This window comes from Shewanella sp. Isolate13 (genome assembly GCF_022398325.1).
Lineage (GTDB): Bacteria > Pseudomonadota > Gammaproteobacteria > Enterobacterales > Shewanellaceae > Shewanella.
On the sequence record NZ_JAKEVD010000028.1, the window covers coordinates 1 to 57671 of the forward strand.

At 42.8% G+C, this 57671-nt stretch carries 54 protein-coding genes and 2 pseudogenes (1 of these 56 running past the window's edge); 33 read left to right on the forward strand and 23 right to left on the reverse strand.

The annotated features are described in order from the left end of the window. The 12 genes from L1D44_RS16015 to L1D44_RS16070 all read right to left on the reverse strand — a co-directional run. The coding region (locus L1D44_RS16015) for a pilus assembly protein CpaE (protein WP_239892234.1) at positions 1–981 on the reverse strand (981 nt) is incomplete at its 3' end. Between the two features lie 82 nt (positions 982–1063). After that, positions 1064–1519: a TadE family protein gene (locus tag L1D44_RS16020; RefSeq protein WP_239892236.1), complete on the reverse strand. Its 456-nt coding sequence runs from the start codon at positions 1517–1519 to the stop codon at positions 1064–1066. Further along, a complete protein-coding gene (locus L1D44_RS16025) occupies positions 1516–1995 on the reverse strand; it encodes a TadE family protein (protein ID WP_239892238.1) in 480 nt (159 codons plus the stop codon). The genes L1D44_RS16020 and L1D44_RS16025 overlap by 4 nt, the downstream gene beginning before the upstream one ends. 10 nt (positions 1996–2005) lie before the next feature. Beyond that, on the reverse strand, positions 2006–3337 hold the full coding sequence (locus L1D44_RS16030) for a pilus assembly protein TadG-related protein (RefSeq protein WP_275660507.1): 1332 nt from the start codon (positions 3335–3337) through the stop codon (positions 2006–2008). An 18-nt stretch (positions 3338–3355) separates the two neighbouring features. Next, entirely contained in the window at positions 3356–3649 is a 294-nt protein-coding gene (locus L1D44_RS16035; RefSeq protein WP_239892242.1) for a hypothetical protein, read from the reverse strand. 22 nt (positions 3650–3671) lie between these two features. Further along, positions 3672–5108, reverse strand: coding sequence for a type II and III secretion system protein family protein (locus tag L1D44_RS16040; protein ID WP_239892244.1), 1437 nt, complete (start codon positions 5106–5108; stop codon positions 3672–3674). Positions 5109–5156: 48 nt separating this feature from the next. Continuing rightward, the gene (cpaB, locus tag L1D44_RS16045) at positions 5157–5972 is read right to left on the reverse strand and encodes a Flp pilus assembly protein CpaB (RefSeq protein ID WP_239892246.1); all 816 of its coding nucleotides are present in this window, start codon (positions 5970–5972) and stop codon (positions 5157–5159) included. Positions 5973–6000: 28 nt separating this feature from the next. Further along, positions 6001–7323, reverse strand: coding sequence for an AAA family ATPase (locus L1D44_RS16050; RefSeq protein WP_239892248.1), 1323 nt, complete (start codon positions 7321–7323; stop codon positions 6001–6003). Positions 7324–7332: 9 nt separating this feature from the next. Beyond that, on the reverse strand, positions 7333–7899 hold the full coding sequence (locus L1D44_RS16055) for an A24 family peptidase (RefSeq protein WP_239892250.1): 567 nt from the start codon (positions 7897–7899) through the stop codon (positions 7333–7335). A gap of 77 nt (positions 7900–7976) precedes the next feature. Continuing rightward, positions 7977–8174 carry a Flp family type IVb pilin gene (locus L1D44_RS16060; RefSeq protein WP_239892329.1) on the reverse strand — a complete coding sequence of 66 codons (198 nt, stop codon included), beginning with the start codon at positions 8172–8174 and terminating at the stop codon, positions 7977–7979. A 554-nt stretch (positions 8175–8728) separates the two neighbouring features. Next, a complete protein-coding gene (locus L1D44_RS16065; RefSeq protein WP_239892252.1) occupies positions 8729–9130 on the reverse strand; it encodes a helix-turn-helix domain-containing protein in 402 nt (133 codons plus the stop codon). After that, positions 9123–10454 carry a L,D-transpeptidase family protein gene (locus L1D44_RS16070; RefSeq protein WP_239892254.1) on the reverse strand — a complete coding sequence of 444 codons (1332 nt, stop codon included), beginning with the start codon at positions 10452–10454 and terminating at the stop codon, positions 9123–9125. The genes L1D44_RS16065 and L1D44_RS16070 overlap by 8 nt, the downstream gene beginning before the upstream one ends. Before the next feature lie 575 nt (positions 10455–11029). On the opposite strand from L1D44_RS16070, the gene L1D44_RS16075 reads away from it, so the two are divergent. The 6 genes from L1D44_RS16075 to L1D44_RS16100 all read left to right on the forward strand — a co-directional run bounded on the left by L1D44_RS16075 (position 11030) and on the right by L1D44_RS16100 (position 18975). Next, positions 11030–13111 carry a sulfatase-like hydrolase/transferase gene (locus tag L1D44_RS16075; RefSeq protein WP_239892255.1) on the forward strand — a complete coding sequence of 694 codons (2082 nt, stop codon included), beginning with the start codon at positions 11030–11032 and terminating at the stop codon, positions 13109–13111. A gap of 178 nt (positions 13112–13289) precedes the next feature. Further along, positions 13290–15041 carry a glycosyltransferase family 39 protein gene (locus tag L1D44_RS16080; protein ID WP_239892257.1) on the forward strand — a complete coding sequence of 584 codons (1752 nt, stop codon included), beginning with the start codon at positions 13290–13292 and terminating at the stop codon, positions 15039–15041. A gap of 40 nt (positions 15042–15081) precedes the next feature. After that, the gene (locus tag L1D44_RS16085; RefSeq protein WP_239892259.1) at positions 15082–16116 is read left to right on the forward strand and encodes a glycosyltransferase family 2 protein; all 1035 of its coding nucleotides are present in this window, start codon (positions 15082–15084) and stop codon (positions 16114–16116) included. Positions 16117–16160: 44 nt separating this feature from the next. Next, entirely contained in the window at positions 16161–17474 is a 1314-nt protein-coding gene (locus tag L1D44_RS16090) for a glycosyltransferase family 4 protein (RefSeq protein WP_239892262.1), read from the forward strand. Between the two features lie 26 nt (positions 17475–17500). Continuing rightward, positions 17501–18415: a lysylphosphatidylglycerol synthase domain-containing protein gene (locus tag L1D44_RS16095; protein ID WP_239892264.1), complete on the forward strand. Its 915-nt coding sequence runs from the start codon at positions 17501–17503 to the stop codon at positions 18413–18415. 140 nt (positions 18416–18555) lie between these two features. Beyond that, the gene (locus L1D44_RS16100) at positions 18556–18975 is read left to right on the forward strand and encodes a secondary thiamine-phosphate synthase enzyme YjbQ (protein ID WP_239892266.1); all 420 of its coding nucleotides are present in this window, start codon (positions 18556–18558) and stop codon (positions 18973–18975) included. Positions 18976–19031: 56 nt separating this feature from the next. Here the strand turns inward: L1D44_RS16100 and L1D44_RS16105 are convergent, their stop codons facing one another. Continuing rightward, positions 19032–20249, reverse strand: coding sequence for an RsmB/NOP family class I SAM-dependent RNA methyltransferase (locus L1D44_RS16105; protein WP_239892268.1), 1218 nt, complete (start codon positions 20247–20249; stop codon positions 19032–19034). Between the two features lie 292 nt (positions 20250–20541). After that, on the reverse strand, positions 20542–21060 hold the full coding sequence (locus L1D44_RS16110; RefSeq protein ID WP_239892270.1) for a malate synthase: 519 nt from the start codon (positions 21058–21060) through the stop codon (positions 20542–20544). Positions 21061–21209: 149 nt separating this feature from the next. Between L1D44_RS16110 and L1D44_RS16115 the strand changes: the two genes are divergently transcribed. Then, complete coding sequence (locus L1D44_RS16115; protein WP_239892271.1) at positions 21210–22745, forward strand: DUF3612 domain-containing protein; 1536 nt, start codon at positions 21210–21212, stop codon at positions 22743–22745. 100 nt (positions 22746–22845) lie between these two features. Here the strand turns inward: L1D44_RS16115 and L1D44_RS16120 are convergent, their stop codons facing one another. Further along, positions 22846–23199 carry a TRL domain-containing protein gene (locus L1D44_RS16120; protein ID WP_239892273.1) on the reverse strand — a complete coding sequence of 118 codons (354 nt, stop codon included), beginning with the start codon at positions 23197–23199 and terminating at the stop codon, positions 22846–22848. Positions 23200–23332: 133 nt separating this feature from the next. Continuing rightward, the gene (locus L1D44_RS16125) at positions 23333–23830 is read right to left on the reverse strand and encodes a GreA/GreB family elongation factor (RefSeq protein ID WP_239892275.1); all 498 of its coding nucleotides are present in this window, start codon (positions 23828–23830) and stop codon (positions 23333–23335) included. Positions 23831–24061: 231 nt separating this feature from the next. Here L1D44_RS16125 and L1D44_RS16130 point away from each other — a divergent pair, with 231 nt between their 5' ends. After that, positions 24062–25018 carry a transporter gene (locus L1D44_RS16130; protein WP_239892277.1) on the forward strand — a complete coding sequence of 319 codons (957 nt, stop codon included), beginning with the start codon at positions 24062–24064 and terminating at the stop codon, positions 25016–25018. Between the two features lie 103 nt (positions 25019–25121). Here L1D44_RS16130 and L1D44_RS16135 read toward each other — a convergent pair whose 3' ends face one another. Then, a complete protein-coding gene (locus tag L1D44_RS16135; RefSeq protein WP_220769710.1) occupies positions 25122–26267 on the reverse strand; it encodes a cupin domain-containing protein in 1146 nt (381 codons plus the stop codon). Positions 26268–26456: 189 nt separating this feature from the next. Between L1D44_RS16135 and L1D44_RS16140 the strand changes: the two genes are divergently transcribed. Further along, a complete protein-coding gene (locus L1D44_RS16140) occupies positions 26457–27107 on the forward strand; it encodes a 3'-5' exonuclease (RefSeq protein WP_239892279.1) in 651 nt (216 codons plus the stop codon). A gap of 77 nt (positions 27108–27184) precedes the next feature. Here the strand turns inward: L1D44_RS16140 and L1D44_RS16145 are convergent, their stop codons facing one another. Beyond that, on the reverse strand, positions 27185–27889 hold the full coding sequence (locus tag L1D44_RS16145) for a DUF3334 family protein (RefSeq protein ID WP_239892281.1): 705 nt from the start codon (positions 27887–27889) through the stop codon (positions 27185–27187). A 364-nt stretch (positions 27890–28253) separates the two neighbouring features. Here L1D44_RS16145 and L1D44_RS16150 point away from each other — a divergent pair, with 364 nt between their 5' ends. From L1D44_RS16150 to L1D44_RS16215, 14 genes are all read left to right on the forward strand, one after another. Then, entirely contained in the window at positions 28254–29894 is a 1641-nt protein-coding gene (locus L1D44_RS16150; RefSeq protein ID WP_239892283.1) for a methyl-accepting chemotaxis protein, read from the forward strand. 99 nt (positions 29895–29993) lie between these two features. Then, entirely contained in the window at positions 29994–30380 is a 387-nt protein-coding gene (locus L1D44_RS16155; protein WP_220769706.1) for an ACT domain-containing protein, read from the forward strand. 76 nt (positions 30381–30456) lie between these two features. Then, the gene (locus L1D44_RS16160; protein WP_220769713.1) at positions 30457–30714 is read left to right on the forward strand and encodes an HPr family phosphocarrier protein; all 258 of its coding nucleotides are present in this window, start codon (positions 30457–30459) and stop codon (positions 30712–30714) included. A gap of 10 nt (positions 30715–30724) precedes the next feature. Beyond that, on the forward strand, positions 30725–32428 hold the full coding sequence (ptsP, locus tag L1D44_RS16165; protein ID WP_239892284.1) for a phosphoenolpyruvate--protein phosphotransferase: 1704 nt from the start codon (positions 30725–30727) through the stop codon (positions 32426–32428). Between the two features lie 62 nt (positions 32429–32490). Continuing rightward, positions 32491–33000, forward strand: a complete 510-nt coding sequence (gene crr / locus L1D44_RS16170) for a PTS glucose transporter subunit IIA (RefSeq protein WP_239892285.1) — start codon at positions 32491–32493, stop codon at positions 32998–33000. A gap of 135 nt (positions 33001–33135) precedes the next feature. Next, positions 33136–33516: an ArsC family reductase gene (locus L1D44_RS16175; RefSeq protein ID WP_239892286.1), complete on the forward strand. Its 381-nt coding sequence runs from the start codon at positions 33136–33138 to the stop codon at positions 33514–33516. Continuing rightward, positions 33513–34658 carry a succinyl-diaminopimelate desuccinylase gene (dapE, locus tag L1D44_RS16180; protein ID WP_239892287.1) on the forward strand — a complete coding sequence of 382 codons (1146 nt, stop codon included), beginning with the start codon at positions 33513–33515 and terminating at the stop codon, positions 34656–34658. The genes L1D44_RS16175 and dapE overlap by 4 nt, the downstream gene beginning before the upstream one ends. Then, on the forward strand, positions 34649–35332 hold the full coding sequence (locus tag L1D44_RS16185) for a M15 family metallopeptidase (protein WP_239892288.1): 684 nt from the start codon (positions 34649–34651) through the stop codon (positions 35330–35332). The genes dapE and L1D44_RS16185 overlap by 10 nt, the downstream gene beginning before the upstream one ends. Positions 35333–35382: 50 nt before the next feature. Next, a complete protein-coding gene (locus tag L1D44_RS16190; protein WP_239892331.1) occupies positions 35383–36225 on the forward strand; it encodes an alpha/beta hydrolase in 843 nt (280 codons plus the stop codon). A 260-nt stretch (positions 36226–36485) separates the two neighbouring features. Then, entirely contained in the window at positions 36486–37097 is a 612-nt protein-coding gene (gene can / locus L1D44_RS16195; protein ID WP_239892289.1) for a carbonate dehydratase, read from the forward strand. Positions 37098–37302: 205 nt separating this feature from the next. Next, on the forward strand, positions 37303–38487 hold the full coding sequence (kdnA, locus tag L1D44_RS16200) for an 8-amino-3,8-dideoxy-alpha-D-manno-octulosonate transaminase KdnA (RefSeq protein ID WP_239892290.1): 1185 nt from the start codon (positions 37303–37305) through the stop codon (positions 38485–38487). A gap of 80 nt (positions 38488–38567) precedes the next feature. Then, positions 38568–39638 carry a 3-deoxy-alpha-D-manno-octulosonate 8-oxidase KdnB gene (gene kdnB / locus L1D44_RS16205; protein ID WP_239892291.1) on the forward strand — a complete coding sequence of 357 codons (1071 nt, stop codon included), beginning with the start codon at positions 38568–38570 and terminating at the stop codon, positions 39636–39638. 68 nt (positions 39639–39706) lie between these two features. After that, positions 39707–40444, forward strand: coding sequence for a 3-deoxy-manno-octulosonate cytidylyltransferase (gene kdsB, locus L1D44_RS16210; protein WP_220769696.1), 738 nt, complete (start codon positions 39707–39709; stop codon positions 40442–40444). 13 nt (positions 40445–40457) lie between these two features. After that, on the forward strand, positions 40458–40703 hold the full coding sequence (locus L1D44_RS16215) for a DUF2897 family protein (protein WP_239892292.1): 246 nt from the start codon (positions 40458–40460) through the stop codon (positions 40701–40703). Positions 40704–40806: 103 nt separating this feature from the next. On the opposite strand, the gene L1D44_RS16220 is transcribed toward L1D44_RS16215, so the two are convergent. The 4 genes from L1D44_RS16220 to dapA form a co-directional block, all read right to left on the reverse strand. Continuing rightward, positions 40807–43902: an efflux RND transporter permease subunit gene (locus tag L1D44_RS16220; RefSeq protein ID WP_239892293.1), complete on the reverse strand. Its 3096-nt coding sequence runs from the start codon at positions 43900–43902 to the stop codon at positions 40807–40809. Next, positions 43899–44981 carry an efflux RND transporter periplasmic adaptor subunit gene (locus tag L1D44_RS16225; RefSeq protein WP_239892295.1) on the reverse strand — a complete coding sequence of 361 codons (1083 nt, stop codon included), beginning with the start codon at positions 44979–44981 and terminating at the stop codon, positions 43899–43901. Before L1D44_RS16225 ends, L1D44_RS16220 begins: the two co-directional genes overlap by 4 nt. A gap of 331 nt (positions 44982–45312) precedes the next feature. Beyond that, the gene (gene bamC, locus L1D44_RS16230; protein ID WP_239892297.1) at positions 45313–46410 is read right to left on the reverse strand and encodes an outer membrane protein assembly factor BamC; all 1098 of its coding nucleotides are present in this window, start codon (positions 46408–46410) and stop codon (positions 45313–45315) included. A gap of 3 nt (positions 46411–46413) precedes the next feature. After that, complete coding sequence (dapA, locus tag L1D44_RS16235) at positions 46414–47298, reverse strand: 4-hydroxy-tetrahydrodipicolinate synthase (RefSeq protein WP_239892299.1); 885 nt, start codon at positions 47296–47298, stop codon at positions 46414–46416. A 241-nt stretch (positions 47299–47539) separates the two neighbouring features. On the opposite strand from dapA, the gene L1D44_RS16240 reads away from it, so the two are divergent. The 9 genes and pseudogenes from L1D44_RS16240 to L1D44_RS16280 all read left to right on the forward strand — a co-directional run bounded on the left by L1D44_RS16240 (position 47540) and on the right by L1D44_RS16280 (position 56282). After that, entirely contained in the window at positions 47540–48076 is a 537-nt protein-coding gene (locus L1D44_RS16240) for an ACT domain-containing protein (protein ID WP_239892301.1), read from the forward strand. Between the two features lie 18 nt (positions 48077–48094). Beyond that, a pseudogene (bcp, locus tag L1D44_RS16245) lies at positions 48095–48430 on the forward strand (thioredoxin-dependent thiol peroxidase); the annotation flags it as partial. A gap of 90 nt (positions 48431–48520) precedes the next feature. Then, positions 48521–49915, forward strand: coding sequence for a site-specific integrase (locus L1D44_RS21870; protein WP_239892303.1), 1395 nt, complete (start codon positions 48521–48523; stop codon positions 49913–49915). A 1-nt stretch (position 49916) separates the two neighbouring features. Beyond that, the gene (locus tag L1D44_RS16255; RefSeq protein ID WP_239892305.1) at positions 49917–50615 is read left to right on the forward strand and encodes a hypothetical protein; all 699 of its coding nucleotides are present in this window, start codon (positions 49917–49919) and stop codon (positions 50613–50615) included. A 128-nt stretch (positions 50616–50743) separates the two neighbouring features. Then, positions 50744–52273 carry a hypothetical protein gene (locus L1D44_RS16260; RefSeq protein ID WP_239892307.1) on the forward strand — a complete coding sequence of 510 codons (1530 nt, stop codon included), beginning with the start codon at positions 50744–50746 and terminating at the stop codon, positions 52271–52273. Between the two features lie 13 nt (positions 52274–52286). Further along, on the forward strand, positions 52287–54488 hold the full coding sequence (locus L1D44_RS16265; RefSeq protein ID WP_239892309.1) for a hypothetical protein: 2202 nt from the start codon (positions 52287–52289) through the stop codon (positions 54486–54488). Further along, the gene (locus L1D44_RS16270) at positions 54488–54973 is read left to right on the forward strand and encodes a hypothetical protein (protein WP_239892311.1); all 486 of its coding nucleotides are present in this window, start codon (positions 54488–54490) and stop codon (positions 54971–54973) included. Before L1D44_RS16265 ends, L1D44_RS16270 begins: the two co-directional genes overlap by 1 nt. Before the next feature lie 149 nt (positions 54974–55122). After that, positions 55123–55587: a thioredoxin-dependent thiol peroxidase gene (bcp, locus tag L1D44_RS16275; RefSeq protein ID WP_239892313.1), complete on the forward strand. Its 465-nt coding sequence runs from the start codon at positions 55123–55125 to the stop codon at positions 55585–55587. A 38-nt stretch (positions 55588–55625) separates the two neighbouring features. Further along, on the forward strand, positions 55626–56282 hold the full coding sequence (locus tag L1D44_RS16280; protein ID WP_239892315.1) for a recombinase family protein: 657 nt from the start codon (positions 55626–55628) through the stop codon (positions 56280–56282). A 141-nt stretch (positions 56283–56423) separates the two neighbouring features. Here the strand turns inward: L1D44_RS16280 and L1D44_RS16285 are convergent. Then, positions 56424–57008, reverse strand: a pseudogene (locus L1D44_RS16285) (IS5 family transposase); the annotation flags it as partial. Between the two features lie 195 nt (positions 57009–57203). Here L1D44_RS16285 and L1D44_RS16290 point away from each other — a divergent pair. Further along, on the forward strand, positions 57204–57671 hold the 5' portion of the coding sequence (locus L1D44_RS16290; protein ID WP_239892317.1) for a hypothetical protein. 387 nt of this gene lie beyond the right edge of the window; 468 of the gene's 855 nt are visible here — the first part of the coding sequence; it begins with the start codon at positions 57204–57206; its stop codon lies beyond the right edge, outside the window.

Here is a 57671-nt window from a genome sequence, read left to right on the forward strand (position 1 = left end):
ATTAACAACAAGATTTATTTTATCGGGCGAGACCCCTAATCTTTTGGTTAATTGATTTACTAAATCCTTTGTTTGACGTAAATGCATTATGTTTTGTTGTGTAACAATTAAGATTGTTGCATCTAAAAGAAGATCGCAGTTCCAATACTCAGGTCCTCTTGAAAAGTCCAAAATGACTTGTTTATAAAAATTACGATACTTCCAAATTAAGCCTTTAACTCCGCCAAAGTCGACCGCTTTATCGAGTCCTAGTAATTCAAACGGCTTAGCCGCTAGTAGGCTCAAATTTCCTTTTTTGCTCATCGTACTTTTCAGTGCTATCTCATCAAGTTCTTCAATCGACGCCAATACGTCACAAACAGAGTATTTAGCTTCAACACCAAGAATATGAGACAGGGTGCCATGATGTAGATCCATGTCTAACAGTGCTAAGTCAGCCCCTTCTCTTTGAGAAACGACATCCGCTAAGCTGGCTGAGATAAAGCTCGCACCAGAACCCGCCTTACCGTTGATAATGGCAATAACGGGAGCTAAATCTGCATTCTGAACAAGACGGTTAGATACTTTCTCTAATGAGCTAAAAATCTCACTTAAAGGAGAGGTAGAGGGAATAAAATCACTTACCTCGTATTGAAAAGCCAATCTTAAAATATTCTGCGGGGTATTAAAGCCTATCAATATCGTGTCGCATTCAAAATTCGATGCACATGTTAATGCTTTCTTAGCTTCAATTTCATCAGAGGGTAATACCAATAACACAAGGTTGAATCGGCTTTTTTCTTTTAGTAATTTAACCTCACCAAAAGTGACTGCCTGCCAGTCTAGGTTGTCGAGTTGATTTAGACTTTCACTTAACCAAGCAAGAGACTGGTGACCATTACTTAGCACTACAGCACGCACAGGGAATGGTAGACTTAAATGCATGGGCTGCTCTTGCTGTTGATTATCGTTCGAGACACATAGCTCTAGCGGCTTATCCATTATGCTACTAACCTCCCTTTATAAACACATCTACATTTACTATAGACAATAAACCTTATGGTATTTGAGTATTTGTGGAAAATTAATTGCAATCAGAAGTTCCACCTTTAAAAACACCTAAACTTTCTCTTGGTAATGTTGCTGAAAAAGTAGGTGAATTAAGTGTTCGAGTTAACCCAGGGACAAGAAACTGATGTTGGTAATTTGTTATTGCAGCCCTTACTAAACGTATATCACTACCGTAAACAAGATCGGTAGACGGCGAACCATTTAGTTGCAGATAACTTATCTCTAAATTACTACTACTAAGGTTCGGTATTAAGTTAGACCCATTAAAAAGAGCCTGAGAACTAACATCTGTATTCACCTGACAGACGACTGCAATTCGAGCTGCCCGACGAGCAGCTTCATGTAAAACATTATAGGTATATAAAAGTCTGCCAACCTCGATAGACGCAAATAGAAAAAGAAAAAAAACGCTCGCCACAATCGAAAACTCGACAGCATACACTCCTCGTGCAGTCGTTAATGTTCTCATATTGCCCTCACAGCATAAGTCGAGCTAAAATTAAAGGTAAGGTCAATACCATTCCCAAGTCCGAATTCAGATAATTGGTCGAAGAAAATCGGTGTCCAATCGTAGTCAACAGAGATGACCATAATTTCACTGTCAATCGGAAACTCTGAGATTGTAATATCGGTAATTTTAAGGCCAGATAACAATGTAGAAGAACCAGTACCGGCACCATACATCAAGATATTTTTCGTATCAGAGATGCAGCCATTACAGTTAGCATCCGTTAAATCTGTAGGCATACCTGCACCTTCAGTGATTATCGTTTGAGAGAGATGCCTGCCCGCATCCCTTATCATCCTCGTCAATTGGCTATATTGGAAAAGCGCACGCCCGAATTCAACCGTAACGAAGATAATCAACAAGAAAAAAGGCACAAGTAGGGTAAACTCTATAGCCGCGATGCCTTTTTCCTTATTTAACTGAATCACTTTAGACATAGTTAGTACCTTATGAATCTGGGCTGTCGGGATCCCAGTAGAGAACAATTGTTGAACTGTCCCCTACATAGTTAGGCTCTAGTGATGACTGTCCAGTGTTAGAGCAGGTCTGTAAAAACTCACCCACGATATAGGAGTCTTGACCACTAGTCCCCATTTGTTGTGTCAAGAAGAAGCAGGCTGTACCTAAAATATCCACTGAATAAGTACCATTAGCATCAGGGTCACATACTCCTACAACGACCGACATCTCACGGCGTAAAGGCTTTGCAAATGGGTCAGAGGTCGTTGCACACCCTTCGGTAACATTTGCTTGATTATCGGAATAATATTGTGACCACCTATATGCCCCCGCTATCGAGTCAGGATCAATAGCAGTCTCCATTATTGGATCACCGTTACTATCAGTTAAGTCATTTCCACTGCTATCCTTAGCTTGAACCTCTATGACAGAAACTGTCGTCCCCTCACAAATATTGATGTCTCTAGGATGATCCTCAGGATTAGTATTCATCCCCCCCCACACACCAAATAGAGTATTAAAGCCATGTCTAATGCCAACAGAGTTACCTGGTTTAGTCTGAATGTTTGAACCTGGCCCGACACATTGATCAGGAGAGTAGTTTCCTGATAATGCATCAGCTATATCCCTTGCCCCGTTGTCACCATCTAAGTTAATCAATTGAAAATTACCAGTGCCATTTGAGCTTGGCTGATTGGCTCCTACTTTCATCAGATACAGCTCCTCCATCGTCAGTCCATAATCAGGCGCTGAAGGATCACCACAAACCATAAGTGGAGCCGTTCTATTTTTACATAGTAAATCTTGACTACGGCCCGCTACAGCTGACGCTCTTACCTCTTTATTAAAATTTAATATATCAGCGAGAAAATTAGATAAGTCTACGTTTTCAACTCTAACCCGCACATATTCACTACCTTCCGCGAGTATTGGGCTAAAAGGTTGAGGTAGTTCAGAAAACTCCACATATAAACGGGGCGTAACCTGAGTACTATTAAAGTCGGGGCTAGACAAGGCTATGGTTCTATTGAGTTCACCATTTTCTGTAAAAGAGAGGTTCTGAAGCAATATTGTATAGGCTGCCTCCCTCGCTTCATACAAAGTAGCACCGTCTTGTAGTTCTTTGGCGGCATTTAAGGCTGCAGCGTCAACGGCATTTTGCAATCGCCCCTTACTCAGCAACAAATGACCACCATCTAATGCTAATGCTGCGAAAGCTAAAATAGAAAATAATCCTATCGTAAACATGACGATTATCGCCCCTGATTGATTTCTTTTCGGACGTCTACGTTGGACTAACAATCTGAATTGACTCGCCATAACTGCTGCCTCTACACTCTAATTACTACCCGAACCATCGGCGGTGATCGACCCCATACTTCTCGCTCTCTCGGGCTTCACAGAACTTGCCCGATAGGACTGCATAACCTCACGCCCATAGTTACCTTCCAAGCTAAGTATAATACCGTCATTACGTTCTGCAGCTCCGGGATCTAATATCTGCACTTGTTTAATGCGGTAATGACTCTCGCCCATAGGAAAGTCGTTGATTTTTGTGCAACCAGTCAAACTACAAAGAACAACAAAAGCGGTAAAAAAAGTCGTACAAACGCCTTTTACATTGGATCTCATGAGCCTTACTCCTTTTTGACAATTAAAGTGAATGGCCATATTTTTGCTGAGTTCCCGAATCATCTAACTTCGCATCAGACTCGACTGGCTCATAAGGTGTTTCATTCGTATTATCAGTTTTCTCTTTGTGAGACAGTTTACCTAATAGGTAAAACTCGACATCAGAAGGTAATACAAATCCATCAGTTGGTAGGGAAATATCTTTACGATTAAACGCTCTGACGAGCCTAGGCGTAACCAGAATAACCAGTTCACTCTGCCCACTCTGAAAGCTTTTGCTGGTGAATAGCTGCCCTAATACTGGTACATCGCCCAAACCGGGTAACTTGTCGATATTTTCCCTAAGCGTGTCACTGATTAAGCCACTGATGGCAATTGTTTGTCCGTCTGCTAACTCTACCGTTGTCGCAGTACTTCTTTTTACTAATGACGGTACAACTAATGACGTCGATGTATTGCCCGAAATAGCAAAACTATTTGCAGTACTAATCTCACTTACAACTACATTTAAATTCAAATTAATCTGGCCGGAATCGAGTACTGTTGGTACAAATTTAACGCCAACACCGTAATCTCTGTATTCGATGGTTGTATTACCATTCTCACCTGGCACCGGAATTGGAAACTCTCCTCCAGAAAGAAACTGAGCCGATTGTCCACTCATAGCAGTAACGTTTGGCTCTGCTAATACCTTAGCTAAACCATTTTGTTTAGCGATATCTAACGCAAAATTCATCATGAGATCGCCGTTGATATACTGAGCAAATATACCTTTAGCATCAATACCACCGATGCTTCCGGGATCAAAGCCTCCGCCTCCCCCAACAACACCACCAGATAGATTAGAACCCTGATTAAATATGAAAAACTTTGAGTCAAACTGTCTCGCGACGTTCCTTTGAACCTCTGCAACGACAACTTCAAGCATAACCTGATGATCGCCACCGATAGTCATCATATTAAGGACTTTACTCGGTGCCTGGCCCCCGGCAGCGGCTTCTGCGTAACCCTGTGCAAGCTCTACTGCTGTATTCATTTTTTGCAGATTGGAAGCTTGTCCACTTAATAACAGTTGACCTTGAGAAGTCTGCACGCCTAAATTTTCGGTGGGAAGAAATTGATACAATCTAGTTTTCAATCCATTGAGGTCATGAGTAACCTCAATATCCATCACTCTGGCAAGTTGCTCATTTTTATCCCAGATCATTACATTAGTACTACCTAACTGCTTACCCAAAATATACAGCTCATCATTAGGGAGTAACTTAATATCGGCAATGCTCGGATTACCCACCGAAACACGATGTACGGGACCGTTGAGCATTAACACTCTAGATTTAAAAATGGGGATCCGTTGAACATCAGCTCTTGCACCAGCTGTTGGGCCTCCAGCGTATGCCGTTGATAGTTGAAACATTGCCAATAAACAAACAACTGATAAGTACCGAAGGAATGACATGTTATTCTCCTTAAAACATGAATCTTTATGCTTGCTATCAACTAATTATTAGTTGTCGACTTTGATCTCTTGCTCACTCATGCCTTTAAGCAAAAACACTTTTTTTGAACCAGCTTCCGAGACTCTAGCCACACTTACCGCCTCAACTTGTGGAGCAGGCTCTTCCTTATCCTTTTCAGCAGTTTTATTAGCTTCTTCAATATCGGCAAGCTCTATAACCGCGGTATCATTAGGGTTACGCAGTGCCAGTTGTAAAGAGCCTCTGCTCTTAGCAATCATTAAAGTTTCCGCTTGCTCCAAACTTAACTCTAATGTCACCGCACGAACCAACACTGGTTTATTTTCATCATTTGATGCTTTCTGATCGATGGCTAGAATTTTGACATTTGAAAGAACAATATCCGTTTTTAACCCAGTGGTTTTAAATATATTAATAATATCTACTCTATTACCGGGTAAAAGAAAGCCGGCAACACCAACTACGTCGTTAACCCTAATGGTTACGGCCCGCATATTAGGTGTTATTAAGCTCGCTAATGTGCTTCCCTCACCTTTTGGGGTTAATCGCTCTTTACGTAATACCTCTCCTTGATAGAGACGGTGCTTTACGACCTGACCTTCAGCCTCGGTAATCTCGGTAATTGCACCTTCAGGAACTAGGTTTTGAGGAACCGACGTAAGGGCTAGATGCTTCCTCTCAATAATCGTTCCCAAGGGTACCTCTGACACCATGGTAATAACATTGGATGTAGTGCCTACAGTTTCTGTTTTAGTATTTGTTTTGAGCCAACTTTGCGCTAGATACACAGCGGTAACTCCAAAGACTAATGACAAAATGACAAATAAGACTGTTTTATTATTCATTTGTCGCTCCTAATCAAAATCCAAAATTTTATACAAAATATATCGACCAAGAAGAGTCCACTAAGGATGGAGTCACTACGGGCTCGAACTCCATGAAACTTATTTGATCAGACATAATCCCTAATAAATCCCTCGGATAACATGGAATGAGAGGTTTATCGTACCGCTTGTGATATTCAACTAAGAGATATTGAAAAACCTCTTCAGTACAACTCAACCCTAAGTCTTCACATACTTGAAACCATATCTTTCTATATAGCTGTTCATCTAAAGCATCGAAGTGAATTTTGTATCCTAGTCGCCTCAAGAAGGCTTCATCTACAAGTTCATTTGGATTAAGGTTAGTTGAAAATAAAAGAATTAGTTCAAATGGAATTTCAAAGTGCTCACCAGATTGTAGACTTAAAAAGTCTCTTCTCTCTTCCATAGGTATAATCCAGCGATTAAATAACTGCTTCGCACTGATCTTCTGTCTACCGAGATCATCTAATAACAAAATACCGTTATTTGCCTTGAGTTGAAGTGGAGCCATATAAGTACGACTATGGCTATCAAACTGAACCTCTAACATCTCGGCTGTCAATTCACCACCAGTGATCCTCAACGGTCTTTCACACTTTATCCATCTTGGATCATGCCCCTCAGCTAGATTCAAACTCGTGCTTTCCCTGCCGCCTCCAACCTTATGATGCAGTTCAGGGTCATAAACTTGAATGACTTCGTTTCCTATCGCTAATGCATAGGGAATTAACACACTGTCTCCCAGAGTCAAATTAAGGTGACGACACAGGTAGCTTTTACCTGTACCAGGAGGCCCATAAATAAGTACTGGTCGACTAGAGTTCATGGCCGGCCCTATCTTAAAGAGTAGATCTTTAGGTAAAACTAAAGCTGATAATCCCGCTTCGAGCATTTCAAAAGTAATCGCCTTGGCTCTACTCGATTGCTTCTTACAAATATTTGCATACTGTTTTAACGGCACTGGTGCTAAGCCCAAATAACCATTTCTCGACAATGCTTGTTTCGCGTGAACTTCCCCCCCAGCGCTTAGGGCATAACGCATCTGGCCATCGGCCGTTGTCTGTCTATTTTCGACCCAAGCTAAAGATTTTGCGGTATCTAGTAATTGCTGAATAATGCCTCCAGTTACACCTAGCAAATTAACGAGTTGCTCTCTCGTTAACACGCCTGCGGCTAACAGGTGCTTTGTCACTAAGTCTAGGAGTAAAGATTCTGACACTCCCGTTTCGCTAATTGTTTTTGGACGAGGAGCAAGCTGAGTCTCCATTTGCAGCACTTCACTATTTGAAGCGATAGATTTTGACGATTGCTCTTCTCTAGATATATTCATGCGCGCATCCTAAGAAAATAGAGAGTGACTAATAGAAGAATATAAATGAGTAATATCTTGGTTTAGCGAACACGCCCAAAGCCAACCAATGGCTAAAGCCGGTGCGTATGGTACCCTTTGACCTGCAACTTCACCTTCTTCTGGTTTGAAATAGGTTCTTAAATAAAAGCAGTCCCAATATCTTTTTAATGTTTTGAAACAACCAGAAAAACCAGACCGCCAAATAATGAGTAAGCTACTCGTTATGGCTCCTGCAACGATAGCGTAGGCGATACTCCAGACTAATAATTGCGGCCCCATTAGTGCACCTACCCCCATCATTAGCTTAATATCACCAGCACCGAGGATCTTAAAAATAAAAGTTGGAAATAAAATGATGAAGGCAAGACTAAAGCCTATAAATGAGTGCATTAACCCACTCAACTGAGCAAAATAACTATTGATTGAAAAGCCACAAAAAATTGCAAATAAACACAGCCAGTTTGGTATTTTCTCCTTTGTTAAATCAAACACGATCGCTAAAACTAAAAATGTTCCTGCGATAATAACTTGAAGTAACAATTGATAATCAGCCATATTATTCCCTTAACTATTCAGCAAAAGATTACTCACATCATCGTGAGCAATCTTTAATCCGTTGAACTTCACACGGTTTAAGGAGCTGTACAATCCGCTGAATTACCATTTACTGCTGAAGCTAAACAATCAATTTTATCAGTGGCATTTGTGCCTAAAGTGTTGAAAGCAGCAATCATGCCACCAACAACCAATCCACCTGCAATCGCATACTCAACAGCAGTCAAACCACTTTCATCTTCGATAAACTCTTTTAGTAAACATTTGATATCCATAAATTTACCCACCTATTTTGTCCTATCTCAATACCCGCTCTTACAAGTTTGGCTACAGACGCAAAGTTTTTCTCATTGCTTAAGTAACGCTGTCTATAAAGGTAGCAAAGGCAGGGTTAACTCTCCATGTGGAATAAATTATTGGTCCGTCAATGAGAAACATAACTAAGTTAAGATAATTTAAACGCGCTTACCTATTGCTCACTTTACAACAACCCAAATGCTTTCTAGCTGGGAAGAAATGTCAACATCCCCGTATCTATGAGGCTATAGCATTTAAAAGTATTAGATAATATCGGGAGGTAGAAACTCTCACGTTTATTTTAACAACCTCACTTAAATAAAATGCGCTAAAAATCAGACCAGTTCATTATTCAATAAAATTATTGTGCTAAAGTCGTTAAGATAGGAAAACTAAGGGCTTGGTAGATTGTTTATAGCAGATAGCGGCGGCAGAAGAATAAAAATAGTTCACATACCAAAAGAGAGCTCATGGAGTTAAAACTATTTAGTTATCTTTAGATAAACACAGAAAAAGAGGGAAAGTGGAAAAGTTAAAATCGGTCAATCAATTTATAGACACTCGATATTTCATATTTAACTCCAAATTGCTTCTCTATGTATAGCTGAATATCTCCTCCCGTCAACTTTCCTTTACCTCCACGATTACTTTTATTATCGATATAACGTTTAAGTTGTAACAGTTGATCATGACTTAAAGTACTCGGCCTACCACAATGAGGCTTATCTTTTAACCCTTCTAATCCGCTCGATAGATAGAGGCTAATCCAACGGTTAACGCTCGTGCGACTCACTTTCAAGAAGTCCGCTATTTGGTACCTTGATTTGCCGTCTTGAAAGTGCAAAACAGCCAACAACTTGAGCTTCATTCTGGCATTCTTCTCTTTACGTATGAGTTTGGCTAACGTCGTATTGTCATGACAAAAGCTATCCATCTTCCCTCCCTAGACCCGAAACGTTATCTCTTATCTGTAAATGGCCATCTTTATCAATCCAAGCCTTTTGATAAGCAATATTAATATTAAGTTGGCTCGTAAGGCGGAAATGCCTTGTCTGGTTGCTTTTTAGTGCGTTTTTAAATATCTGCCGAGTTTGATAAGGTTCTTTATTCATTAAATATTTGGCGAAAAGCTCAGGCTGGGAAAGCCTAATACAGCCATGACTCAAGGCTCTATTTGCTCTATTAAACAAATGTTTTCTTGGAGTATCATGAAGAAAAATCGCATCTGAATTTGGGATCGTAAATCGGAGTTTACCAAGCGCATTTTTGCTACCAGGCAATTGAACAAGGGCGCTAGTCTTTAGCTTATGTTTTAAACTGCTTGTATCCATTTGGGCCACATTATTATCAACGAAATCACTCGTATAACTCTTGAATACAAAGTCATTATTTCTTAGGTAATTAGGCTGTTTTTCAACACTCCTTAAAATATCGCTATAAATGATACTTGCCGGAGGCCTCCAAGCGGGATTGACCGTAATCACACTTATCGTGGTATTTAACTCCGGCGTTTTGCTGGTAGGTTTACCCACAATGACTGGCATGACTAACTGCTCTACGCCATTTTTCGTTATCCGTAAGGTATGATCTATGAGGTTAACCGAGACATAATCTTTTGTTTCATCATGCCTTTTTAATGACTCCTTCAAGGCGTTTTGCAACTGATTAACTCTTATAGACGGCTCGGTGTTAAGTGATAATACTGTTTCAAGCTGAAGCTTACCGTCTACAACATGACCATGCCTTCTTTGAAAGCGCTTAAGACCCGCTTCAACACTAGGATCAAAAATACTCTCTCGGTACGGAGGCATAGAATAAGCTGGTGTATCCCCAAGCCTAGCAAGTATCCACCTGAGTTTTGCGATCTCTTTCGCTCTTAAACCTAGCCTTAATTCTATCGGGGTTACTGTCGGCCATTGATAGCGAGCTAACGACTTATAATGCCGTATTAACTTCCTTAAGCTCTCGATATCTTTACGCCTAATTAAATTAACGTACTGGTCAACAGACAGAGATTGGTTATCTAGCTGTTCGCCAAAAATTTGATTGTTCAAATGGCTTATTAAACCAGCTTTATCTATTAACTCTGTAACACTGTTCCTTGCATCAAGGTCCAAAACTAACGCCCGCAACTGATGAGTCACTTCAGAGTTAACTTCCACCTGATAGAAAGAGGGCTCCGCACGCACCTGAGCCGAAAAAAGCATTAGAAGGCTAATAAGTAGATTGCATGCGAGTAATTTGTGTCTGCTTAACATGTTAGCTACCACCTAATACAATAATAGAAATAACAATCATGAAGCCGAAACAGAATAAAGAATGATACTAGCCAAAATAAAACTCCAAGTTTCAGTGAGCGACTAGTTTTTAGGTTTAGTACAAAAAATGACTATTAGGCAAGGTGTTAACGTTAATTTTTTGGGAGGCATTAAGGTATCTGGCAAATATCGCAACTTAAACCATAGTTCATCATATATTCAGCTTTTCGCTTATATTCTTCTATAATCAAACTGACTTGTTCTTAAAAAAACATTGTTAATGCTCCAAAGTCTAGGATGGATATGATGAAGATAGGGTTACATAAGCTGAACCGAACATCTGCACTTTTAACGATAGGAGTGACGGTTTTACTATTGTTAAACCTGCATGCTATGTACAAGGATTACCTTTTCACAAAGAGCATTAGAACGAGTAACCCGTCTGGATCAAGCTTAGCAGAACGATACCTTATTCTTGGTGGCTGGCCAGCATCTAAAGAGCATGACTTCGTGTCTTCAGATGTCGATTACCCCATAAAAGTTAGCAACAACAACGCTTCACAGAAGGAGCGAAAATGAGCGAACAATATGGTATGGAGCAGTCGAAAACACCATTATTGCGGGTTTACTTTAGAACCCTTGCTTTTTTAATACTGTTTACAGTCATTCTGTTTAACTTTAAATCCACACTTCAAGTCTACTCCGTAATGTCTTTAGCTAGCACGATGAATAGCTTAGATAGTCACTCCCTATCTGCATACGGACTGATCTACGACGTTATATTTTTTTTCTGTGTTCTAGTCGCTATACACATTATCTGGGCAGGCATAATCACGGTTTCAATCCGAAGCCCTTGGTTTACCTTAAAGGGAAGAGCTCAAGAAGAGCTATATTGGTTCCTTCTGATTCTTATAAACATGACCTGTTTGATTGCAATTAATTCCTACTTTTATCCTACCTCATTAGTTTCTTACTTTAGGCATACAGCGCTGAGCGAACCTCTTGCATGGGGAGGATTAGTAAGCTTTTTAATTATCAGTTTCTATCGAGGGTTACTCACTTTCACCACCAAGCCTGTCGTTCTCTTTATATCGCTGTTAGTTATAGCCGGGCTAGTTAGCCCATTTCTCTCAATTAGCAGTACAACTGCTCAGCCCCAAAAAGATCCCAATATTATTGTTTTGGGCATTGACGGACTAAGACCAGATCATTTGAAGTACTTAGGAGCAGACCCAAATGTAGCCCCTAACTTAAACCACCTACTCGATAATATGACCGTATACAAGAATGCTTATACGCCTCAGGGACGAACTTACGTTGCTTGGATGAGTCTTCTAACGGGTAAGTATCCGGTAAATAACGGAGTGAGATTCAATTTGGCCCCTCCAGAAATGGTCAATAAAACGCTTCCAATTATCGAACTGTTAAAGGAACGAGGCTACTACACAACCTATGCCATTGATGAGCGGCGCTTTAACCAAATAGACTCTAGTTACGGCTTTAATAATACTGTAGGTCCAAAGGCTGGTGCTGCTGATGCACTAATATCGGGTTTAGGCGATCTTCCCTATCTAAATGTACTATTAATGCACCCCTACTCCTCTTATATACTCCCTTACTTATACAATAACAGGGCCTACGGTAAAGCCTACTCTCCTATTGCTTTTAATAAGGCTGTAATCGAGAGCCTTTCTGATGAAGCCCCTAACTTTCTTGCCTTACATTATTGTCAATTACATTGGCCGTATACGTCTAAAGACTTTATATCTCAGCCGCGAGAAAATTGGGATGGCAATTACAACCACTATATGTATAAAGAGATGATAGCAAGCGTAGATAAACAAGTCGCCGATCTCTTTACTCGCTTAAAACAAAGAGGAGTGTTAGACGACGCGATTGTCTATATTATTTCCGATCATGGCGAGAGTTTTAAACTCCCCACCTTCAAAACTCCTGTCCCACAAAACCTTAAGGCGTTCCCTAAAACAAAGTCTTGGGGTCATGGTACAAATATCTTAGATCAGCAGCAATCGCTTATTCTGATGGCTCGAGCTGAGTTCAAAAGTGGAAGTATCGTTACCCCGGCGCAAGAGATAGAAGGACTTTATTCGCTGGTGGATATCGTCCCTTCTCTAATGAGCTCACTACAAATTTCAAGCTCATCTATTCCAAGCCTTCAAGAGAGCAATTTCGACGGTATGATTCTGCCTTGGACTGAGGAACAAGTATCGCCTAATAGATACGTTTTTGTTGAATCGTCAGTCCCCGTAAAATCCATAAATAAAAGCTTTATCGATAAGAATGAGGTCATGTCAGAGACCGCTTCAAATTATGAAGTTAGAGCAGACGGAAAAGCCTACATGCGTACTGACAACTACATAGAGCTGATAGCCAAAAAACAGCGTGCAATCTACTACCAACAATGGCAGTTAAGCTTGTTACCTGATTACGACACCCCAGTGCTTTTTAATACAGCAACAAATGAGATCTATGACACTGATAACTACAAGGGGGATTTTGATTGGCGCACGATGATGAGAGAGCTTTGCTCTCAATACAAAGAGGATCCGGGGTTTGATCCGCACGCGGTTTGTGTTGATGCCAATTTTAGCCGTAACAACTATAGCCGAAACTATAACCAAAGCGACCCTAATTAATATCTTTCAGTTAGCAGTGGCTGTTCTATTAACTGTATCGAGTTATAAAAAATTAGTCCTATAAAAAGTCATCTACTGGGCATCGCTTGCGGATATTTAAACAAACCAGGAAGAAGATGAACAAGCACAAAAATATGTACTACAGTTATCTCAAGGTGTTTTCTATTCGGGTAACCTTTTGACAAGCAAAGAAATTGGGGCGTCTTATACTAAAGAGATTTTCTCCTCTGGTATTGATTGTGAGCACAGCTGGATCAGTCAAATTCGATTGCTATCGCTATCGCTATTGCTAGCGTTTGCCGTTGCCGCTCGCATTCATGTCGCCCTATTCTATGAGGTTAACTGGGATGAGTTCTATTATTTAGCCTTTGTTTATCAATATGACTACGGCACACTTTCAGCTCAATTACAGACCTTACATGTCCACTTCTTTAACTGGCTTAAGTGGGTCTCTGCCAATGAAGTCATTCAAATTAAAGCCGCTCGCTTAGTTTTAGTACTTTTTCAAATCGTAACAGGCTACTTTATCTATCGTATCGCTCGCCGCTTTGTAAGCCCTCCTGCCGCACTATTTTCAGTACTTTGTTACTTTGCATTTTCTTTCAATATTCGGATGGGGGCGAGTTTCAGAGCCGACCCTTTTGCAACCTTCTTCTTAATGTGGAGCCTTGAACTCATTTTATCCGAGAAACTTCAGATAAAACATCTACTGCTTGCGGGCGTATGTATCGCCGTTTCGGCACTCATCACTATCAAGTCATTTCTGTATCTACCCACTTTCGGATTAATCGCTATCGCACTCTACTTAGAGGCACCATCAAAGAGCAAGTTCATATATAAGCCACTTACAGTAATACTTTGCGCGCTAGCCACTTTCTATGCTCTGTATCTTATTCATGGTAGCTTTCTATATCTTCCTGACTCAGCGCTAGCCGCAGAAACAATTAACGTTAGTTTAGATAAAACGATCAAGAGCAGTGGCTTTTTTCCAGGCTTTATCTACTTTAAATATTCTCTTTTATACGACCTTTTATTCTGGTTAGCATTGATATACGGAATTAAAGTGGCGTGTGTTGCTAGTTTACCTCAAGGGCAGCTAAGCAGAAACGAACAGCTCATTCTATTAAGCTTAGCCTTTCCCCTATGTACGCTTTTTTTCTACCGAAATGCCTTCCCTTACTTCTATTCATTTATGCTCGCTCCGGCAACAGTTTTGTGCGGTGTGGCATGGGATGGTTTAAGGCAAAGCTCTAGAAGCAGTAGAGAAATGAATGTGATTACCAGTTGCTTATTATTTTTCATGGCACTAAGCATCATCTATCACGGGTTTATCATTCCAAAACAGAGAACATTACAGGCGCAGCACGAATTTGTTGAGCTAATCCATAAGCTGTTCCCCTCACCCACTGCCTACATAGATTGCTGCTCTATGATAGCTTCATTTCCTAAACAAGGCTTTTTTATGAGCAGCTGGGGAATGGAGTCCTATATGAAAGCAAGGCAACCTCTCTTAAAAAGTACTATTGCGGTGAAACAACCTAGTTTTGTTATCGCAAATAATCAATTTTTAGACCATGCAAGAACACCTGACCCAAACTCAAGTCGGTTGCTTTCAGAAGATCTAGCGGCCTTACAAGAAAATTATATTCCCCATTGGGGGGCACTCTATGTAGCTGGAAAGCACCTAAACCTAAGAGCAGGGACCACGAACTTTTCGATTAATATTCCGGGAGTCTATACGCTTGAAGCAACTCACTCCATAACCATTGATGAACAGCGCTTGTCGCCCGGAGAGACACTTTTCTTAGTCAAAGGTAATCATATAGCAACGCCGACTCAGCCTGAGCAAGAAGTCACCTTCCGCTGGGGAAATCATCTATATCGACCACCTTTGCAACCCCGGTATCAGCCCATTTTCACTGGGTTCTAGCGGTTTAAGTGCCTAGAATAGAAAAAGAAGGTATCAAAAAATGAAACTTATCGTACAAATTCCTTGCTTTAATGAAGCTGAGAACCTAAGTGACGTGGTCGATAATATTCCATTGCAAATACCGGGAATTGATTGCATCGAAATACTCGTCATCGATGATGGCTCAACAGATAACACGGCAGATGTCGCCCGACAAGCTGGAGTCGATCACATAGTAACTAACACAACCAATAAGGGCTTAGCCCGCTCATTTCACATAGGGATTGAAGAGTGCCTTCGACAAGGCGCCGATATCATCGTAAATATTGATGGCGATAATCAGTATCGGTCAACAGAAATCCCTTTGTTGGTTATGCCTATCATCAATAATGAAGCTGATATTACTGTTGGGGATCGCGGAGGGTTCAATAATCCACATTTTTCACTATTCAAACGTAGCTTACAGGTCTTTGGAAGCTTTATAGTCAGATCTATTCTCAATCTCGATATTAAAGACGCCGTCAGTGGCTTTCGCGCAATTTCTCGAGGGGCGGCAAGACAGATAAATATCGTATCAGAGTTTAGCTATACCCTAGAAATGTTAGTTCAGGCGAGTGCAAAGCGCATGAGTATAAAGTCTATTCCAATCCAAACTAATCGAAAACTGCGCGAGTCACGACTATTCCAATCAATCCCTCAATTTCTTTATATGTCTGCTACGACACTTATGCGAATGTACACCATGTATCGTCCACTGCGGGTATTTTTCTCCTTAGGGCTTATCGCCATTCTAGTCGGGATATTACCCATCATCCGATTTGTGTACTTCTATATGCAAGGTAATGGCGACGGCCATATGCAATCACTCATATTAGGTTCTACACTCATGACATTAGGTGTTATTACACTCTTGGTGGGCTTAATTGCAGACCTGATTAACTTCAATCGTAAATTGACTGAGAAAATGCTGCATAAAATGGAAGTTTTGGATGAAAGGGTCATTAAGGTTGAGCGAGAAGTATCCTCCCAATCTGACGTTCATTCTACTTTAACAAAACAGAACAAGCAGTCAAAAAAGATCGTCAATCAACGATAGCCTATTTTTTTGGCCTAATGTAACCACTTTAAATCGGAGGTAGGTTGGATAATATAACCTCAAAAATCCCCCACAATAACCCAGTTAGAAAACGGGCGTTATGTGTCACTTCAAACTATCCAAGATGGCAAGGAGACAGCACGACTCCTTTTGTGCATCACTTGGTGACTGACTTAAAAGAGTTTGATTGGGAGGTTGATGTACTAGCTCCACATTATAAAGGCGCCGCTATAGAAGAGACTTTTGAAGGTGTATCGGTGAAGCGTTTCCGTTATTTGCTGCCAGAGGTTGCCCAAACGGTTTGCTATCAAGGTGGAGCATTAATGAATCTGCAAAAGAATAAACTTAACTATTTGAAACTCCCATCATTAGTTATGTTTGAATGGCTGGCGATAATGAAGCTACTGATGAGTGGCAAGTACGACCTTTTGCACTCTCACTGGATCTTACCACAAGGGTTCAATGGGGTACTCGCCTCGTTACCCTTAAAGATCCCACACGTAATTACCGTTCATGGTAGTGATGCTTTTGCCCTTTCTGGAAATATTTTATCTCGATTTAAGCAATTTTCTTTAACACACGCCGATGCCGTTACCGTAAATAGTTCTGCAACTAAGAAGCAAGTTCTTTCCATTAGCCCAAACATTGCAAACTTAAACTTGATCCCTATGGGTGTTGTGCGCTCAAAAGCCGACAACAATAGAGCAAAAGTATTAAGACAAAAATATAAAATAGACAGCTCACCACTGCTTATCTTTGTTGGGCGCTTAGTTGAGGTAAAAGGTGTCGATGACCTTCTTAATGCGGTCGCTATCGTAAAAACTAAGCATCCAAACGTTCGCTTACTCATCTTAGGAGAAGGACCTTTAGAGGCTACTCTTAAACGCTTAACAGAAAGGTTAGAGATCAAGAGAAATGTCATCTTCAAGGGGTGGGTAGAATCCAAAGACATTATCAACTACCTAACGGCATCAGATATCTTTATTGGTCCTTCAAAACGTACCTCTGATGGAAGTGTAGAGGCCCAAGGCATCGCCTTTCTGGAAGCTATGCAAGCAGGCACTCCTGTGATCGCGAGCAATCTAGGCGGAATAACGGATGTTATTCAACATGAAAAAACAGGTTTGCTGGTCGACCAAACTAATCCACAACAGATCGCTAATTATGTATTGAGGTTAAGTGAGGATATAGCATTAGCAAGTAAATTAACTCGCGAGGCAAAAGTTAAAGTTGAAAACTTAACAAGCCTAGTATCCGCTGAAAAGATGGCTAACGTCTTTAACCGCTGTATAAGAGACGACAGCCCGAAGCCCACTAAGTTAACTAAAAATAATCCATCTAGTTACTTCAATGATTAGCCTATAAAACATACAGGAGTTTAATATTGAAGAAAGGATATCATTGGGCGGGAGGACTTTTAGTCACACTATGCAGTATTTTCTTCGTCATGTATCTAGTCGATAACTGGTCACTACTTTCAATGTCATTCTTTGCCAAAGAAAATATCTCTATGTTATCGCTAGCATTGCTCTTATATCTTGTATGCTTCGCCATCACATCGATAGCTTGGCATCGTTTGCTAATTTCAACTGGGCAAAATACTCAAATTTGTCAAGTAACAACCATTATTTTAATCTCTCAATTTGGTAAGTATATACCGGGTAACTTTTCTCACCATGTTGGCCGGGCAGTTTTGGCCCACCGAACTGGTCTAACAAATCAATCCATTGCTATTACAATGACCTACGAGATTATAATCGTCATTATCTCTGCAGCCGTTATTGGTATAACAGCATTTATACTTAATCGTTCTATACTATTATCCATAGCGCCAAATGTAACAGAATTCAGTCTATATGTAGCTCTGTTTATTGCATTGACATTAATCATCTCAATATTTTTCATCCCAAACACTTTCCGTTATCTAAAAGGTTATATTTCAAAATTAAAGTTTCCCTCTAAGCGTGCGCTGTCAGAATGCTATCTACTATATACATTAAGCTTTTTGGTTTTTGGCTGCATTTTATACATGATAACAATGTCTTACCCTAAAATGGAGTTCACTAATTATTGGTTTTTGACTGCATCGTTTTCAATTGCATGGCTACTTGGCTTTATCACACCAGGCGCTCCCGCTGGACTTGGTATAAGAGAAGCTATTCTTATCGCATTAATTGCGCCAGTCTATGGAAGTGGTTTGGCTTTATCATTAGCAGTTACCCTGCGCATGCTTACTACACTTGGTGATGGCCTTGGCTTCTTGCTTGGTTTAACCATTCGAACCATTAAGGCTGCTTGATAACCTCCTTATTGTCCTTTAAGGAAGGGGATCACCGTTAAGTCTTACTTCTTCAAAATAGACAAGTTACCATTTTATTTAATTTCTTACTTATCTCCGTTTACACTAGTAGCGACATGCCCCCATCAAAGAAGCTAACTATGTGGACACAAAAACTACTTACACTAAAGCCTCAGCCTCGTGGTTTTCATTTAATTACCGATGAAATAGAACAATCACTTAAAGAGTTATCAAACATAAAAATGGGGACTGCGCATTTATTGCTGCAACACACTTCGGCATCGCTTACGTTAAACGAAAATGCCGATCCGAGTGTAAGAGCCGACTTTGAAGCCTACATAAATCGGCTCGCACCAGAAAAAGCCCCTTATTACACTCATACTTACGAAGGTGATGACGATATGCCAGCACACCTGAAATCAAGTCTCTTAGGGGTATCAATTACGATCCCAATCTCAAATGGACGATTTAACCTTGGCACTTGGCAAGGTATTTATTTAGGTGAGCACAGAGATAATGGTGGCAGTAGAAGAATACTTATTACATTGCATGGAGAGTAAAACTAAAAAAAGAGCACATTATGTGCTCTTTTTTCTTTCAAACGACCTATCAATAATTAAGCTTCAGATATACGTTCTAGCTTAGCCAGGTAGAATCCATCAAAACCTGTTTCAGCAGGGCTAATGGTTTCATCTTCGATAAACCTAAAGTGTTTGTTATCAGCAAGAAACGCATCAACTTGGTCTCGGTTTTCTTCAGGCATGATCGAGCATGTTGCATAGACTAAGATACCGCCAACTTTCACCATACGACTGTAGCTTTGCAAAATATGCTTCTGCAGCTCAACCAGCACTGGCAAGCGTTCAGGAGTATCACGCCACTTTGCGTCTGGATTACGCTTTAGTACGCCAAGACCAGAACAAGGCACATCTAATAATACTCGGTCACAAGTTAGCTTTAAGCGCTTAATGGTTTTACTGCTGGCGATGATCCGTGTTTCAACGTTATGGGCGCCCGCGCGACGAGCACGTTGCTTAAGGTTATCTAGTTTCCACTGCTCAACGTCCATGGCTAATAATCGACCTTTGCCCTGCATCTGTGCTGAGATAGATAACGTTTTACCACCAGCACCTGCACAGGCGTCGACAACTCTCATACCAGGCTTAGCATCAAGCGCCAGTGCCACCAATTGAGAACCCGCATCTTGCTGCTCAAACCAGCCCTTCTTAAACGCTTCCGTTCTAAACAATGCAGAATCAGAAACCACTTCTAAAGCGGTATCGACACCTTCTACAGGAAGGGTTTGCACACCTTCTTTGCGCAATGCATTGGCTAACTCTTCTCTAGTGCACTTTAAAATATTGGTACGTAAAAATCGCTTTGCGGGTTGATTTAGCGCCGCTCTTTCTGCGGGCCACTTGTCGCCCATCTGGGCTTCACCCATTTGATTTAACCAGTCAGGGCAACCGTCCCACAGTACTGGTTGTGCTTTTGCTGACTCAATACGTGAGGCTAAATCTTCAGCATCAACTTGTAGTGAGTACTGCATTTTCGGCAAAGGAAGGTCGTTAAATAGATGCCAAACATTCAATAAGCGTGAACCTAAGCGTGCCATCTCTTCCGGTTTAACATCTGACAGGTAACAGTAAAGGTTTAATCTTCTTAAAATATCACCCACAACATAAGTAATTCTGCCTTGTTCAGTTGGTTCTAATTTTAAGCCAGAAAAGTGCTGTGAGTAGGCACGGTCGAGTGGCTTGCCCTCTGATAAAACAAGATCAAGAATACTGATCACGAGTTCATTTGAGCTGGGAGATAGCGAAGATTTCAACATTAAAAAAGTTACCCTAGATAGAAAACGCTGCGATCATAGGAGCAAAGCTTAAAATACGCAAGCTAAGCCCTGTCAAAAGCGGTAATTTATAGAAACTCCAGAGCAATAATAGATATGCTACTTGGTATACTGAAATAAAAGAGATGAAAAATAGCCTTTAACTAAATTGGAGGTCGAGCAAATCCAGTGGATCTTATTGATAGCCTTAAAAACAATAAAGCCGCTAAATTCTCCTAGCGGCTTTACCTGTAGCGTTAACGCTAAATTTTAGGTTATCGAGTGTCCGTAACGGTTAACTCTGACTCTTAACTAAGTATTCACTGCCATCTTTTGCAGTAAACTCACGAGAGTGCATCGCAGCAACAGTGGCAGTGTTCTCTATATTGATTAAGCTAATCCAATAGTCATGCCCTTCTAACTGAATATCTTTGATATTCGCTAAATCTCTGTCTCTATTAGGTTGCTTTCTATCGAAACTCAACTCAACGTGCGTCCCCCTGTCTCGAAGCAGAATCGCAGTTGGTTCGCTCTTATGGCCTGTCAGTGCCACGAATTGCTTTGGAAAGCGTAAACCTGTTTGACTCCCATCGGCCATGAAAATTAACAGCTGTGAATAGTAGACCACATAACTACAGGCATTTTTATGGGAGCCCTTGGCTAATGGAAACTTTGCATCTAAAAACTCTTTCGCGCATGGGGCCGTTGTGTCGCTGCTCGTCGCTTCTTTGACAAGATCCACATCAACAAGCTCCGCACCAATAAAGTTATTATTTTGATTTACTTGAGTACTATTGATTGTTGATATATCCATGGCCCTATCCTCTACTTTTGAAATTCCGGGTCGTTATCTGTAGTTGTCACAATCGAGTTCGAGACTATTTCTTGATTGCTTGATTTGTAGTCTAGAGTAAATTTCATTACAATTTCACAATAAAAATTTTACATTGTGAATTTTACAGAATGAAAAACAATCAGAGCTTGATCAGAAAGTCACATTTCTTGGGCACAAAGATCCGTAACTTGAGGAAGAGAAATCACCTCACCATGGAAGATCTCTCTGCGCGCTGCGTACGTGTTGATCCCGAATCAGCCCCCTCTGTATCCTACTTATCCATGATTGAGCGTGGTAAGCGTGTACCTAGCGCAGGCATGCTTGCAGTCATCGCCGCGGTGTTTCAAAAAGAGATAGATTGGTTTCTAGATGATGTGCCCGAAGATGATGCAATTACCCCTAATAAAGGACGCCGTGGTGGTATAAGTGGAATGGCGTTAGAGCCAAGCTTTCTTTTTTCCAATGACATTTTACAGATTGCGATCCCAGAAATGCTGTCACAAACGGGTACCACAGGAAGGGAGTTTGCTCACCTCTTAATTCGTGCCCATCAAGAGCACCACCAGAACCACTTTCCTGATCTTGAGCGCGCCGCCGAAGAGGTTGGACATAAGCGCTTGCCGCTTGCGATAGATGATCTTAAAGATATTGCTAAATCACTAGAACTCAAATTAAAGTGGATCGATAGAACGCCTCAGGAGGTCGTTGATGAGATGGGAGTTAGCACCACCCATGTTGTCACCTCTTTTTTTGAACCGCCTTCCACCATCTATTTAAACAAGATGCTCAAGTCTTTTCCCACACGGCTTAAGTACGACTTGGCTGTACATATTGGCCATTGCGTCTTGCATAATAAAGATGGGTTAAAATGTGTCTTAACCGCCGGAAGACGCCATACCGCCGCCCATGAAGAGCCTGCAGCACCGACTTCAACAACGCTTAATGCACAAGATATTTTACATGCATGGCGTGACTTCGAATCGAGTTTTTTTGCCGGAGCACTGCTCTGCCCTAGAGTGCCTTTCAGACAGCTCTTGGATCGACACGGCTATGAGATCGATGTTAACAAATCCATAGGCGTTTCCGCTTCTGTGGCAATGCGACGGATGACCGTGGTGTCGCCTTACCCTCATTGGCATTACTTCGATGCCTACGCGCCAGGCAAACTAAAAGCTGTCTATCGTGGTAACGGTATTCCTCTACCTTGGGGGAATATGCGCGTGGTAGAAGACCCCTGCCAACACTGGGCCGTATTTCGAATGATCAACGAACCTAAAGTCGGGACATCGGCGCAGATATCGATACTTGATGTTGCTGATGAGCCAAGGATCTATTGTTGTGAGTCAATAAAAATTAAAGATATGGCGGGTAATAATCACGTTTTATGTGCGGGTATCGATCTTAACCCTGCTATTGATGCTCAAGGCGGTGATGCAACAAGCATTGCTGCCGAGCTAAAACAATCTTGCGCAACAAATAATGGAACGGTAGAGATGCCGAGTAATATTAAACAAAATCTAATGAGCGTGGCTAAAATCCTTAATATCAATTGGATAGAGAGAGGCATTAAAAACGAGGCAAGATTAATTTGTGCGAGAGGCGCCGTTTGTCCAAGACAACCAAGCTGTTATCAAGCAGGAAAGCCTCAATGTCTTGAGAGTTAATCGCGAATAAGGCTAAGTGCTAACACTGATAAGCGTCGATATAGCAGCAAAATAGAAACAAACAGAACGGCCTCAGTTCTGTTTGTTTAATCCAGTTTTATTACACTTTTTTACCATAGGCAATACCTTGAACCTTAATGCATTGCTCAGAGTAACCAATACCAAATGACAGAGAATCGTCTATGGTCACATCGGTGATGATCACCGTACCTTGAATCGCGGTTTTAGCTGCGGCAATGGCCTTAGGAGAGGAAACACTGTCCCCCATAGGGAACAGATAAAGAAACTGGGTTTGGCAACTCTCGCCAAAAATAGGCCCTAATTTGACGAGAGTATCTGTAGTCGCTTTATCCTGATAAGTACTGGTCACAAATGAGCCATGATTGGCGATATTACACCCTGTCATTGTAAGCGACACAGTCAATAGAAATGCTAATTTACGCCCTACTACCATAAGTCATTCCTTTAAAAAATAATTCCTATTAAAACGAGAGAAGCTAACTGTTCAATCCTACTCCCGCTGATATGCTAATGTATTAATGTGCTGCACCCCATAGGCAAAATGCCTTCGCCTACTAAGCAGCTAGTTAGTTCACCGTAACAATCTCATAGTCGCGACGGTTCCCAGCAACCAGTAAACTAAACTCATCTCCTTGCTCTTTATTCATCATAGCTCTGCCAAGTGGAGACGCGAGCGTGACAACCATCACCGAATATTTATTCCAAGTTACCTTTAAGCCACCAGCGCCTGGTCCAACAAACAGATATTGGCTTTTCCCTTCGGTGTCCATCAACTCTACTAGCTTTCCTAAGCTCACCTTAGGCACATTGACCTCTGAAACGCCACTTAATCGGGTAAACAAGGCGTCAAAATCTCTTATATCGGCTTGACATTGCGCTACCCTCACAGACTGTCCGTGTGCGAGATAGGATGCTTCTAGGCCAAATGTTTCATACTTACTCTTAGCAATACTCTCCGTGTCTGTTGCCGTTTCATGGGCTCGCTTTGCTGCTGCGATGGCACTGACGAGTGCTTTTTCCAGTTCCCGTCGAATAAGGTGATGCAACTGATTAATAGGTAACACTTCTCTTGCTTATCCTGAGTATAAAGCTGCCACTATACTAAGAGTACCAAAACCACGCTACGATGGCGTATTAATAATTCGGTGTCTAGACAAAAATCCACTTGATAAACAGCGCTGAATTGTTAGCTTAGTGTTAATTGCTTGGTTTATTGAAAGCAAGGTCATAGGTGTTTATCCGTTAAATCCGGCTTGAAAAGAGCTGTGTTTATCGCAGTCGGTAAAGGAATAAGATTGAAAAATCAATACAACCTGGCTTGGAATGAAATATTAATCAACTCCCTTGGCTTCGCTCCTGTTAGGCTGAAATGGTTTATATTGTCTCCCCTATTATTGTTGTGTAAACCTTGCTTGGCTCAAGATCTTGAACCTCGTAGTTACGCTAACATTCCTATTGGATTGAACTTCTTAGCTGCAGGTATCGTACATTCCGAAGGTGAGCTATCCCCAGCTCCAACAGCGCCGATAACAGATGCAAACTTAACTATCGATGCTGCCATTATTGGGTACGCACACACCTTCGCCTTAGCGGGTAGTTCATCAAAGATTGATCTTTCTACTACCCGCGTCTGCTATGAAGGTAGCGCAACAATTAATTCTGAGCGCCTCTATGCTGATCGCTGTGGATATGGTGACCCGACAATAAGGCTAACCTGGAATTTTTTTGGCGCACCAGCATTAGAACCGAAAGAATTCTCCAGCTGGCAGCAAGGCGTTGTCGTTGGAGCGAGTATGCAGATTGCTTTGCCGATTGGCAGTTACGACTCAGGTAAACTACTCAATACCGGAACCAATCGTTGGGTATTTCGCCCAGGTATTGGTATGTCACATAAGCTCGGGCGCTGGTATTACGACCTGATAGCGTCAGTTCGGCTATATGGTGATAATGATGAATATTTTAACGACACTCGCTTACAACAAGAACCCCAATATACGCTCCAAGGCCACCTCATCTATAACATTAGCCGTGGACACTGGGTCTCATTGAACGCTAATCTATTTTTTGGTGGAGAAACCAAAAAAGATAATATTGCCTCATCCGATGATCAGCGTAACTCACGTTTCGGCATCACCTATTCGATCCCCGTGAGCGCCCAACACAGTGTAAAGCTCTACGCCAACACAGGTGTCATCACTGAAGTAGGTAACGACTTCGATACTTTTGGCGCATTATGGCAATACCGATTTTAATGTCATACCCATCAGGATAAAAAAAGCCCAACCGCTTAAACTGCAATTGAGCTCTGTTTATATCAAGGATCGCGCCTATAGATAATACTACGAACGGTCACTCTCAGTCTAAGTCGTCAAAATACCAATAGCCCGCATTAACCCACTGCGTTAACTGCGCCATAACGGCTTCATCATCAAACCAAGTTTGAATATCTTCAAGGGTAAGCATCTGTTTGTTACAGCAAGCTTCGATAACCTCTGAAGCACCTTTAGCAAACTGCACTTGCTCACCATTGATGTACATGACACCTGAGCCTATAGTCGCTGCAAAATAGAGGCAACGTAGACCACCTAAGCGGATCAAGGGCTGTTCGGCGATAATCGCCTTAACATCTTCAACATCGAAGCCAAGATGAGCCTCTGGTAAATCCAGTTCGCACTTAGATTGCGTCAGATAACGACCACTAAACTCACTAATTAAGGTGTCGTCCAAAGTATCTACAAGTTGCTGCTTAATGCGGCTAAGATCTCGGTCATCAATTAATCCAGAGTGTTGACTTAGACCACGGTCCGGATCGGTGATCTGTTTAGTACCAAGCTCATTATCGATAAGGTGGTCAGCCAAAGCACTCACCATATCGCGCGAAGATGCTGTGCGATAGCCTACAGAGAAACTCATCGATGGCTCTAGGGTGACGCCGTCATGGGGGTACCCTGGTGGCAGATAAAGAATATCACCCGGTAATAATTCAACATCGATGATCGGCTCAAATGCTTCGGTATGAAGCAGTGCAGGATGAGCAGCAAACTCTTTGTGCGGCCCTAAGTCTCCGACACGCCATCTACGTCTTCCTGAACCCTGACAGATAAACACATCGTAGAGATCGATATGGGGACCCACTCCACCACCAGGCACAGCATAACTAACCATTACATCGTCTAAACGCCAGCGTGGGATAAAGTCAAAACACTTAAGCAGATCTTCAGCTTGAGGCACCCAATTATTTAATGCTTGAACAATCAATGTCCAATCGGTTTCACCGAGATGCTCATAAGATTCAAATGGACCAAACTCAGCTTGCCACTCCCCTTTTTCTCGGTAGACCCTGCGAGACTCGACCATTTCATCACAAGCTAGTCCAGCCATCTCATCTGGAGAAAGCAGATCTTTAAAGTTTTTAAATCCTTGGCGGATCACAAGCGGTTTCTTTTGCCAGTACTGCTCAAGAAATTCCTTTGGCGTTAAACCATTTATATCTAATTGCATGCTATTAACTCACGAAAATTTGCAGGCATTCTATCAAATGTGACCAGATAAAAATCACGTAGGGATCATGAAAACATGCTTACTCGGTGCAGCTATTAACGAAATTATTAAAAAGCGAAGTTAACGAAAGCAAAGCTAATTGACTGTGATAGCCGGATCAATACAATACCAAGCAAACATTACAGACGAATGATTAAATTGACCAATAGCAAACTCGCCACCCTATCTCGCCCCGCCGATACCGTTATCGTACTCGACTTTGAAACCACTGGCTTGTCACCAACTCAGGGCGACCGTGCGATTGAGATTGGGGCGGTCATGCTCAAAGATGGTAAAGTTATCGACCGTTTTCAGCAGCTAATGAATCCAGGTTTTAGAGTAAGCGGCTTTATCGAAAGTTATACCGGGATCACAAACGCCATGTTAACTGATGCGCCTTCATGCGAAGAGGTTATGCTGCAATTTGCTGACTTTATCGGTGACTATAACTTGGTTGCCCATAACGCCTCTTTCGACCAACGATTTCTTGATGCCGAGCTAAATCGAATAGGTAGCCATTATGTCGGTCAATTTGCTTGCTCCATGCTCATAGCACGCAGACTCTACCAAGATGCACCAAATCATAAGTTGGGAAGCCTAGTCAGTTATAAGAATATTGAACATGATGGTGTATTTCACCGGGCCCTAGCCGATAGCGAAATGACCGCAAACTTATGGCTGGCCATGCTAGAAGATTTGCACCGAGACTACCAATTAATCAAGCCTGACTTTGGGGTATTACAGAGTATTGCCAAGCAGAGTAAAGCGAATGTAAACCAATATCTTAAACGACAAAAATAGCACTTACGCACTGTTTAATCAGTTTAAACAGTGCGTAAATCAAGCTAGTTTTTGCTAGGTTGCTAATAGAGAAAGTTTTATAGGCCTAGCTCATCGAGTAGATCGTCAGCGTCAGTTTTACTCGCTTCCTTTTTCTCCGAGTTGGTTGAAGCCGATTTAGGCTTGGAATTTGCTAAAATCTGACCGTGCTCTGCAAGCAACTCATCTAAATCAAAATCATCATCCGCTTCGAATTCACTTATCTTGATAAACTCAGTCTTATCCATGGCAAATTCGAGGTAAAAAATATGATTGTTTTTGGTCTTAAACGATACTCTTCTCGCTACCGCTTCATCTAGGTTAGTATCGATAGATATTGTCAACTCTTTATTAATAGTCAGCATCTTAGGTTGACTTTGACTGATACTCGTTTGCAGCTCTTTGCTTATTTTGTTGATGAAATCCCCTAAGATCTGGTTCATCAATTCACCCATCACATTACCAACTTCATCTGAAGTATGTGAAAAAGCAAGATCGGACTCAGGCATGCCCATGTTAAGCATGTATTCTCGATAGATCTCCAGCGCGGCTGGAGCCGAAAAGTTAATCACCACCAAGCCAGAAAAACCGCCATCGAAAATGGAGAAACAGCCTAGATCAGGCTTTAAACAGGTACGGGTAATAGATTGCACCATACCTGCGTGGCTAACTTGGCTATGCGTCGTGCTATAAAGCACATGAGATACTGAGTGGCATAGCTTTAATAAAATATCATCGGTCGTAACTGATACAGTGGCTTGCATAAAATTAACCTTTTTAAAATAATCGAGACATATTGCCCTAGCGAATTAACAAAACAAAGTAAAACAAGAAAACAAATTAAACGAGTTTTCCCCTTTAAAAATATTATCAACCGACTGACACAGCATTTGATATGGCAATCAGGGGGAATTCTAGCCTAGCTCACTTAATATACCAGCACATATAGAGATATCACCCTAGCCAAACAATTTCTATAAGGCCTTGGGCAAAATCTAACAGATATCACCTGCTAACCTCTTGGCAGATACAGTTAACATTTTTAAAATAAACATACGCTTACTGTTTCACCACACCGATATTAAGAGTAAGTTTTATATACGTATTCGTAAACAGAGCTACAACGCTATGACAGCCCTACTAAGACAGTTTACTATTCTACAGCGCTTAATCTTAATGCTCATGCTTGCAGCAATCGGTACTGTTTGTTTCGCCAGTTTTTCAATCAACAAGCAGTACAACAATATTATCGCTCAGAAATGGCTACAAAATGATGCTCTCATTAATACAGCGATTAATATCATCGAAGCTAATAACCAGCAAGTAGATGGTCAGGCTGACGATATCATTAAGGCTCAACAAAGTGCCGCTCAATTGATTAATCAGATCCATTTTGGAAATGATGGTCACTTCATCATATTAGACGCTCAGCGAAATATTATCGTTCACGGTGCAGATACAAATGCCCTATCACAAAGCGCCACCAGCCTTGTTCAATCGCAAGAACAAGCCAACCTAGACGCCTTAATCAACCTCGCCGCGACTCAACCGTCGGCTAAGGCGCAAATAAGCTTCCTAAATCCAAGTAGCGGTCAGTTAGAAACTAAGCTGATGGAAGCTAAACTGTACCAGCCTTGGGGCTGGACCGTGATGACAGGCAGCGATATGAGTGAAATCGAAGAGCTCATGTATTCGATGGCCCTAGATTACTTAATCATTATGCTAATAATTTCGGTGCCGATTTTTCTTTTTTTCTTAGTACTTAATGTCTCTATTACTGCACCACTAAAAGATGCTATCGCCGCGATGAAGGATATCGCACAGGGTGAAGGCGATCTAACACAAAAGCTACCAACTAAAGGCAAAGATGAAGTCGCAGAGTTGGCAGAGGCTTTTAACCTGTTTGTGGTCAAAATTCACGACATGGTCGCTCAGCTTCAACCTATTGGTAAAAATTTAGATAGAGATGCTATCGGCCTGCTAACCGCAGTCGAAGAGTCTAATAGCAGCGTCGAGCACCTGCATCGAGAAACCTCTAGCGTGGCAACGGCGATTAATCAAATGTTGTCCACAACCCAAGAGATGGCGAGCAGCACTAACCAAGCAGCAGACGCGGCGAACAGTGTCAAACACCAAGCTCAGCAGAGCATGTCGATGATGGACTCAACACTCGATAATGTTCAGCATCTTGCCGATGAACTTAAACATGCGCAACAACTAACCCACGCCCTAGGCCAATCATCGGTACAGATCGGTAGTATCTTGGATGTGATCCGCTCCATAGCAGAGCAAACCAATCTTCTCGCACTTAATGCCGCCATTGAAGCCGCTAGAGCTGGAAGTCACGGACGTGGTTTTGCCGTTGTAGCTGATGAAGTTCGTGCCTTAGCCAATCGCACCCAAGATTCCACCAATGAAATTCAAGGGATCATCAAAGACATTCAATCGGGTGTAAATTTGGTTGTCGCCAGTAACGAGCAGAACCAGAACCAATCACAGCAGGTTCAATCACAAGCTAAGGGGGTCAGTGAGTCATTAAACGATATACTCAACCTCATCGCCCATATTAGCGACATGAATACTCAGCTGGCCAGCGCCACAGAGGAACAATCCATAGTCACCGAGGAGATAAATCGTAATATCTGTACTATCACAGAGCTTACCGAAGTATCGGTAAAAGCCAATGAGAGTAACCATAATGCGGCTATATCTCTTCAGACCATCAGTAAAGACTGCGCACAAACATTAGGTCAGTTTAAAGTTAACTAACAACCGCCAATTCAGATGCGAGGGCAATATTCGCCCTCGCGCTCTTAACCATTTGTGATAAGCTAAATTCACAAAAGGAACTTATCTAAGAGTAAATTTATGGCTCGTATGACCTTAGCGACTCACCCCGAGCTCTACACTATCCATAGCTTTTCATCTGACTGCACTATTCCCGCAGAAATTTTTCAGCAAGAGATGTATTTTATTGGCAAAACTAAGGATGAGATCTCAGTCGTTGTTTCATCTAAGCTTGCTCTAAATAGTCTTGAGCAGGAAGATGACTGGCGCTGCCTCGAAGTGATCGGTCCATTAGGGTTTTCAATGACTGGGATCCTCGCTAATGTTTCCGGCACACTTGCCAATGAAAAGATCAGTATTTTTGCTATCTCCACCTTCGATACCGACTATATTCTGGTAAAGAAAGACACCTTAGCAGCTGCGACTAAGGCTCTCAAAAAGAAAAACTATCAAATCATTGATTATTAGCTTAATAGTTCTTAGATTAACCACTCCAACGTAAAAATTGAGCTAGTCATTAGCCACTTCTAAGAGTCTCAAGATGATGTATGAAAAAGTAGTGACCATTACCGCTAAACACGGCATCCACACCCGCCCTGCAGCACTTTTGGTTAAAAAGGCTAAGTCTTTTGACTGCAACATCATAGTGGAGTGTGACGGTAAAAAGGCCAGTGCAAAAAGCCTATTCAAGCTACAAACTCTGGGACTTTATCAAGGCGTTTCAGTTAAAGTTATCGCTGAAGGGGAGCGCGCTGAGCAAGCAGTGGAAGAAGTGTCTGAATTACTCATTACATTAAGTTAAGGGTCTTGCTATGTCGATTACTGGAATTGTTGTTTCATCGGGGATCGCCTTCGGTCAGGCTTTACACCTTAATTTGCATCACGAAAAAATCGACTATAGAGTCATAGCTAAATCTCAAATTCCCTTTGAAATTCAAAAACTAAAAAAAGCGTTTGAGCTTCAAAAGCAGCACTTGCTCCAAGGGCTTACCAAATTAGAACCTAATACTAGCCATTTCGATCTTATCGAAGCCGATATTCTTCTATTGGAAGATGAAGAGCTAGTTAACCAAATCGAAGAGGCGATAACAACACTGCAAATCCGCGCCGCAGTTGCGATTGAGCGCATTTTTACCTATCAAGCATCGGAGTTAGAGCAATTAGACGACCCCTATTTAGCTAATCGGGCTCAGGATATGCTCTGTTTAAGTAATCGTCTTATTGCACGATTAAATGGTGCACAGCATCTCGATGTGAGTCAACTTAAGCGAGATACCATTATCTTCGCGCACGATTTAACGCCTGCCGAATTCGCCATGCTTCCTCTTGAGCATATAACAGGCTTAGTACTTAATACCGGCGGTATTACCAGCCATACAGCTATTCTCGCCCGTAGCGCAGGTATACCCGCTCTGCTTAGCTGCCAATATGACCAGGCTAATATTAAAAATGGCGCTCAAGTCGTTCTTAATGCCATCGACGGTGAGCTAGTGATTGAGCCAACGAGCCAACGTCACGCTCAATTAATGCAATTAATGCAGCAGGATGTAGAACGCAAGCAGCAATTGTTAACCCTTAAAGATCTACCAACCGAAACCTTAGATGGTCACTGCGTATCTCTGTTAGCCAATGTTGGTAGCCTAAACGAGATCAGCCACTTAGCCGATGTTGGCGCGGAAGGGATTGGCCTGTTTAGAACCGAATTCATGTTAATGAATACCAGCACACTGCCCGATGAAAAAACCCAATACCACTTTTACTGCGATGCACTGCATTTGATGGAAGGCAAAACCTTTACCATAAGAACCTTAGATGTCGGCGCAGATAAAGAGCTCCCATGTCTGACGCCTTTAATAGAGGATAATCCAGCATTAGGCATTAGAGGGATCCGCTATAGTCTGGCCAACCCTGAACTTTTCAAAACCCAGATGAAGGCTATTCTAAGAGCCGCCAACCATGGTGCCATTCGTCTAATGTTCCCGATGATCAATCAAGTTGAAGAACTAGAAGCATTATTAGAACTCATCGATGAGTGTAAACTTGAGCTAGTAGAAGAGGAAAAAGGCTTTGGCCAACTAAGCTATGGAATTGTGGTTGAAACACCTGCAGCGGTACTCAACCTATCTTCTATGTTACCTTTGCTCGACTTTATTAGTCTAGGCACCAATGACTTGACCCAGTATACGATGGCAGCGGACAGAACCAATCCATCGCTGACAAAAACCTACCCTTCGCTGTCGCCAGCTGTATTACAGCTCATAAAATCTGCGGTTGACCTTGCCAAAGAAAACAACATTAGGGTTTCATTGTGTGGTGAACTCGGCAGCGATCCAAAAGTAGCTCCCTTACTCGTAGGCATGGGGATCGATGAGCTTAGCGTCAATTTAAGTTCATTATTAGAGGTAAAATCAGGCTTACGTGATATAAGTTATCAGACATGTTTAACTCTAGCTAAGCATGCATTAAAGATAAAAAGAATCGAAGAATTAGATCTTTACATTAACGGTTTCAAATAATACCGATATAATGGCTATCGCCTTCGTCGATCTCCTATGAACATAGCAAGAGGCAAATATAAATGGGATTTTTAAGCCGTATTCGACGCCTGATCTCTGGTCAAGCTGACATCGCAGGTGTTGTGAATGTTTATGCCCCCGTTTCCGGTAAAATTGTTGCCGTAGAAAAAGTACCCGATGCCGTTTTTTCAGAGAAAATAGTGGGTGACGGATTAGCAGTCGAGCCCAAAGGCCGACTGGTCCTTGCGCCTATTGACGGTACTATAGGGAAAATATTCGAAACGAACCATGCATTTAGTATCGAGTCTAATCAAGGGCTTGAGATTTTTGTCCATTTTGGCATAGGCACTGTTGAACTCAGAGGTAATGGCTTTAAGCGCCTAGCCGAAGAGGGTCAAGAAGTTAAAGTCGGGGATCCTATATTAGAGTTTGATCTCGACTACTTAACCGAGCACGCCGATAGCTTGCTAACACCGGTACTCATTGCCAATATGGAAGACATACAAGGTTTAGACAAGAAACAAGGTCACATCGAAGCAGGCAAAGATGTTATCTTTTCAGTCATGCTGTAGCGCATGAAAATCTGCGTTACTGAAAATTGGCTCTGCTGATAGCTTATAGTCCAGCAACGATATGCCTTGAATAACACTCAACTAAGGCTTTATCACATCAGTTCACTCTTGAGCCGATTCAAAAGCAATGCCACAATGCAAAAAATTTATAAAAACAGATTGGAGTACCCTTTGAGACTTTTCGGAATTAAGAACTGCGATACCGTACGTAAGGCACGTAAATGGCTAGAAGCCAATCAAATCGAAGTGGCTTTTCATGATTTTCGTGAGGACGGCCTTAACACTGAGCAGGTTGAAAAATGGGTAGCAACTATTGGTTGGGAAACGCTATTTAATAAGCGTAGCACTAGCTTTAGAAATCTTACCGAAACAGAGAAAAGTGATCTTAATGAGAAAAAGGCCATCGCGCTCATGACTCTATATCCGACCTTGATCAAGCGTCCTGTTTTAGTCGCAAATAATCAGGTATTGGTTGGATTTAAAGAGGCCGATTACCGTGTGTGGTTCAATCTATGAGCCAGCATGACGAGTCCGCAGTACTAGAACTCGCCAAAGATCTAATTTCTCGCCCGTCTGTAACCCCCTTAGACGAAGGGTGTCAGCCATTGATGGCCGAACGGCTGCAACGGGTCGGCTTCGACATAGAGTCAATGGTGTTTGAAGATACAACTAATATGTGGGCTCGGCGAGGAACGCAGTCTCCGGTCTTTTGCTTTGCGGGCCATACCGATGTGGTTCCTGTTGGGGATTTAAACCGCTGGCACACACCGCCTTTTGATCCTGTCGTTATTGACGACTATCTTCATGGCCGTGGCGCTGCCGATATGAAAGGTTCATTGGCAGCCATGGTTGTCGCCACCGAGCGCTTCGTGAGAAAGCACCCAAATCATCAAGGCTCGATTGCATTTCTAATTACCAGTGACGAAGAGGGGCCGTTTATCAATGGCACCACTCGGGTCATCGATACCTTAGAGGCGCGTAACGAAAAAATTACTTGGTCCTTAGTCGGTGAGCCATCTTCGACCCATAAGCTTGGTGATATTGTGAAAAACGGTCGCCGTGGTAGCCTCACTGGCAACTTAACGGTAAAGGGGATCCAGGGACATGTCGCCTACCCTCACCTAGCCGACAACCCTATCCATAAGGCCGCACCGGCACTGGATGAGCTAGCCCGTATGAAGTGGGACAATGGCAATGAGTTCTTTCCACCGACCAGCTTTCAAATAGCCAATATTAACGGCGGCACTGGGGCATCGAATGTTATTCCCGGTGCGCTTGAAGTGATGTTTAACTTCCGCTACTCCACGGAAGTTACCGCCGAGATTTTGATTGAGCGAGTGCTCAATATCCTAAATGCCCATGGCTTAGATTATGATATCGACTGGGTCTTTAATGGTTTACCTTTCTTAACAGGTGATGGGCCTCTATTGGAGGCGACAAAAGCCGCAATTAAAAAGGTGACGGGGTCCGATACCGATCCTCAAACCTCGGGGGGAACCTCCGATGGACGCTTTATAGCCCCAACCGGTGCACAAGTTATCGAGCTCGGCCCAGTCAATGCCACCATACATAAAGTGAACGAGTGCGTTAAGGTATCCGATCTTGAGCAGCTCACCGACTGCTACGAAGCTATCTTGGAAAATCTACTGTGCAAGTAACTCAGTCCTATCTATACGGCCTCGACAAACAGGGCTTTGTCGATTGCTTAGGGCACCTTTTGGAAACGAATACTGCCGCTGCATTTTTAACAATGCAGCGCGCAGCGGTTAGCGATGGTATTGATCTTCAGATCTGCTCTGCCTATCGTGATTTCGAGAAACAACTGTCCATCTGGAATGCTAAGGCAAGCGGCAAACGAGTCTTGTTAAACAGAGAATCCCAGCCAGTATCGAGAGAAGGACTATCTTCAAATGAATTGGTCAACCTTATCCTTGTTTGGTCTGCCATTCCAGGTATGTCCCGCCATCATTGGGGGACGGATATCGATATTTTTGATGGCAACCGAATAAACCGTGAAGATCTCCGCCTAATCCCATCCGAATATCAAGCTAACGGTCCCTGTTTTGAATTAGACCAATGGTTGAGCATTCACGCACAAGATTACGGATTTTACCGTCCTTATCAGCCGCTGCTAAGTGGTGTAAGCCCTGAGCCTTGGCACTTAAGCTATTTTCCCATTTCAGCTGGCTATCTTGAAGCTTATGATTTGCAATCGGTAAAATCAGTGCTGCAGTCTTCAGAGATCCTAGAGAAAGAGACAATATTGGCCCAGTTGGAATCTCTCATTAACGAATACGTAATAAGAGTCGCTCCTATCCCCAACTGGCAGTGAACCCTTTTAAATTTAAATTATTCACACTTATTTGAGATCACACTGTGAACATGACAGAAACAACCACCCCGTACGCCCAAAACAGACAACAACTGACAATTGAAGGGAGCGAGCTAAGCTTCCTCGATATTGGCCAAGGCCCCGTTTTACTGCTTGGTCACAGTTACCTGTGGGATAGTGATATGTGGGCGCCTCAGATTGCTCACCTTAGTCAGCACTATCGCTGTATCGTCCCAGATCTCTGGGGACACGGCTTATCAGGAGCCTTACCTAGCAATTGTCGTAACCTTAGAGATATCGCTGCCCATATGCTATCGCTTATGGATCATCTTCAAATCGACAAGTTCTCTGTGATTGGCTTATCTGTTGGTGCCATGTGGGGAGCAGAACTTGCGCTCAAAGCACCTACTCGTGTGCAAAGTTTGATTATGTTGGGCAGTTTTATCGGTTATGAGCCTGAGATCACTCGCGATAAATATTATGCCATGCTCGAACTCATTAATAATGAGCAAACGATTTCAGACAAAATCATCGACACGATTACTCCACTCTTCTTTGCTAATCATCCCAAAACCGAATTAGTCGAGATTTTCAAACAAAAGCTAAAACATTTCGACAGCAGTAATCTCGATAACCTGTACCAGATAGGCAGAATGATTTTCGGACGCCGTGATACCATGGATGACGCCCACCTGCTTACCCTGCCTTGCTTAATCATGACAGGAGTCGAAGATAAAGCGCGCACCGTATTAGAAGGCTATTTAATGCATGATGCCATCGATGGTAGCGAATTCGTACATATTCCCGATTGCGGCCACATTTCGACCTTAGAGCAACCGGATTTTATTAATCAAAGACTTAGTAGTTTTTTATCGGCTAATTTCCAAGTATAACCGCGGCTATACAAGGCTTTCACTGGATGCTTAGGTTAGGTTTTATTTACACATTTCAAACCTGCCTAAGCACCACGTAATCTCAAGATATTTGCAACACCTAACACCAAGGCAATTGCAACGCACACACAAAAGCAACAATATTAACAATTATTTAAGATTGCTATTCTATAGTACTGAATAGACCAGCTAGGTTAGGTTACAGTGATAAACTTAGCCTGCATTCAAGTTAATCTTAACTGAGCAAATATAAGGCCCAAATGAAACTACTAAAACCGCTTTTTGAAAATAATCGTCGCTGGGCAGGTCGGATCTTAGAAGAAGATCCTAAATTCTTCGAGCAACTCGCCAAACAGCAAACGCCTGAGTATTTATGGATAGGCTGCTCCGATAGTCGAGTTCCTTCAAATCAAATCATTGACTTGATGCCAGGTGAAGTATTTGTCCACCGTAATATCGCCAATATGGTTATTCATACCGACTTAAACTGCTTATCAGTACTGCAGTACGCAGTCGAAGTGCTCAAAGTAAAGCACATCATGGTTGTTGGCCACTATGGTTGTGGCGGCATTAAAGCCTCGATGGGCACCGACAGATTAGGCCTTATCGACAATTGGCTAGGCCATATCCGTGATGTGTACCGCTTACATAGCGCCGATCTTGATGGTATGGATGAGTCTGAACGCTTCGATCGTCTGTGTGAACTGAACGTTATGGAACAAGTTGCCAATGTAACCAGTACCACGATTGTGCAAGAAGCTTGGGCAAGAGGTCAGGATGTAGCAGTTCACGGCTGGATCTACAGTGTTGAAAACGGCTTACTCTCAGATTTAGATGTTACCGTTAATAATGAAACGGCTAACGAAAAATAGCTAATACACAACAATTTTTCATTACCAGATTAAGGGCTAGCTCAGACAACATACTGAGATAGCCCTTTTTTACAGCAATCGTTACTTAATTTTTACTAAATATGAGAAAAATAGTAAGAATTCTCGCAGTTACCTCCCCTTCACAGTTATAATCGGCTATTTATTTTTAGCGTAATTTGGCGCAGTGAACACTAAGGAAATATCCATGCCTGGTTTTGAATTATTTGGTCCTGAAGAGAAACAAGAAGTCGCGGATGTAATGGAAAATGGCTTTACCTTCCGTTATAACTTTGATCATATGCGCAACGACCGCTGGAAAACCCGTGAAATGGAAGCCCTGCTATGCGAAAAGATGAATGCCAAGCATGCGCATTTAGTCTCTAGTGGTACGGCTGCCTTACAAACTGCAATGGCTGCAGCAGGAATTGGTGCCGGTGACGAAGTTATCGTGCCGCCTTTCACCTTTGTTGCTTCGGTTGAAGCCGTATTCATGGCTGGCGCAGTCCCAGTTTTTGCAGAAATCGATGAAACACTTTGTCTTTCTCCAGAAGGTATAGAAGCCGCGATTACCCCAAAGACTAAGGCTGTTAACTTAGTTCATATGTGTGGTTCGATGGCTAAAATGGAAGAGATTAAAGCCATCTGTGCTAAGCACAACTTAGTGCTACTCGAAGACGCCTGCCAAGCTATTGGTGGCAGTTACCGCGGCCAGGCACTAGGCACCATTGGTGATGTCGGCTGCTACTCTTTTGACTCGGTGAAAACCATCACCTGCGGTGAAGGTGGTGCTGTTATCACCAACAATGAAACCATCTACAATCATGCCCATATGTTTTCAGATCATGGTCACGATCACGTTGGTAGTGACCGCGGCGCTGAAGGCCACCCAATTATGGGACTGAACTTCCGGATCTCTGAGATGAACTCGGCTATGGGTCTAGCACAGCTACGTAAGCTAGATAAAATCATCGACATCCAGCGAACCAACAAAAAGCTAATTAAAGATGCGATGGCTGAGATCCCAGAAGTTTCTTTCCGAGAGATCCCCGATGTCGAAGGTGATTCAGCAGGTTTCCTAACCTTCTTTATGCCTACTGAAGCACGCACAATCGAAATCAATAAGAAGCTAGCCGAAAACGGTGTCGATGGTTGTTTCTACTGGTACATCAATAACTGGCACTATTTATCAAATTGGAAGCATATCCAGGAGCTTAAGTCTCCTTCTGCGCTCCCGATAACACTTATTGAAGACAGACCCGATTATACTAACGTGTCAGTGCCTAAGTCTGATGCAATTATGAGTCGTACTATCTCAATGCTTATCAAGCTGTCATGGACTGAGGAAGAAATTAAGCAGCGTATTGAAAACATTAAGCGCGCTTTCGCTTAAGCAACAACGAGTATCCGTCGCGCCGGGGATATCGGCGCGATGGCACATTTTAAATTAATGGCCCAACGGAGAATGTCGGAATGAGTTTTAAGAATTTCAAATGTGTACCAAAAATGATTTTTGGTCGCGGTTCATTTGTTCAGCTCGATCAAGTGTTAGCAGATGAGCGCCAAGTAGAAGATGATTTTGTAGTGTTTTTAGTTGATGATGCGCATCAATCAAAACCATTAGCTAATCGTGTTCCTGCCAAAGCGCAAGACTTACTCATTTATGTCAATGTGGACGACGAACCCACGACAAAACAAGTTGATGCTCTAACCGAGCAAGTTCAAGCTTTTAATAGCAAATTACCTGTCAGTGTTGTTGGTCTAGGTGGAGGTTCAACCCTAGACTTGGCAAAAGCGGTATCTCTGATGCTAACAAACCCCGGTGGAAGTGCCGAATACCAAGGTTGGGATCTGATTAAAAATCCAGCCATTCATCATATTGGTATTCCAACGGTATCGGGAACAGGCGCAGAAGCATCACGTACTGCGGTACTTTGCGGACCAGTACGTAAACTAGGCTTAAACTCTGATTACACAGTGTTTGATCAGATCATTATGGACTCTGAGCTTATCGCTGGCGTGCCAACAGATCAGTGGTTCTATACCGGCATGGATTGTTATATCCACTGTGTTGAATCACTAGAAGGCACATATTTAAACGAATTTGCTAAAGCATTTGCCGAAAAATCGATGGATCTTTGCCGTGAAGTCTTCCTAGACGATCATGAAGAGAAAGATGATAAACTGATGATGGCATCTTATATGGGCGGTATGAGTATCGCCTATAGCCAAGTTGGCGCGTGTCATGCCGTATCTTATGGTCTAGGCTATGTACTGGGCTACCATCATGGGATCGGTAATTGCCTAGCATTTGATGTACTTGAAGAGTTCTACCCAGAGGGTGTTGCCGAATTCCGTAAGATGATGGATAAACACAACATCGTTCTGCCGAAGAACATCTGTAAGGATCTTCCTGACGAAACTATCGCTAAGATGGTTGCCGTTACCAAGAGCATGGGCCCCCTTTGGGACAATGTTTACGGTGAAGGCTGGGAAGAAAAAGTCACCGACGAAATGCTGACTAAGCTATTCCGTCGTATCTAAACTCTAGCGTAAGCATAGAATGGGCTTCAAACAGAAGCCCATGATACTTTTTTAAGTAGGTAAATTGAATGAATGTAACCTTATTAATCCCTGCTCGTTACGGCTCTAGCCGTTTCCCTGGCAAGCCATTGGCGCCTATTAACGGCAAGCCAATGATCCAGCATGTCTACGAGCGCGCTGCTTTAGCAAAAGGGCTTAAAGACATCTATGTCGCCACCGATGATGAGCGCATTAAGAACGCCGTAGAAGGTTTTGGTGGCAAAGTTGTTATGACAGGTGCAGATGCCGCATCGGGTACGGACCGTATCGATGATGCAATTACTCAGCTAGGTCTTGCTGATGATGATCTTGTTATTAACTTGCAAGGCGATCAACCACTTATTGACCCTATCTCTATTGAGCAACTTGTTAGCCTGTGTGAGCGTCACCCAGGTGAATTTGATATGGCAACATTAGGTGTTGAGATTAAAGACGAAGCTCAGATTAATGATCCTAACCATGTGAAAATGGTATTCGATAATAATTTTAATGCCCTATATTTTTCTCGTGCAACGATTCCCTTCGGTCGTGACAACAGCGATTACCCAGTATACAAGCATCTAGGTATTTACGCATATACACGTAAATTTATTCAGACATTCGCAAAGCTACCACTTGGCCGCCTAGAAGATCTTGAGAAACTTGAACAGTTACGCGCACTCGAGTATGGCTACAAAATCAAAGTGGCCATCAGCGCCTTCGATTCACCAGAAGTGGATACACCAGAAGATATCCGCATTTGTGAAGCTAGACTTGCCGTTGACTAATTGAGGTTAAGTGATGTCAGATCTTGAAGTGGGTTTATTGATTTTACTGGTGCTCGGAGTGATCGCCAGTAACCTTGCGGTCTTAAAGTACAGTGCTAAACACAAGATGACCCAATTTGGCAAAAATCATCACGACAAAAAACTTGCTAAAAAAGACGGGTCTGAACAGCAAGAAAGTGTTCAAAGCAGTGATCCCACACCAAGCAAGGATAAAGCCGCTAATGACCAAGGCCAGAGTGACAAGGCTGACAAATCATAGATGGTAGGCAATCGTTATTAGCCACTTCAATTAAAACTCACAAAAAAGGCGCTTTTCGCGCCTTTTTCTTTACGTAACTCAAGCTCTAACTAGAGAGCGAGCCTCACGATTGGGATAACTCCTTCTCAAGCTGCTTAGCTATCGCCTCTGGAGAGCTAGTATTTTTAGCTAATAAAGAATAAGCGACTGGAATAACAAACAGGGTAAAAAATGTCGCTAACGTGATGCCGGAAAGCACAACCACACCGATAACGAAGCGGGTTTCCGCCCCCGCTCCCTCGGCGAGTACGAGTGGTACAGCTCCCGCAGCTGTGGTAATTCCCGTCATCAAGATGGGTCTAAGCCGTTGGCTTGATGCCTGAATGATCGCTTGCTGAAATTCAAATCCTTTGTCTCTTAGCTGATTGGCAAATTCGACAATTAAAATACCATTCTTTGCAGCCAAGCCCACCAGCATGATAATGCCTATCTGACTGTAAATATTGAGGCTCTGATCCGTTAGCCATAAGCCAATTAAGGCACCAAGTGTAGCCAAGGGAACCGTCAACATGATCACCAGCGGATGAATGTAGCTTTCAAACTGCGCCGCAAGCACTAAAAATACAATACCTAAGGCTAAGATGAACACAAAGTACATCGAATTTCCGGAGTCTTGATAATCCAGTGATTGGCCCTTATAGCTGACAATTGCCTCGGTAGGCAGATACGCATGAGTCAAATCATTGAGATAATCTAACGCTTCTCCTAAGCTATAGCCATCGGCCAAGTTGGCCTCAATGGTAATCGCCCGCATACGATTATAGCGATTTAACTGACTGGCGTCGGCAAACTCCTCTATAGAGATAAGGTTGGAGAGAGGGATAAGCTCTTTGCTCCTATCGGAGCGAACGTAGATATTTTCCAGATCGTTGGCGGTATTTTGATTATCTCGGTTACCTTCAATGATCACATCATACTCTTCACCATCTCTCATGAAGGTAGTGACTAAGCGAGATCCCAACATTGATTCAAGCGTACGGCCGATATGAGAAATGGATACACCTAATGCAGCGGCTCTATCTTTATCAATCACCACTCTAAGTTGTGGTTTAGTCTCATTATAATCATGATCTAACCCCACTAGATTTGGATTTTCTTTCGCTTTTTCAATAATAATGTCACGCCACCTAGCAAGCTCTTCATAACTTGGTCCACCAAGGACAAACTGCACAGGCTTACCAACCCCTCGCCCAAAGGCCTGACGCATCACAGGAAAGGCGCGCACTCCCGCTAAGTCAGATAGCCGGCCGCGAATATCACCGATAATCTCGAAAGCGCTACGTCGAACCGCCCAATCTTCCAAGACGATAATCGCCATACCATTCGAGAAGTTTGCGCTACGACCAAACCCACGAGGAGCTCGAATAAGTAGCCGCTTAATTTCACCAGCCTCTACCAGTGGCATCAAGCGATTTTCAATCTCATCCATATAGGACTCAATATATTCAAAACTCGCCCCCTGAGGGCCGTTAACGATCAAGAACATCGAGCCTCTATCTTCTCTCGGTGCAAACTCCTTAGGCACCTCTTTAGCCAGAAATGCGCTACTCACCAATGCAACGAGAATTAAGGAAGTGACTAAAAATGGATGACCCATAGCCTTAGCGAGAATCGAGCGATAATGGTTTGACAAGCTATCCATTCCCGCATCAATCTTACGCACTAACCAAGGGTCTTGTCCTGAAGGCTTAAGTACCTTTGAGCACATCATAGGGCTTAAGGTCAAAGCTACAATACTTGAGAATATCACCGCAGCACTCATGGCAACCGCGAACTCTTTAAACAGCTTACCCAAATCCCCTTCAAGGAAGGTTATTGGCATAAATACCGCGACTAGCACTAAGGTGGTCGCCACTACGGCAAAGGCCACCTCACGTGCTCCCAAAAACGCCGCTTTTAACGGCGAATCCCCCTCCTCTATTCGCCTATGAATATTTTCAAGTACCACAATGGCATCATCGACGACCATGCCAATAGCTAAGATCATCGCTAATAATGTCAGTAAGTTAATGGTATAACCTAAGGCAAACAATACGATAAATGTAGCCATCAAAGAAACGGGCACTGTAAGGGCTGGAATTAGCATGGCACGTACACTACCCAGAAACAGGTAGATCACTACGATGACTAAAAACATCGCAATAAACAAAGTTTGATAGACCTCTTTAACCGAGGCCTCAATAAACACAGAGCTGTCGTAAGAGCGTTTTATCTCCATTCCAGCAGGAAGAGTCGGGTTAATCTGGTCAACTAGCTTGTTTGCGGCTCTTGCAACATCTAATGTATTAGCCGTTGACTGCTTGGAGACCCCTAAACCAATCATGGCCTCACGGTTACCTCTAAAGGTAATACGCTCCTCTTCGGAGCCGATTTCAACTCTAGCAACATCACCCAGCTTAACTAAGTAGCCATCATCACCTTCAGCTAATACTAAGCTAGCAAAATCATCAGATGTTTTAAAACTGCGCTCCAGACGTACGGTAAAGTGACGCTCCTTCGACTCGACACTCCCGGCGGGTAGTTCAACGTTTTCAGAACGAAGCGCCGCTTCGACATCGGCAACCGTTAAGTTTCTCGCAGCTAGAGCTTGTCTGTCTATCCACACTCGCATGGCATAAACTTTACCACCACCTAAACGCATATTGGCCACACCATCAATCACAGAAAAACGATCGATTAAATAACGGCGTGCATAGTCGGTCAGCTGGAGAGTTGTCATCTGATCTGAAACAAGGTTCAACCACATGATCACTTCATCGCCACCATTGGCTTTTTGCACCTCAGGTGGATCGGCTTCCTCAGGTAAGTTGTTTAACAGTCCAGAGACTCTGTCTCTCACATCATTTGCTGCAGCCTCGATGTCACGACCAACATCAAACTCCAGAGTCACATTAGAGCGACCATCACTGCTCGATGAACTAATATGCTTAATGCCCTCAACGCCGCTGATCCTGTCTTCAACAAGCTGCGTAATACGGCTCTCCACCACAGCAGCACTGGCGCCACGGTAGTTAGTTTGTATCGACACCACGGGAGGATCGATATTGGGGTACTCTCGCAATGGCAGTTTCTCAAATGCAACTAGGCCAAAGATGATCAGCAGAATACTGATGACTGAAGCGAAAACGGGTCGCTTAACCGAAATATCAGTCAAGATCATGCTACTGGCTCCACACTCGCTTGCTCAAGAAAGCTAAAGCGCTCACTAAATGTCACCTTCACTTTATCGCCAGGACGCACTTTTAATAAGCCGCGGATCACCACTTGCTCACCGAGTTCTACGCCATCTAAGATCTCGACCCAACCTCGCTTACGTAGGCCAAGAGAGACCTGCTTTTGGGCTATCACGCCCTCTTCATTTACCAAATACACATAGTGTCTATCTTGTATGGGGATGATGGCGGACTCAGGTAAGATCAGCGCTTCTCTGCTCGTCTTTATCAACTTCACTTTCATCAACATCCCGGGTAATAAGCGCTGATTGGGGTTGGGGATTTCCGCTCTGACAATCACCGCACGAGTTGTCGGGTTTATACGGCTATCGATAGAAACGACTTTACCTTCAAACACCTCACCATCGAAGGCGACCGCTGTCGCTTCAACAGTTTTACCCAGTGCCAATGCTTGTAAAAAGCGTTCCGGCACAGAAAAATCGAGTTTGATCACCGAGATATCATCTAACGTCGTAATCGCATCACCAGGAGAGACCAGCGCACCAACACTCACCTGACGCAGGCCAAGTGAGCCAGAAAAAGGCGCGACAATACGTCTGTCACTCAATGCCGACTGAGCCTGAGCAAGTTCAGCTTTTGCCGTATCGATAAGTGTTTGCAGCCTATCTCGTTCAAGCTCTGCGATGGTTTGGCTCGTCACCAAAGTGCGAATACGTTCTAGCTCTCGCTGATGATCATTCACTTTTACTTTCGCCACTGTAACACGGGCACCTTGCTCACTATCTTGAAGCTGTACCAGTAAGCGCCCCTTGCTAACTAAATCACCGTCACTGAAATTAACCTTTGTCACCACATCGGTCACCTTGGGGGTCACCGTAATCGACTCATTAGCCTTACTGGTGCCGAGCGCTTCTACCTCATCACGAATAGCTTGCATCGATGCCTTAGTCACCACCACATTAGGTGTTGGCCGGGCTCTTTTAACTTTTTCGCTCGGAGATTGTTGTAGATAGAAATAAGCACCAGCGGCGCCAATTAATGCGAGGATTATTATTATTTTTTTCATGAGTGCCCTGACAGACGAATGTATCCAATTTTTGTCTAGTTTACCTTGAGACAAATTGGCTTCAATACGTTTTACTTTTTCTTACAAATAACACACTTGCGTCACACTCGTCAGCTAACAACATAAATAATGAGAATTCAAACAATCTTGAGTCAATAACGGTAAATTAACCAGGATATAAGGATAAATGCTGGGCTAAACCTTGCTAAGCAGCAGAAAGGACCTTTAGCTAGCAGGAGGGAAACGGAGACAAAATAGCGACAGCTGATACATCTTCAATGCATAGATAACAAAAAAGGAGCCTAAGGCTCCTTTTTAAGGTGATGGCGAATTAACGTACCTTACGGTCCTCTTCCATTAACTCAGAGAAACCATCATAGACTGCGGTAACAACCTCATTGGAGAGAGGCTCATTTTTCGCATTCAATAGGTGGATTTCAGTTTTATCATCAATACCATCTTTTAGTTCAATACGGTAAGAGCCCGCCTCGATTGGTAGCTCTTTATCACCCCATAGAGAGCTCCAGAAGCCTGAATCATCAGAAACGTTAATGTAAAGCAGGCCTTTGTTGCTATCCATATCGACAATCTCAAAGCCCATCTCAGGTAATACGATACGCAGACGATCCCAAGTACGTTTAAACTCAGCGTCGGCTAACCAATACGCCTGCTCTTCAGCGGCTGTGATCAGGTCAACATCAATACCTAAGCTTTGCTTAAGACGTTTAGCCTTAAGTGCCTTAGCGCGTTCAATACTGATATAACTAATCGAGTCATTTAATCTATCTATGGTATAGCGACGCTTGTCTTCACCACTGAGTAGAATGTCCTGTAGATCGCCATCATAGCTCTCTTCATGTTCAATAAGGTCGATAGTTAAATTACCGCTACGACCATGGGGGCGAACGTCAACATGGTACATGTAACGTTGCTTGAGCTTATAGACCTTGTCACTGCCCCAGAAGCTTGATTCGATCACTTGGTCACTCTCGATCCAATCAGTCTCTAATGTGCCTTTTTCAAAATCTTCACTGCGTAACGAAATCGATTTGCTGGCGAAATACTCTTTTAGTACCTCGAAAAGCTCTTGCTTAAGATCGATGTCGTTATCAATCGATTCAACGACGATCTTGATATTGTCACTGCCCTCTTCTACTCGGGTACCTTCTGCCATTGGCAATACCTGTAGTGGCGGGCGAATATCTAACTTTTTACCCACTAAGCTTTGATCTACTTTACTACCCACAGCAGGAATATCGTACTCCTTGCTGTATGTAGGCTTATTTAAGCCTTCAGGAATAATTAATTGTGGTTCAACAGTGAGATCTTGATAGTTCTGATCCGTATCGTTAGCCTGCCTTCTGTCAATCGGCGTGCTACATGCAGTAACGGCTGCAACTAAAATCAGTGGTGATATTTGCTTTAGCATTTATTATTTAACCTCTATTCGGGCATTTTTCATCGCTTCTAGCAACAGACCATGAAACTCGGTAGAAAGTTCAGTCAAAGGTAAACGAATTGTTCCATTACTAATGAGCCCCATACGATGTGCAGCCCATTTTACTGGGATCGGATTGGCTTCGCAGAACAGTACGCTAAACAACTCTTTAATCGACTCTTCGGCGGTAAGTGCAGCAGGAATATCTCCAGCCAAAGCCGCATCACACATAGCTTTAAACTGCTTAGGTACGATATTATTCGCAACAGAGATGACGCCATTGCCTCCCAATGAGAGAAACTCTCTTGCAGTCGCATCATCGCCACTATAAAGAAGAAAATCATCGCCACATAATTGACGTAATTGTTTTACGCGAGAAAGGTCTCCCGTAGCCTCTTTAACACCGATAATGTTGCTAATTCCAGCAAGCTCTGCAACGGTTTCAGGGCGCATATCAACCGCAGTTCTTCCCGGCACGTTGTAAAGAATTTGCGGAACATCAGTGCTCGCGGCAACTGCAGTATAATGAGCAATAAGTCCCTTTGGCGTCGGCTTATTGTAATAAGGAGTTACGCCTAACATAGCTGCCACGCCCACATGAGAGAGGCCTTTGGTCAGCTCTATCGCTTCGGCGGTTGCATTGGCGCCATTTCCGCCAATAATAGGAATTCGACCTGCGGCAAACTTCACCGTCTGCTCAACAACAGCAATATGCTCTTTCGCTGGCAATGTGGCTGACTCACCGGTTGTGCCTACCGCTACGATGGCATCTGTACCTTGGGCGATATGGTACTCAACTAAACTTTCAAGACTTTTATAATCAACTGTGCCGTCACTGTTCATTGGTGTGACTAAGGCAACGATGCTTCCGTATATCATGTATATTCCCCAAGGGTTCAGGACAGGCTATGGTACTGATGCAATCCACTAAAAACAAGCACTACAACGCAAGACTTAAGCATATTCATCATCAAGTTGAAACATATTAAATATGTTACAGGATCACAATGACAAGGGTCGCATTCTGATTAAGTTGTGATAGCATTAGCCACCGCACGAAAAAACGTTATTTATTTGACGCTTTTTTTTAAGTCTAACTAATAAGAAAATGGGGTATTAAATGTCCAATCACTTGGTCGTTACTGCAATGGGGGCCGACCGTCCAGGTATTGTTAGTAAGTTTGCACGACTCGCTAGTGAGTGTGACTGCGATATCGTTGATAGTCGCATGGCACTTTTTGGTAATGAATTTACCTTAATTATGATGCTTTCGGGATCATGGCCATCTATCACTAAAATGGAGTCGACGCTACCGAGCTTAAGTGTCGAGCTAGAGCTGTTGACGGTTATGAAACGCACGTCAAAGCACACACCGCAAAATTACATCTCCCGTTTAGAGGTAAACTTTAGCGGTCACGATCAGCGCGGTACAATGAAAAAGATCACTCAGTTTTTGGCTGACAGATCATTAGATCTCGCTGCAGTGAAGTCCCATGCAGAAGAAGACGCTACCGGTAAGCCAACACAAAACATTAGCTTAACGATCAATGTGCCCGAGAAAGTCGACTTAGATAAGTTAGAAGTTGGCTTAAATGAATTAGCAGAAGAGTTAACACTCGAGTGTACGATTGAACGTATGCAAGGTGTCGAAAGCTAAACCTTTAAGGATAAGAATATGAATACCTTAACCGTTGGCGATAATGCGCCACTTTTTACCCTACAAAATCAAAGAGACGAAAGCATTAGCCTTGCCGAGGCGTTGAAAACAGGTCCTGTACTGGTTTACTTTTATCCAAAGGCTTCAACGCCTGGTTGTACAGTGCAAGCCTGTGGTCTTAGAGACAGCAAGGCTGAGCTCAATGAGCTATCAGTAACTGTGCTAGGGTTAAGCCCGGATCCCGTTGCAAAGCTTGCCAAGTTTTCTGACAAGCAAGGACTTAACTTCTCTCTATTGAGCGATGAAGACCATGCAATAGCCGATGCATTTGGCGTATGGGGAGAAAAGAAGTTCACCCCTAGAAATTTTCTATGACAAAAAACCTTGAAAATTTTTTATGACAATCTACCCTTAATATGTGAGTAACATATTAAGGGTAGTTTTGTGATAGAAAAGCATGACGAAAATGATGTTTATGATGACTACCGACTGCTCTCCATAGAGGTAGATACATTAGCTAAACTGAGAATCTCACAGGTCATCGATACTGACTCTGGAGAAGTGACCCACTCACCCTACCTTTCCCCATCCAAATTACAGTCTCGCATAAAGAAGACCGATATTATCGTTGCACCAGATGGGCGTGTTGTTTATCCACAATCTCTTTATCTTGTGTCAAAACTCAGCGGTGACGGAAAAATTCAAGACACCAAATCAATGGCCAAAGGCTTATTGGCCTTTACTCGATATTTAGACTCTACCCACTACCCTCAAGTTGATGATGGGAATGTGATACCACCTCAGTACCTAAGCTATAAAACACTGACGAAACATGAAGAAGAAGGCGCACCTTGGCAATTTGCAGAGCACCTTTTAGCAAACTGTCGTTCTCGGAAGGAGGCAACTGGTGACGAAGCGTACTCGCTTAACTCAGCAAGAAGCTATATGGGTTCTGTTATTGGGTTTTATAAGTGGATGCAGAGACACGGTTACCTCAAAAATGATGATGAGCATGTCTTGACACACTTCACCGAGGTTGAGGTTAACGTAGGGGACACCAACCAGCATGACATGCTTGCCCATACTAAGTATGGCGCAAAGCGGCTCTATGAGATATCAAACATCATGAAGATGTTCCCAAAAATCGATAAAACGCCTGCTCATCAAAAATTGAAGCCTATGACGTTAGAGCATAAAGAACTGTTCTCTCAACACATTCGTACATTGCCAAAAGCTGCTTCCCTGATACTGAGACTATGTGAAGAGGCAGGACTTAGGATTGATGAAGCGACACATTTCCCTGCTCGCGATATTGGTGATAAGGATTTTAGTGGATTAGATGTCGTACCATTTACCATTACACATACCAAGGGCACTAAGCAGCGCACGATTGAAATCCCTATCGCACTGTATGAGGAATTAGAGCAATTCAAGGAATGTAGTCAGCGACAAAAAAACCTAACTCGCCGACAGGATCTGATTAATTCCAAAGAAGAACTGGATACCACTGAGTACCTTTTTCTTTCCAATAAAGGGCGGCCTTACACAGCAAATACTCTAGAGGCGCATTTTAGCGAACTGCGACAGCGCATCCGTACAATAGATCCTGAGTGGTACTATCGAATCCATGACCTTCGCTCAACTTATGCCACGCATTGGCTTTGGCGTGAGTATAGAGAGCGACAGGTTGCCTATGAGTATCTAATGGACGAGTTAGCCTCGCTTATGGGACATTCGAGCACCGCAACCACGGAAAAGTACATTAAGTTCATGAGTAAGTTTGATGAGCAGTTACGGGTTGCACAGAGCAAAAACAACAAGATTAACAAGGGGTGGTAGCATGGCAAAAAGTCCACTCGCAAAGAACTCAAAGACGGTTAAGCATGTTAGAAACAGTAAGAATGTGGTTACGTTGCACCTTACCATCCCCTATAAGAGCTCCAGAAACAGGAAGGCAACCGAGTTTGATATATCACACCTGTTATACCAGGCCGCAAACAGCAATAACGTCAAAATCGACAGCCGTATCCCTTTTTTAAGGAGCTTTTGTAAAAAAGCCAACCAGTATGTTGATAATGGCAGATCGGCGCGAACCATCCAGGGGGTCTACGAAATATTAAGAGCCTTCATTGTCTTTAGTGACGCCGTAAACGTTGACCCCTTTTCTGAAGCTGGCTATTTAAAATATGCCGGAAATGATGGCGAACTGCGGCACCGGATTAAGATGTACATCCCATCCAAAAGGCTATGGGAGATGAGTCATGGCGATGAGTTGGGTATTAAGGAAACCTCAGCCTCTCAAATAACTACAACACTTCGCACCGCCCTTTTATGGTGTGGATTACCCGCTAACACATGGGCAACCCATCACCGAGGGTTTACTGGCGAAAAGACACCATATAAGGGTTACTCTGACGCTGAAGAAGAGGTGCTTGTTGCTCGGTTGAGTGAGTTATTTTTCATCCTAGCCCCACAGCTCATTGCGGCAAAAAACAAAAACTTGCCCAGCCTGACGAGTTGCCTGTCGTTATTGACTTAGGTGGCCACCAAGAAATCATTTCAATTAAAACGTCTCTCAAAACAAAAAAACTAGGGCTGAGTAAAACGGGCACATCCGTAAAGCCTGCCGCAGCCTTTAACATGGCGATGGGAGCGGCTTATCACATAATGTGCTTTTTTACCTCATTAAACGATGGCGACGTAAAGAGCATCGCTCATCCTATCACGATTCATACTGATGAGCGGGATAAAAGCTTACAAGTAGTTAAGGTGTCGAGCTTTAAGGCACGCGCAAATAAAGAGGTAGACGCTGTACTTACCAACCAAATCTTCGATGTTGATAAACGGGGTGGAGTGAAGTTTATTAAAACCCTTGAAACGCTTTCAGCACTCTACGGCGGTGGCGAAAAAGGCTCAGAGTTACTGTTTACGCTGAACAACCTAGGGGAAAAAAGCAGCTCGTTTGAGTTGGATCAAATAAACAAATATTTAATGGTAAAGTTAAACTTACTCTCATCCACTCGTGCATCCTGCCTGCCATGGTTTAAGGAGTTGTTTCACAGCTATCGAAACCAGCATGTTATCGAGTTAAAAAAACATACGAATACACTTGGTCGAACTATCGTAAGTAAAGTCTCTCGCCCGTGCTCAAAAGATGGAGCCACAGGAGGCGCAACGAATGCTGCCTACTGCATCTTATCGTGTTACACAGACTTAGCCCTCAAGGGCATCTTACTGCCGCTGACTTATTCGGATAAAGACCCTGAGGGCAACATCAGTGTGTCGTTCAAATACCGCAATGGCGAGAGCCATCACTTCTCTGTTCCTGCTGCTGACAAGGCGTTAATCAAAGATATTGAACAATTCGCCACAGAGTTAGCCGATAAACAAGCCTCTAAAAAATATGAGCGGTTGCTGCTCAAACGAGGAAATCATAAAAAAGCCCCTAAAGACTGGGACGGAAATAGCCCTATCAGCCCTAATCTAATGAAAACATGGTCAATTAAACCCAACGAATACTTCATATCGCTTCAATCAAGCCGCTGGAGAGAAATGACCAGTAACCAAGTGTACTCCGTGAGTGGCGCTGGCGGCGTTCAAAGCCTCCTGCAAAACCTTCTTCAAACCATTGATAAGCACTATGCCAATGGTGATCCAATACTCAACAAAATCATCATCTCACAAGCTCTACAAGTGATGGAACTATTGGATGAAGACACCAGTTTAGAGCAAGCAAAAGAGATAGTTGCAGCTAAACTTGGCATCATAATGCTGACGCATGATAAATGGAAGATGAAGCAAGATGAAGAAAGAGCAAAAACCAATCCCAATGGCATTCATTGCAATGGGCAACAAAACATTGCAGGGGGAAAAAACACCCAGCGTGAAACCAATAACGCCATGAAGCTACAGCTACCTTGTGCTGAATACGACATGTGCCATAAATGCCAATCAGCCAATGCCGTTAATGAGACTCAATCCATCTATAAACTTATCTCTTTTATTGATGTGCTGAAAGAGGCAGTAAACCTATACCCTAACGCGCAAGAGGAAGTCCATGAAAGAATCGCCGCTTTTGAGGTTACTCTCGATGGTGCTAGCAAGGATGTGTACGACAATGCGATGGCATTATTTAACCAAAGCGGTCGTCACCCTCGGGTATCTATGGATCACGCTATTTTAGCACTACACCGTTAATTGGGAGCCAATCATGATAAAGCTACCTAAGTACAACATCGGCCAACAAGATGCCCTGTTAAGCGCGCAAAATCATGTTGGAGGCTACATAAACTACCTGAAGGATGTGTTAGAGCCAGCCATTAAATCAGGCGAGTGGGATGACTTTGAGACACTAGATATTGGTTTTAGCGTCACAGGAGAGTCACTGGGTAAAATTGGGGACAATAACGCTTGGCGTCAGCTCCAACCCTTCTTTGAGCCTAATGCGACCAAACCGGATACCCTAGACTTCTTTCTTGACGGAAAGGTGGTGGAGCGCAACCTTACAAACCAATTGAGAGCACTGGCATTGAGTATGATGTGGCTCTCGCCTAAAGATTATTCTTTTTTGAGCATTGTGCAGGCTATCACTGGGTTAAAGAAAGTCGCCACCGCTCTACTGAATGAAGGCCACAATAGCTTTGAGTTATTAAGTTTTGAGCTGTTAGAGACTTGGGTATTAGGTGATGTTACCGATTTGGACTTCGAACGAGAACACACCTATACACCACTCAACAAACTGTACATTGAAGCCAAGAGGCTGCCCTTTAACGTTAGCCTGACCAAAACGTTATCTGCCTCGGATTTTGGTTTAGCCATTAAAGAGCCTGAACAGTACACGGTTATCCCGCAGAGGCTGTACTATCTGGGACTTCAACAATCAGAAGCATTGGTGAACGAGCTATACCCCATTCGTGATGAGCTTGGCAAACTTTCAGATTACATTGCTGGCTACCATGAGAAATCCTACCAAGGGTATGCTAAATACCTTGTTAGCGATGAGGCAAAGTTTAAAAATGGCGGGCTTCAGTGGTATTTATCTTCAGCAAATAAAGGTGATAAGGAAAAGAAAATATCCTTTCAAACTGCTTTTCTCGCGCTCAATAACCCGACACAAGAATCGACCCTTGAACTACTCAACAAGCACAAACCTGCCATACCGAATCAATACATCTACAAATTCTACCCTGAGCGAACGTTGAAGGTTGGTAATAGGGAGGTAACCGGACTTAGAGAGGCGCAAACATTATTTAAACAACTCAATGGTGGTTGCCTCTGGGCATTAATGTCCCGCACAGGTATGCGCTTGGATGAAATCTTTCACCTACATACTGCAAATGGGTGCACAACAGAAACCATATCAGGGCAAACCATTCACGTTATTCATGCAGACCTCTCAAAAACCACCAAAGGCTCTCAGTTAAAACAGGATGAGTTTGTCACTACAGAGGTAGGTAAAAAGGCTTACGAGATACTGCAAGCGCTACATTCGCCACTTAGACAGCGTCACCCTGATAGCCAAGCTTTTTTTCACAAGACAAAAGGGGGCAGTGATGCTATCAACAAAGATAATCTTAATATCTATATGGCTGCGTGGTTTGAAGGCGCACTGGGAGAGAAGTTTGCCCTAACCAATGATGATGTGATTGATTTGAAGATCTCAGATCCTAACCTTTCGTTTAATATGGGGGATGACTATGACTTCTCAGGACATCAGCTCCGCCGCTCGTTTGCCTATTATCTGATCGGCTTCGAGCTTTGTGAGTTCCCCCAACTCAAGCAGCAGTTCAGCCATGTATCCATGGCGATGACACGCCATTACGCTAAGAACGCCAGTAAATTCCAGAAAATCAGAAAGCAAAAGATAAACTTGGCTCACGCCATTGATGAAGAAAGGATTGATCAAAAAGCGCAATTGTACCTGAACATCTACAAGAAGCTGGCGAACAAAGAGCGTGTCGCTGGCGGCAAGGGCAAAGAGTTTGCCAAAAACATGATGAAGGCTAAGCGTAACCTGTTTAAAGATAAGGTCGATGACGACATGCTCTCGGACAACTACTGGAAAAAGCAAATCCGAGATCAAAAGCGCCACATTCACGCCGTCGCCCCCGGTGTTTACTGCACTTCAACAGGCTGTAGCCTACGTACACAAGTCAACCTATTAGAGTGCGTGGACTGTAAGAACGACTATATTGTCGATGCTGTTTTCGCAGAAGCTAAGCGTAAAGAGGCCGAAATTCATATGCTATGGGACATTGAACATGATGAATTGACGCCTCAAACAGCGTCAGAAGTGTATATCAAAATCACGGCTGCTGAACGCATTATGAAAGACCTAGATATCAGCTATGAACCCGTTGTAATACCTCAAGAAGTTCAAGACCTGCTGATCAACTACGGAGTGACTGCCTAATGACACAAGCAACTAAGAGTAAGCTCATAAATGCCCTAGAGCGCCTGTTAGAGGGTAAACCAGAAAACCGAGAGCTAAGGAAGAAAGCCCGAGAAGGTAAGCTAAAAATCAACAATAGTGCAGTTGAGAAAGAAGCTGGACTTTCGGTAGGCGCACTTCGCAGGCATGAAGACGTTCAAATAATGGTGAAGAATAAGTCACTTGAAGCTCGTGCAGCACAGGGCGGCTCAAGTAAATCACCTATTGAAGTTTTACAAACTGAAGTAAAACAACTTAAAAGCGAAAAGACTCAAGCCAATAAGAAAAAAAAGGAATACTTAGACCTCTCAAGAAGCCATGAGAAAGCCTTAGCTAGACAAGCAGCCAACCATATCAAAATGGTTCAGGAACTCATGGAGATGCTGCATGAAAGTGAGCGAGAGAAGGCAATGGATAAGGTCATCAAAGCAAGGCCAGATAACCTTATCAAAGGTGATTTTAGATAAAAACATCCTGTTTAGTGTAATCACTAGACAGGACAATCAATCACCTCTAAAATTGCGCACTCTAGCGACATTAAGGTGCACTAAACCGGACACAGTCAATTACACTACCCCACACATAACTTAAATGAAGAAAAGCAAGGACAGAAACAATGGTAATCGAAGCCGCAAAAACAGCACCTGATTTTACTTTAAATGACCAAGATAATAATCCTGTCACGCTCTCTGAGCTTAAAGGGAAAAAAGTATTACTCTACTTCTACCCACGCGCTTCAACGCCAGGTTGTACTGTGCAGGCTCAAGGGCTACGCGATACTAAAGCAGAACTAGATGCTCATAACGTCGTTGTGCTAGGTCTAAGTCCTGACACCCCTAAAAAGCTGACTAATTTCATCAACAAGCAAGAACTTAACTTCACCTTGCTAGCCGATGAAGAACACGTCGTTTGCGAAAAATACGGAGTTTGGCAACTCAAAAAATTTATGGGAAGAGAGAATATGGGCGTAGTAAGAACAAGCTTCTTAATCAATGAGTCTGGCTATATTGAGCATGTATTCAACAAGTTCAAAACTAAAGATCACCATGAAGTTGTATTGGACTACCTGAACAGCAAATAACCGTACATGAGTAATTAACTCTTCAACTTGGGGCAGTCATGATTGGCTACATTCGAGTATCAGATCCACAAAGAGCCGATGGCGAATCACAAAAAGAAGCTATCAAGGCGTATGCCGCTAAACGTGGCATACAAATATCGGATTGGATAGAAGAACATGTGTCTGCCACCAAGACAGAACTTAGTGAGCGGAAGTTATCTTCCCTCATTACCTCTCAACAAAGCATCATTGTGTCGGATATCACACGACTGGGTCGCCACAAGGTTATGGAGTTAGTCGGCGCTATCGGCCAGATAGCCTCATACGGTGAGCTGCATTTGGCATACAACGACACCATCATTAATTCTGAGAACGTTGATAGTGCTGAAATCATTTTTACAGTTACTGGGCAGTCTTTTGCCAGCGCTGTAGAGGCTCAGAAACGCTCTGAACGAGCCAAAGCTGGTCACGCTAAACGAAAGGCCAAAGGGCTATCATCTGGCCGTCAGAAGGGACAGAAGGTTAAGTCCAGGCTTGATGAGCATACGGCGTTTATATTAAACCTCCTCGACACCAAGGCCTCCAAAGCTGAAATCCTAAGAAAACTAAACGAACGCGGTGTTTCGATTACTAGAAGTAGATTTTACTCGTGGTTGGAAGACCGTGGACTTCATAATAAGAAGGCTGAATTCCAGACCGATATGTTCCAAGCATAAAGCTAACTAATTTCGAGCCCCCGCTAATCACTAACTCGTTTTTGGACAGGAACGCGTTAGTGCAAAGGGTCTAAGAATGGGTAGTGGAATTAGCAAATGTATGGGTATCAATTAAAGTTTACACTGACCCCACTTATTCTTGGCACCATCAGCTGAGACTTGAGCGATACGTCTTCTCAACGGGTTGAGCAATGTGGGTAACACTTCATTATCGGCAACGTTAACCAGAGTAACTTCAGCTGACACAATCTCATGCGTATTACAATCAACTGCCAGGTGTAGCTTACGCCAAGTACGGCGCTTTTCTTTGCCGTGCTTACGGGTTTTCCATTCACCTTCACCGTAAACTTTGAGACCTGTTGAATCAATAACAACATGTGACACAGGATCATGACTCTTTGCCCGATACTTAATTTCAACAGTCTTAGCTCGCTTACTGATACAGCTGTAACTCGGGGAGCTCAGTGCTACATCCATAAGCTGGAATATCGAGTTGGTAAAGCCTTCTAGTGCTCACAGAGACAAGTTGAATACGCCTTTAACAACCAGTGCTGTTTCAATAGCAACATCGGAGTAAATATATCCTCGGCCACGACGACCATGGTGTTGAGTACATCGCCAAGACTTAATCGCTTGCTCATCAATCCAGAACGTCAGAGAGCCACGATTGACGAGTGCTTTGATGTACTGAGACCAATTGGTTATTTTATGTTTAGACTTTCCCATCTTGCCGCTTTCTCATAACTACCTTGGGAAATCAGATCACGCTAACGGCAAAAGGTTCATTCGATTTAGGAAACAAGACCCCGCTCAGAAAGTCCAATAGCCATTAAAATTGACTTCCTACTCAACGTAGCCGTATAGTATTTCTGCTGTATTCACATCGTGTGAATACTATTTATTTTTTAAAGGAACTAAAAAATGAAAAAGCTTTATATTTTACTATTTATAACAATATCACTGCTCACTTCAAAAACATCTTACGCATCTTCAGTCCTTAAACTTTGCACTACCTGTTCTAGCGATACTAGTTTCTTATATACAGCAAAGGCTGTCGTTGAACCCGGAATAAGTACGGTTAAAACACTTAATCCCTATACTGGGGAGTTAAAATCCTATCGTGTTGACATAGAGCCATTTGAACCCGGTTATGAAGATAGAGGAGGTCTAATTTTAACAGAAATATCTCCTTCCTCTAATGAATTACAAAGAGCAGCTGAAGTTAAAAATGCACTAAATGATATCCATGACTTTTTTAATGCGGATAGAGTCATACCTGATAGTGTTGTCGGTAGTGGATATGACATTATTGGGGTAAGTAGTAACTTAGATGATGTAATTTCATATTATAATCAAAGCCTAACACTAGGTAGCCGTTGGTCTGTATAT

Bases quoted from the DNA above. Each gene is read 5' to 3' on its own strand.
- L1D44_RS16025 (WP_239892238.1), bottom strand. From the start codon at position 1,995: ATGTCTAAAGTGATTCAGTTAAATAAGGAAAAAGGCATCGCGGCTATA.
- L1D44_RS16120 (WP_239892273.1), bottom strand. From the start codon at position 23,199: ATGGTAGTAGGGCGTAAATTAGCATTTCTATTGACTGTGTCGCTTACA.
- crr (WP_239892285.1), top strand. From the start codon at position 32,491: ATGGGATTTTTAAGCCGTATTCGACGCCTGATCTCTGGTCAAGCTGAC.
- L1D44_RS16085 (WP_239892259.1), top strand. From the start codon at position 15,082: ATGAAACTTATCGTACAAATTCCTTGCTTTAATGAAGCTGAGAACCTA.
- L1D44_RS16070 (WP_239892254.1), bottom strand. From the start codon at position 10,454: ATGTTAAGCAGACACAAATTACTCGCATGCAATCTACTTATTAGCCTT.
- L1D44_RS16175 (WP_239892286.1), top strand. From the start codon at position 33,136: ATGCAAAAAATTTATAAAAACAGATTGGAGTACCCTTTGAGACTTTTC.
- bamC (WP_239892297.1), bottom strand. From the start codon at position 46,410: ATGCTAAAGCAAATATCACCACTGATTTTAGTTGCAGCCGTTACTGCA.
- L1D44_RS16255 (WP_239892305.1), top strand. From the start codon at position 49,917: ATGGCAAAAAGTCCACTCGCAAAGAACTCAAAGACGGTTAAGCATGTT.
- kdsB (WP_220769696.1), top strand. From the start codon at position 39,707: ATGAATGTAACCTTATTAATCCCTGCTCGTTACGGCTCTAGCCGTTTC.
- L1D44_RS16140 (WP_239892279.1), top strand. From the start codon at position 26,457: ATGATTAAATTGACCAATAGCAAACTCGCCACCCTATCTCGCCCCGCC.
- ptsP (WP_239892284.1), top strand. From the start codon at position 30,725: ATGTCGATTACTGGAATTGTTGTTTCATCGGGGATCGCCTTCGGTCAG.
- L1D44_RS16030 (WP_275660507.1), bottom strand. From the start codon at position 3,337: ATGGCGAGTCAATTCAGATTGTTAGTCCAACGTAGACGTCCGAAAAGA.
- L1D44_RS16100 (WP_239892266.1), top strand. From the start codon at position 18,556: ATGTGGACACAAAAACTACTTACACTAAAGCCTCAGCCTCGTGGTTTT.
- L1D44_RS16150 (WP_239892283.1), top strand. From the start codon at position 28,254: ATGACAGCCCTACTAAGACAGTTTACTATTCTACAGCGCTTAATCTTA.
- L1D44_RS16240 (WP_239892301.1), top strand. From the start codon at position 47,540: ATGTCCAATCACTTGGTCGTTACTGCAATGGGGGCCGACCGTCCAGGT.
- L1D44_RS16035 (WP_239892242.1), bottom strand. From the start codon at position 3,649: ATGAGATCCAATGTAAAAGGCGTTTGTACGACTTTTTTTACCGCTTTT.
- kdnB (WP_239892291.1), top strand. From the start codon at position 38,568: ATGAGTTTTAAGAATTTCAAATGTGTACCAAAAATGATTTTTGGTCGC.
- L1D44_RS16050 (WP_239892248.1), bottom strand. From the start codon at position 7,323: ATGAATATATCTAGAGAAGAGCAATCGTCAAAATCTATCGCTTCAAAT.
- L1D44_RS16060 (WP_239892329.1), bottom strand. From the start codon at position 8,174: ATGGATATCAAATGTTTACTAAAAGAGTTTATCGAAGATGAAAGTGGT.
- dapA (WP_239892299.1), bottom strand. From the start codon at position 47,298: ATGATATACGGAAGCATCGTTGCCTTAGTCACACCAATGAACAGTGAC.
- L1D44_RS16135 (WP_220769710.1), bottom strand. From the start codon at position 26,267: ATGCAATTAGATATAAATGGTTTAACGCCAAAGGAATTTCTTGAGCAG.
- L1D44_RS16160 (WP_220769713.1), top strand. From the start codon at position 30,457: ATGTATGAAAAAGTAGTGACCATTACCGCTAAACACGGCATCCACACC.
- L1D44_RS16040 (WP_239892244.1), bottom strand. From the start codon at position 5,108: ATGTCATTCCTTCGGTACTTATCAGTTGTTTGTTTATTGGCAATGTTT.
- L1D44_RS16055 (WP_239892250.1), bottom strand. From the start codon at position 7,899: ATGGCTGATTATCAATTGTTACTTCAAGTTATTATCGCAGGAACATTT.
- L1D44_RS16220 (WP_239892293.1), bottom strand. From the start codon at position 43,902: ATGATCTTGACTGATATTTCGGTTAAGCGACCCGTTTTCGCTTCAGTC.
- dapE (WP_239892287.1), top strand. From the start codon at position 33,513: ATGAGCCAGCATGACGAGTCCGCAGTACTAGAACTCGCCAAAGATCTA.
- L1D44_RS16155 (WP_220769706.1), top strand. From the start codon at position 29,994: ATGGCTCGTATGACCTTAGCGACTCACCCCGAGCTCTACACTATCCAT.
- can (WP_239892289.1), top strand. From the start codon at position 36,486: ATGAAACTACTAAAACCGCTTTTTGAAAATAATCGTCGCTGGGCAGGT.
- L1D44_RS16020 (WP_239892236.1), bottom strand. From the start codon at position 1,519: ATGAGAACATTAACGACTGCACGAGGAGTGTATGCTGTCGAGTTTTCG.
- cpaB (WP_239892246.1), bottom strand. From the start codon at position 5,972: ATGAATAATAAAACAGTCTTATTTGTCATTTTGTCATTAGTCTTTGGA.
- L1D44_RS16225 (WP_239892295.1), bottom strand. From the start codon at position 44,981: ATGAAAAAAATAATAATAATCCTCGCATTAATTGGCGCCGCTGGTGCT.
- L1D44_RS16115 (WP_239892271.1), top strand. From the start codon at position 21,210: ATGAAAAACAATCAGAGCTTGATCAGAAAGTCACATTTCTTGGGCACA.
- L1D44_RS16105 (WP_239892268.1), bottom strand. From the start codon at position 20,249: ATGTTGAAATCTTCGCTATCTCCCAGCTCAAATGAACTCGTGATCAGT.
- L1D44_RS16145 (WP_239892281.1), bottom strand. From the start codon at position 27,889: ATGCAAGCCACTGTATCAGTTACGACCGATGATATTTTATTAAAGCTA.
- L1D44_RS16075 (WP_239892255.1), top strand. From the start codon at position 11,030: ATGAGCGAACAATATGGTATGGAGCAGTCGAAAACACCATTATTGCGG.
- L1D44_RS16280 (WP_239892315.1), top strand. From the start codon at position 55,626: ATGATTGGCTACATTCGAGTATCAGATCCACAAAGAGCCGATGGCGAA.
- L1D44_RS16110 (WP_239892270.1), bottom strand. From the start codon at position 21,060: ATGGATATATCAACAATCAATAGTACTCAAGTAAATCAAAATAATAAC.
- L1D44_RS16065 (WP_239892252.1), bottom strand. From the start codon at position 9,130: ATGGATAGCTTTTGTCATGACAATACGACGTTAGCCAAACTCATACGT.
- L1D44_RS16260 (WP_239892307.1), top strand. From the start codon at position 50,744: ATGTGCTTTTTTACCTCATTAAACGATGGCGACGTAAAGAGCATCGCT.
- bcp (WP_239892313.1), top strand. From the start codon at position 55,123: ATGGTAATCGAAGCCGCAAAAACAGCACCTGATTTTACTTTAAATGAC.
- L1D44_RS16270 (WP_239892311.1), top strand. From the start codon at position 54,488: ATGACACAAGCAACTAAGAGTAAGCTCATAAATGCCCTAGAGCGCCTG.
- L1D44_RS16265 (WP_239892309.1), top strand. From the start codon at position 52,287: ATGATAAAGCTACCTAAGTACAACATCGGCCAACAAGATGCCCTGTTA.
- L1D44_RS16215 (WP_239892292.1), top strand. From the start codon at position 40,458: ATGTCAGATCTTGAAGTGGGTTTATTGATTTTACTGGTGCTCGGAGTG.
- L1D44_RS16190 (WP_239892331.1), top strand. From the start codon at position 35,383: ATGACAGAAACAACCACCCCGTACGCCCAAAACAGACAACAACTGACA.
- kdnA (WP_239892290.1), top strand. From the start codon at position 37,303: ATGCCTGGTTTTGAATTATTTGGTCCTGAAGAGAAACAAGAAGTCGCG.